This is a genomic window from Desulfobacca acetoxidans DSM 11109 (assembly GCF_000195295.1).
GTDB classification, from domain to species: Bacteria; Desulfobacterota; Desulfobaccia; order Desulfobaccales; family Desulfobaccaceae; genus Desulfobacca; species Desulfobacca acetoxidans.
The window spans coordinates 922,594-980,264 of the sequence record NC_015388.1 but is presented as its reverse complement, the minus strand read 5'-3'; the positions used below and the strand labels follow the sequence as shown (position 1 = coordinate 980,264).

The 57,671-nt window shown below is 53.8% G+C and carries 52 protein-coding genes, 1 tRNA gene and 2 riboswitches (2 of these 55 only partly in view); of the genes, 38 read left to right on the top strand and 15 right to left on the bottom strand.

The window, feature by feature from the left end; genetic code table 11:
• The 24 genes from DESAC_RS04160 to DESAC_RS04045 form a co-directional block, all read left to right on the top strand.
• Positions 1 to 1,161, top strand: the final stretch of a protein-coding gene (locus DESAC_RS04160) for a CoB--CoM heterodisulfide reductase iron-sulfur subunit A family protein (protein WP_041284204.1). It extends 1,896 nt beyond the left edge of the window; only the last 1,161 of its 3,057 coding nucleotides appear in the window; its start codon lies off the left edge, out of view; its stop codon occupies positions 1,159 to 1,161.
• Between the two features lie 18 nt (positions 1,162 to 1,179).
• Positions 1,180 to 1,938, top strand: a complete 759-nt coding sequence (locus DESAC_RS16930) for a hydrogenase iron-sulfur subunit (protein WP_013705826.1) — start codon at positions 1,180 to 1,182, stop codon at positions 1,936 to 1,938.
• A 69-nt stretch (positions 1,939 to 2,007) separates the two neighbouring features.
• Positions 2,008 to 5,019, top strand: a complete 3,012-nt coding sequence (locus tag DESAC_RS04150; protein ID WP_013705825.1) for an FAD-dependent oxidoreductase — start codon at positions 2,008 to 2,010, stop codon at positions 5,017 to 5,019.
• A gap of 5 nt (positions 5,020 to 5,024) precedes the next feature.
• Positions 5,025 to 5,483, top strand: coding sequence for a hydrogenase iron-sulfur subunit (locus tag DESAC_RS04145; protein WP_271121219.1), 459 nt, complete (start codon positions 5,025 to 5,027; stop codon positions 5,481 to 5,483).
• On the top strand, positions 5,480 to 6,148 hold the full coding sequence (locus DESAC_RS04140; RefSeq protein WP_013705823.1) for a methylenetetrahydrofolate reductase C-terminal domain-containing protein: 669 nt from the start codon (positions 5,480 to 5,482) through the stop codon (positions 6,146 to 6,148). Before DESAC_RS04145 ends, DESAC_RS04140 begins: the two co-directional genes overlap by 4 nt.
• Positions 6,145 to 7,077, top strand: a complete 933-nt coding sequence (locus DESAC_RS04135) for a methylenetetrahydrofolate reductase (protein WP_013705822.1) — start codon at positions 6,145 to 6,147, stop codon at positions 7,075 to 7,077. The genes DESAC_RS04140 and DESAC_RS04135 overlap by 4 nt, the downstream gene beginning before the upstream one ends.
• A 113-nt stretch (positions 7,078 to 7,190) precedes the next feature.
• On the top strand, positions 7,191 to 7,577 hold the full coding sequence (locus DESAC_RS04130; protein ID WP_013705821.1) for a response regulator transcription factor: 387 nt from the start codon (positions 7,191 to 7,193) through the stop codon (positions 7,575 to 7,577).
• Between the two features lie 99 nt (positions 7,578 to 7,676).
• On the top strand, positions 7,677 to 8,693 hold the full coding sequence (locus tag DESAC_RS04125) for an ACT domain-containing protein (protein WP_013705820.1): 1,017 nt from the start codon (positions 7,677 to 7,679) through the stop codon (positions 8,691 to 8,693).
• 74 nt (positions 8,694 to 8,767) lie between these two features.
• On the top strand, positions 8,768 to 10,576 hold the full coding sequence (locus tag DESAC_RS15030) for a PAS domain S-box protein (protein ID WP_052301890.1): 1,809 nt from the start codon (positions 8,768 to 8,770) through the stop codon (positions 10,574 to 10,576).
• Entirely contained in the window at positions 10,509 to 11,117 is a 609-nt protein-coding gene (locus DESAC_RS04120) for a sensor histidine kinase (protein WP_052301889.1), read from the top strand. Before DESAC_RS15030 ends, DESAC_RS04120 begins: the two co-directional genes overlap by 68 nt.
• A gap of 55 nt (positions 11,118 to 11,172) precedes the next feature.
• On the top strand, positions 11,173 to 12,678 hold the full coding sequence (locus DESAC_RS04115; RefSeq protein ID WP_013705819.1) for a hybrid sensor histidine kinase/response regulator: 1,506 nt from the start codon (positions 11,173 to 11,175) through the stop codon (positions 12,676 to 12,678).
• Positions 12,665 to 14,035 carry a sigma-54-dependent transcriptional regulator gene (locus tag DESAC_RS04110; protein ID WP_148231176.1) on the top strand — a complete coding sequence of 457 codons (1,371 nt, stop codon included), beginning with the start codon at positions 12,665 to 12,667 and terminating at the stop codon, positions 14,033 to 14,035. The genes DESAC_RS04115 and DESAC_RS04110 overlap by 14 nt, the downstream gene beginning before the upstream one ends.
• 440 nt (positions 14,036 to 14,475) lie before the next feature.
• Positions 14,476 to 15,741, top strand: coding sequence for a (Fe-S)-binding protein (locus DESAC_RS04105; RefSeq protein WP_013705817.1), 1,266 nt, complete (start codon positions 14,476 to 14,478; stop codon positions 15,739 to 15,741).
• 9 nt (positions 15,742 to 15,750) lie between these two features.
• Positions 15,751 to 16,332: a 4Fe-4S dicluster domain-containing protein gene (locus DESAC_RS04100; protein WP_013705816.1), complete on the top strand. Its 582-nt coding sequence runs from the start codon at positions 15,751 to 15,753 to the stop codon at positions 16,330 to 16,332.
• A gap of 8 nt (positions 16,333 to 16,340) precedes the next feature.
• Complete coding sequence (locus DESAC_RS04095) at positions 16,341 to 17,195, top strand: CoB--CoM heterodisulfide reductase iron-sulfur subunit B family protein (protein ID WP_041284201.1); 855 nt, start codon at positions 16,341 to 16,343, stop codon at positions 17,193 to 17,195.
• Positions 17,196 to 17,228: 33 nt separating this feature from the next.
• Complete coding sequence (locus tag DESAC_RS04090) at positions 17,229 to 21,740, top strand: FAD-dependent oxidoreductase (protein WP_013705814.1); 4,512 nt, start codon at positions 17,229 to 17,231, stop codon at positions 21,738 to 21,740.
• Positions 21,740 to 22,222 carry a hydrogenase iron-sulfur subunit gene (locus tag DESAC_RS04085; RefSeq protein WP_013705813.1) on the top strand — a complete coding sequence of 161 codons (483 nt, stop codon included), beginning with the start codon at positions 21,740 to 21,742 and terminating at the stop codon, positions 22,220 to 22,222. The genes DESAC_RS04090 and DESAC_RS04085 overlap by 1 nt, the downstream gene beginning before the upstream one ends.
• A 25-nt stretch (positions 22,223 to 22,247) precedes the next feature.
• A complete protein-coding gene (locus DESAC_RS04080; RefSeq protein ID WP_013705812.1) occupies positions 22,248 to 22,928 on the top strand; it encodes a methylenetetrahydrofolate reductase C-terminal domain-containing protein in 681 nt (226 codons plus the stop codon).
• The gene (locus tag DESAC_RS04075) at positions 22,921 to 23,802 is read left to right on the top strand and encodes a methylenetetrahydrofolate reductase (protein WP_052301888.1); all 882 of its coding nucleotides are present in this window, start codon (positions 22,921 to 22,923) and stop codon (positions 23,800 to 23,802) included. Before DESAC_RS04080 ends, DESAC_RS04075 begins: the two co-directional genes overlap by 8 nt.
• A gap of 126 nt (positions 23,803 to 23,928) precedes the next feature.
• Positions 23,929 to 25,173, top strand: coding sequence for an FAD-dependent oxidoreductase (locus tag DESAC_RS04070; RefSeq protein WP_041283796.1), 1,245 nt, complete (start codon positions 23,929 to 23,931; stop codon positions 25,171 to 25,173).
• Positions 25,170 to 27,320 (top strand): hydrogenase iron-sulfur subunit, encoded by a 2,151-nt coding sequence (locus tag DESAC_RS04065; protein ID WP_013705809.1) that lies wholly within the window; start codon positions 25,170 to 25,172, stop codon positions 27,318 to 27,320. Before DESAC_RS04070 ends, DESAC_RS04065 begins: the two co-directional genes overlap by 4 nt.
• A 216-nt stretch (positions 27,321 to 27,536) precedes the next feature.
• Positions 27,537 to 28,832 (top strand): (Fe-S)-binding protein, encoded by a 1,296-nt coding sequence (locus DESAC_RS16565; RefSeq protein WP_013705808.1) that lies wholly within the window; start codon positions 27,537 to 27,539, stop codon positions 28,830 to 28,832.
• A gap of 311 nt (positions 28,833 to 29,143) precedes the next feature.
• The gene (locus DESAC_RS04050; protein WP_013705807.1) at positions 29,144 to 29,575 is read left to right on the top strand and encodes a MarR family winged helix-turn-helix transcriptional regulator; all 432 of its coding nucleotides are present in this window, start codon (positions 29,144 to 29,146) and stop codon (positions 29,573 to 29,575) included.
• 221 nt (positions 29,576 to 29,796) lie between these two features.
• Positions 29,797 to 31,005 carry a glutaredoxin family protein gene (locus tag DESAC_RS04045; RefSeq protein ID WP_148231175.1) on the top strand — a complete coding sequence of 403 codons (1,209 nt, stop codon included), beginning with the start codon at positions 29,797 to 29,799 and terminating at the stop codon, positions 31,003 to 31,005.
• A 162-nt stretch (positions 31,006 to 31,167) separates the two neighbouring features.
• Here the strand turns inward: DESAC_RS04045 and DESAC_RS04040 are convergent, their stop codons facing one another.
• Entirely contained in the window at positions 31,168 to 31,659 is a 492-nt protein-coding gene (locus tag DESAC_RS04040) for a hypothetical protein (RefSeq protein WP_041283794.1), read from the bottom strand.
• Positions 31,660 to 31,819: 160 nt separating this feature from the next.
• Positions 31,820 to 32,812 carry a PEP-CTERM sorting domain-containing protein gene (locus DESAC_RS04035; protein WP_013705804.1) on the bottom strand — a complete coding sequence of 331 codons (993 nt, stop codon included), beginning with the start codon at positions 32,810 to 32,812 and terminating at the stop codon, positions 31,820 to 31,822.
• A gap of 375 nt (positions 32,813 to 33,187) precedes the next feature.
• Here DESAC_RS04035 and DESAC_RS04030 point away from each other — a divergent pair, with 375 nt between their 5' ends.
• The 8 genes from DESAC_RS04030 to DESAC_RS04005 all read left to right on the top strand — a co-directional run bounded on the left by DESAC_RS04030 (position 33,188) and on the right by DESAC_RS04005 (position 38,912).
• On the top strand, positions 33,188 to 33,961 hold the full coding sequence (locus tag DESAC_RS04030; RefSeq protein ID WP_013705803.1) for a lysophospholipid acyltransferase family protein: 774 nt from the start codon (positions 33,188 to 33,190) through the stop codon (positions 33,959 to 33,961).
• Between the two features lie 5 nt (positions 33,962 to 33,966).
• A complete protein-coding gene (locus DESAC_RS04025) occupies positions 33,967 to 35,667 on the top strand; it encodes a ribonuclease J (RefSeq protein WP_013705802.1) in 1,701 nt (566 codons plus the stop codon).
• Between the two features lie 147 nt (positions 35,668 to 35,814).
• Positions 35,815 to 35,891: transfer RNA gene (locus DESAC_RS04020), tRNA-Arg, on the top strand.
• Positions 35,892 to 36,371: 480 nt separating this feature from the next.
• Positions 36,372 to 36,638, top strand: coding sequence for a CCDC90 family protein (locus DESAC_RS04015; RefSeq protein WP_013705801.1), 267 nt, complete (start codon positions 36,372 to 36,374; stop codon positions 36,636 to 36,638).
• A 338-nt stretch (positions 36,639 to 36,976) separates the two neighbouring features.
• Positions 36,977 to 37,138: a hypothetical protein gene (locus DESAC_RS16210; RefSeq protein ID WP_169311503.1), complete on the top strand. Its 162-nt coding sequence runs from the start codon at positions 36,977 to 36,979 to the stop codon at positions 37,136 to 37,138.
• A 103-nt stretch (positions 37,139 to 37,241) separates the two neighbouring features.
• Entirely contained in the window at positions 37,242 to 37,388 is a 147-nt protein-coding gene (locus DESAC_RS16205; protein WP_169311502.1) for a hypothetical protein, read from the top strand.
• 293 nt (positions 37,389 to 37,681) lie between these two features.
• Positions 37,682 to 38,092, top strand: coding sequence for a hypothetical protein (locus tag DESAC_RS04010; RefSeq protein ID WP_013705800.1), 411 nt, complete (start codon positions 37,682 to 37,684; stop codon positions 38,090 to 38,092).
• A gap of 37 nt (positions 38,093 to 38,129) precedes the next feature.
• Positions 38,130 to 38,912: a prepilin peptidase gene (locus DESAC_RS04005; protein ID WP_013705799.1), complete on the top strand. Its 783-nt coding sequence runs from the start codon at positions 38,130 to 38,132 to the stop codon at positions 38,910 to 38,912.
• A 356-nt stretch (positions 38,913 to 39,268) separates the two neighbouring features.
• Here DESAC_RS04005 and DESAC_RS15025 read toward each other — a convergent pair whose 3' ends face one another.
• The 13 genes from DESAC_RS15025 to DESAC_RS16450 form a co-directional block, all read right to left on the bottom strand.
• Entirely contained in the window at positions 39,269 to 39,631 is a 363-nt protein-coding gene (locus tag DESAC_RS15025; protein ID WP_013705798.1) for a hypothetical protein, read from the bottom strand.
• A 79-nt stretch (positions 39,632 to 39,710) separates the two neighbouring features.
• A complete protein-coding gene (gspD, locus tag DESAC_RS03995) occupies positions 39,711 to 41,891 on the bottom strand; it encodes a type II secretion system secretin GspD (protein ID WP_169311501.1) in 2,181 nt (726 codons plus the stop codon).
• Positions 41,892 to 42,134: 243 nt separating this feature from the next.
• The gene (locus tag DESAC_RS03990; protein ID WP_013705796.1) at positions 42,135 to 42,623 is read right to left on the bottom strand and encodes a hypothetical protein; all 489 of its coding nucleotides are present in this window, start codon (positions 42,621 to 42,623) and stop codon (positions 42,135 to 42,137) included.
• Positions 42,623 to 43,261, bottom strand: a complete 639-nt coding sequence (gene gspM / locus DESAC_RS03985; protein ID WP_041283793.1) for a type II secretion system protein GspM — start codon at positions 43,259 to 43,261, stop codon at positions 42,623 to 42,625. Before gspM ends, DESAC_RS03990 begins: the two co-directional genes overlap by 1 nt.
• Positions 43,194 to 44,627: a PilN domain-containing protein gene (locus DESAC_RS03980; protein ID WP_013705794.1), complete on the bottom strand. Its 1,434-nt coding sequence runs from the start codon at positions 44,625 to 44,627 to the stop codon at positions 43,194 to 43,196. Before DESAC_RS03980 ends, gspM begins: the two co-directional genes overlap by 68 nt.
• Positions 44,624 to 45,625, bottom strand: coding sequence for a type II secretion system minor pseudopilin (locus DESAC_RS03975; protein ID WP_013705793.1), 1,002 nt, complete (start codon positions 45,623 to 45,625; stop codon positions 44,624 to 44,626). Before DESAC_RS03975 ends, DESAC_RS03980 begins: the two co-directional genes overlap by 4 nt.
• A complete protein-coding gene (locus DESAC_RS03970; RefSeq protein WP_013705792.1) occupies positions 45,609 to 46,205 on the bottom strand; it encodes a prepilin-type N-terminal cleavage/methylation domain-containing protein in 597 nt (198 codons plus the stop codon). The genes DESAC_RS03975 and DESAC_RS03970 overlap by 17 nt, the downstream gene beginning before the upstream one ends.
• A gap of 3 nt (positions 46,206 to 46,208) precedes the next feature.
• A complete protein-coding gene (locus tag DESAC_RS03965) occupies positions 46,209 to 46,628 on the bottom strand; it encodes a hypothetical protein (protein ID WP_013705791.1) in 420 nt (139 codons plus the stop codon).
• Between the two features lie 19 nt (positions 46,629 to 46,647).
• Positions 46,648 to 47,166, bottom strand: coding sequence for a GspH/FimT family protein (locus tag DESAC_RS03960; RefSeq protein ID WP_041283792.1), 519 nt, complete (start codon positions 47,164 to 47,166; stop codon positions 46,648 to 46,650).
• 61 nt (positions 47,167 to 47,227) lie between these two features.
• Positions 47,228 to 47,659 carry a type II secretion system major pseudopilin GspG gene (gene gspG / locus DESAC_RS03955; RefSeq protein ID WP_013705789.1) on the bottom strand — a complete coding sequence of 144 codons (432 nt, stop codon included), beginning with the start codon at positions 47,657 to 47,659 and terminating at the stop codon, positions 47,228 to 47,230.
• Positions 47,660 to 47,674: 15 nt separating this feature from the next.
• A complete protein-coding gene (locus tag DESAC_RS03950; protein WP_013705788.1) occupies positions 47,675 to 48,889 on the bottom strand; it encodes a type II secretion system F family protein in 1,215 nt (404 codons plus the stop codon).
• Between the two features lie 2 nt (positions 48,890 to 48,891).
• The gene (gspE, locus tag DESAC_RS03945) at positions 48,892 to 50,391 is read right to left on the bottom strand and encodes a type II secretion system ATPase GspE (RefSeq protein ID WP_013705787.1); all 1,500 of its coding nucleotides are present in this window, start codon (positions 50,389 to 50,391) and stop codon (positions 48,892 to 48,894) included.
• 109 nt (positions 50,392 to 50,500) lie between these two features.
• Complete coding sequence (locus DESAC_RS16450) at positions 50,501 to 51,505, bottom strand: lytic transglycosylase domain-containing protein (RefSeq protein WP_013705786.1); 1,005 nt, start codon at positions 51,503 to 51,505, stop codon at positions 50,501 to 50,503.
• Positions 51,506 to 51,668: 163 nt separating this feature from the next.
• Positions 51,669 to 51,854, bottom strand: a riboswitch (cobalamin riboswitch).
• Positions 51,855 to 52,140: 286 nt separating this feature from the next.
• Positions 52,141 to 52,326, top strand: a riboswitch (cobalamin riboswitch).
• A gap of 267 nt (positions 52,327 to 52,593) precedes the next feature.
• Here DESAC_RS16450 and DESAC_RS15015 point away from each other — a divergent pair.
• The 6 genes from DESAC_RS15015 to DESAC_RS03910 form a co-directional block, all read left to right on the top strand.
• Positions 52,594 to 53,373, top strand: coding sequence for a helix-turn-helix domain-containing protein (locus DESAC_RS15015; protein WP_013705785.1), 780 nt, complete (start codon positions 52,594 to 52,596; stop codon positions 53,371 to 53,373).
• Positions 53,374 to 53,663: 290 nt separating this feature from the next.
• Positions 53,664 to 53,861: a Flp family type IVb pilin gene (locus DESAC_RS16925; RefSeq protein WP_013705784.1), complete on the top strand. Its 198-nt coding sequence runs from the start codon at positions 53,664 to 53,666 to the stop codon at positions 53,859 to 53,861.
• A gap of 145 nt (positions 53,862 to 54,006) precedes the next feature.
• Positions 54,007 to 54,513: an A24 family peptidase gene (locus tag DESAC_RS03925; RefSeq protein ID WP_013705783.1), complete on the top strand. Its 507-nt coding sequence runs from the start codon at positions 54,007 to 54,009 to the stop codon at positions 54,511 to 54,513.
• Entirely contained in the window at positions 54,510 to 54,935 is a 426-nt protein-coding gene (locus DESAC_RS03920) for a TadE/TadG family type IV pilus assembly protein (protein ID WP_013705782.1), read from the top strand. The genes DESAC_RS03925 and DESAC_RS03920 overlap by 4 nt, the downstream gene beginning before the upstream one ends.
• A gap of 120 nt (positions 54,936 to 55,055) precedes the next feature.
• Positions 55,056 to 56,129 carry a Flp pilus assembly protein CpaB gene (gene cpaB / locus DESAC_RS15010; protein ID WP_013705781.1) on the top strand — a complete coding sequence of 358 codons (1,074 nt, stop codon included), beginning with the start codon at positions 55,056 to 55,058 and terminating at the stop codon, positions 56,127 to 56,129.
• Between the two features lie 235 nt (positions 56,130 to 56,364).
• Positions 56,365 to 57,671, top strand: the 5' portion of a protein-coding gene (locus DESAC_RS03910; RefSeq protein ID WP_169311498.1) for a type II and III secretion system protein family protein. 85 nt of this gene lie beyond the right edge of the window; the window shows 1,307 of its 1,392 coding nt (coding positions 1–1,307); its start codon is at positions 56,365 to 56,367; its stop codon lies off the right edge, out of view.

The following is a 57,671-nucleotide window of genomic DNA, read 5'->3' as shown; positions in this document are numbered from 1 at the left end:
CGTAAAGTCGGCCACACCTGGAAGGGTGAAGACGTAGGGGCCTATATCCACGATCTGAGCCAGCGCCTTTTGAGCCACGAACGGGTTGAAGTGTTGACCGGGGCTGAGCTCATCCAGGTCAGCGGTTTCGTAGGCAACTTTGAGAGCACGGTGCGCTCTGGCGGGAGCGAACGCCAGTTGCAGCATGGGGTCGCGATCCTCGCTACCGGGGCCCATTCCCTGAAGCCCTCGGAATACCTCTATGGCCAGAATGACCGCGTCACTCGCTGGCATGATCTGGAAAAGCGCTTCATTGAACAACCCCGGCTTCTGGAAGAGGCCGAAGCCGTAGCCTTCATCCAGTGCGTCGGCTCCCGTGAGCCACAGCGTCCCTACTGTTCCAAGATCTGCTGTACCAGCTCGGTGGCCCAGGCCATTGCCTTGAAAAAACGGAAACCGGAGTTGCAGGTTTACATCCTCTATCGCGACCTGCGCACCTACGGTCCGCGGGAGCATCTCTATCGCCAGGCCCGGGAGTTGGGAGTGTTGTTCATCCGCTATCACCAGGAGGAGAAACCGGCAGTCGAGAGCACCATGATCAACGGTCGGGAGAAACTGCTGATCACCGTCAAAGATCATATTCTCGACCATTATCTGAAAATCCCGGTGGATTACTTGAACCTCGCCACCGCCATTATTCCCCGGGGGTTGGATACGCTGGCCAAGTTTTTCAAGGTGCCGCTCAACGATGACGGTTTCTTCCTGGAAGCTCATATGAAGCTCCGGCCGGTAGATTTCGCTACGGACGGGGTGTTCGTCTGTGGATTGGCTCATTATCCCAAGCCTATTGAAGAGTCTATCGCCCAGGCGCAGGCGGCTGCGGCCCGGGCTGCCAGTGTGTTGACTCGGGGCTTTGTCGAAGTAGAGCCGATCGTTTCAGCGGTCGATGCCTATCTCTGTATCGGCTGCGGCCTGTGTGAGGCCTCCTGTCCCTTCGCCGCCATTCGCCTGATCCAGGTGCCCGGCAAAGGCTATCGGGCGGAGAATATCACGGCCTCCTGCAAGGGCTGTGGAGTGTGCGCCGCCGCCTGTCCACAACGGGCGATTGATATGATTCATTTCCGCGATCGCCAGATCATGGCAGTGATTCACGCCGGCGGCCAGCAGGCGCAGGCTAAGTAAATATCCGGGGAGATAAATATGGACCATATATTTGAACCGAAAATCCTGGCCTTCCTGTGCAATTGGTGCTCCTATGCCGGTGCTGATCTGGCCGGCGTCTCCCGGTTCCAATATCCCACCAATATCAGGGTCATCCGTACCATGTGTTCCGGGAGAGTGGATCCGGTGCATGTGATTGAAGGACTCAAAAGTGGCTTTGACGGCGTCTTTGTCTTCGGCTGCCACTTCGGTGACTGCCACTACTTAGAAGGTAATTACCATACGGCCCGGCGGATGCAACTGGTGGGACAGATGCTGGATATTGCCGGAATCGGCAAAAACCGCCTGCAACTGCGATGGGTCAGCGCCGCCGAGGGACAGCTCTTTGCTGATTATGTTACCGAACTGACCGAATTAATCCGGGAGTTGGGACCATTGCGGGCTAGCCGGTTCCAACTTTCCTTGGCGGCGGTGCAGCGAGCTTTGCATTCCTCCCAACTGCGGTGGTTATTGGGTATGGACCGGTTCCTGACCGAGAAGAAAAATGTCTATGACCAGCAGCTAAACCCGGTTGACTTTCAAGATTTACTGCAACAGTGCGCCGAGCAGGAGTATCAAAAGGCCCTGTTGGTGGAAGCGCTGCAGGAAGGACCGCAAACGGTGCGTCAGATGGCCAAGATAACCGGGCTGCCGGTTTATTGCGTCTCGCGCCGCTTAAATGATCTGGAGAGAACCGGCCTGGTTGATTTGCAGGCATACGAAGGGACCAGTCCCACGTTCACTCTCCTGACGGCATAGGAAAAAACTCGGACTTGGTCACGGTGAGCGACATAGGATGTCCGGGATTAAGGGTTAATGAGGATTTCCATGGCAATGCAGAAAGAAACTGACAAAATCGGCGCAGTGTTGGTGGTGGGAGCCGGGGTGGCGGGTATGCAGGCCGCTCTGGACCTGGCCAATTCCGGTTACTATGTGTATCTGACTGACCGCTCTCCTACTATTGGTGGCATTATGGCCCAACTGGACAAGACGTTTCCCACCAATGACTGCTCCATGTGCATCATTTCGCCCAAATTGGTAGAGGTCGGGCGGCATCTGAATATCGAGGTCTTGCCTGATACCGAGGTACAGGCTTTGGATGGCGACCTGGGCCATTTTCGGGCGGTGTTGAACAATTATCCGCGTTACCTCGATCCGGTGAAATGTACCGGCTGTGGAGACTGCCGCAAGGTCTGCCCGGTTCGTGCGGTCAACGAATTTAATGCCGGCCTGGACCTCCGGGAAGCAACGTATATCAGATATCCCCAGGCAGTACCGTTGGCCTTCGCCATCGACCGGCAGGTATGCATCGGCTGTGGGCTGTGCGGCCAGGTCTGTCTGGCCGGGGCTATTAACTATCTTGACACGGCCAGGCAACGGGAAATCGATGTCGGGGCGGTCATCCTGACTGTCGGCAATGAGGTCTTCGATCCCACCCGGCTGCAATCCTACAATTACGCCAATCAGCCCAATGTGGTCACCAGTCTCGAATTTGAGCGCATTCTCAGCGCTTCCGGGCCCTACCGGGGCCATCTGATGCGGCCCTATGACCGGGAAGAGCCGAAAAAAATCGCCTGGCTGCAATGCGTCGGGTCGCGCGACGTCAAAACCAACCCCTACTGTTCGGCAGTGTGCTGCATGTACGCCATCAAGGAAGCGGTGATCGCCAAAGAACATGCCCACGGCGACCTGGATACCGCCATTTTTTATATGGATATGCGAACCTATGGCAAGGATTTCGAGCACTATTATAATCGGGCGCGGAATGAACATGGGGTGCGGTTTATTCGCTCCAGGGTGCACAGTATCGACCCCGAGGGAGAATGTGATCTTCGAATCTCCTATGTGGATGAACAGGGCGAGAAGAAATCCGAGGTATTTGACCTGGTGGTGCTCTCTGTAGGCTTCCAGGTCAGTGAATCAGTCAAAGACCTGGCCCGGAGACTGGGTGTCGAACTGAATCAGCATCACTTTGCCAAAACTGACCCCTTTCTGCCAGTGGCCACCAGTAGACCGGGGGTTTATGTCTGCGGGACGTTTCAATGCCCCAAGGATATTCCTCAGTCCGTCATGGAGGCCTCGGCTGCGGCTGCGGCCTGCAGCGCCACCCTGAGCGAGGCCCGCTGGACCAGGACCAAAACCAAAGAAGTGCCCCCGGAGCGCGCTGTCGGTCAGGATGACCCTCGCGTCGGGGTCTTTGTCTGTAACTGTGGCATTAACATCGGCGGCATTGTGGACGTCCCGGCGGTGCGGGAATATGCCCGCACCCTCCCTCACGTGGTGCATGTGGAAGATAATCTCTATACCTGCTCGCAGGATACACAGGTCAAGATTTCCGGTGTTATCGAGAAGTACCGCCTCAATCGAGTAGTAGTGGCAGCGTGCACTCCGCTCACACATGAGTCGATGTTCCGGGAAACCCTGACCGATGTCGGTCTGAATAAATATCTCTTCGAGATGGCCAACATCCGGAATCAGGACTCCTGGGTGCATATGAAGGAGCCTGACAGAGCTACGGCCAAGGCCAAGGATTTGGTGCGGATGGCGGTGGCCCGGGCCTCATTATTGAAGCCGCTGCTGGAAAAGCCGTTGGAGATTACCCAACGGGCATTGATCATCGGCGGCGGTATTGCCGGCATGACTGCGGCCCTGAATCTGGCCGATCAAGGCTTTGAGAGCATTATCATTGAGAAAGAGAAAGAACTGGGGGGCAACGCCCGTCATCTGGGCCGTACTATCGAAGGCCTGGAGGTCCAGAAGTTTCTCAATCGACTCATAGAGAGGGTGCAGGCCCATAAAAATCTCCAGGTTTTGACTCAAGCGCTCGTGGTGGGTTTCAGCGGCTATAAAGGCAACTTCACTACCGAGGTGTTGGTGGGTCCAGGGATGTATGAGCGCAAAATTAATCACGGGGCCACAATTGTAGCCACCGGGGCGCAGGAATATCGTCCCCGAGAATTCCTCTACGGCGAGCATGAAGGTGTCATGACCCTGTTGGAATTAGGACAGAAGATCAGCCAACGGTACGAGGTGGCCAAATGGAAACGGGTGGCAATGATCCAGTGCGTCGGCTCCCGTAATGCCGAGAACCCCAATTGCAGCCGCATCTGCTGCCAGGGGGCGGTAAAATATGCCTTACAATTGAAGGATATCAATCCCGACCTGGAGGTGGTCATCCTTTACCGGGACATGCGGATGTATGGCTTTCTGGAGGATTATTATGTTGCGGCTCGCAACCGAGGGGTCATGTTTGCCCGCTATGATCTCGATAACCTGCCCCTGGTAAAGAGCGAGGACAATGATCTGAGCGTCACCTTCAACGACCATGTTCTCCACCGTCCTATCAAGATGCCGGTAGATGCCGTGGTTCTGAGCGCCGCGACCCGCGCCGCCGACACCGAAGAGTTGGCCTCGCTGCTAAAAATTCCCCGGAGTGCGGATGGATTTTTCATCGAGGCGCATGCCAAGCTGCGGCCGGTGGATTTTGCCTCAGAAGGTATTTTCCTCTGTGGCATGGCCCACAGCCCCAAGCTGATCAATGAAAGCATTGCTCAGGCGATGGCTGCGGCTTCCCGGGCCGGAGCTTTCCTGGCTGATATTAGGCAAACCATCAGCGGTGTCATCGCCTACGTTGAGCCAGACCGCTGCGCTGCCTGCCTGGTATGCGTCAAGACGTGTCCGTTTGGAGTGCCGCGCATCAATGAGGATAATGTTTCTGAGATCAACACGGCACTCTGCCAGGGATGCGGCACCTGCGCCTCGGAATGTCCGGCCAAGGTGATTCAGTTGGCTCATTATGAAGACGAAAAGTTTAAGGCCAATATCATGGCATCCTTTTGAGGAGTATGCGAATGAAAACTTTTGAACCGAAAATTTTGGCTTTCTGTTGTAGTTACTGAGCTTATTCGGCTGCGGACCTGGCAGGTTCGATGAGATTGCAATACCCGGCTAATATAGAGATTATCAAAGTTCCGTGCTCTGGCAGAGTCGATATTATTCATCTTCTGTTGGCCTTCGAGCAGGGTGCTGACGGGGTCATCGTGGCCGGGTGTCTCGAAGGTGACTGTCACTATCAGGTCGGTAATCTGCGGGCCAGGAAGCGGGTCCAGCGGGTTAAAGAAATTCTGGACAGGGTTGGCCTGAGCGGTGCGCGTCTGGAAATGTATAACCTATCGGCGGGTATGGGCTCCCGATTTGCCGAGATTGCCCGGGAAATGAACGTTAGAGTGCTAGAGCTGGGTTCCAGCCCTATAAAAATTGCCAGGGAAATGGCCTTCGGGCCGAATGTGGAGGTAACCGCATGATCAAGGCAGTACCAAAACCGATAGAAGAAATCATTGACCTGGTCAAAAATTTCCACAAGGTATTGATCGTCGGCTGTGATGGCTGTGTTACGGTGTGTGAAGCCGGTGGTTTGAAAGAGGTGCAGATTCTGGCTGCCTCTCTCAGGCTTTACTTTACTCAGGCGAAGCAGAGGCTGGATATCGACGAGGCGACCCTTACCCGCCAGTGCGACAGGGAATACTTGGGGCAACTCAAGGATCGGATCGACGCCTACGATGCTGTAGTGTCGCTGGCCTGCGGTTGTGGCGTACAATTCCTGGCGGAAAGATACCAAGACAAAATCGTCTACCCCGGGGTCAATACCTGTTTCATGGGAGTGGATCTGGAACGCGGAGTGTACGCGGAGCGTTGTCAGGCCTGCGGCAAATGTATCCTGGCCAGCACCGGTGGCATCTGTCCGATTGCCCGCTGTTCCAAGCGGATGTTGAACGGTCCCTGTGGAGGGTCGGAAAAGGGTAAATGTGAGGTCAACCCGGATATCGACTGCGGCTGGCAATTAATTTTTGACCGGCTGAAGATTTTAGGGCAGTTGGACCGTTTCGAACAACCGGTGGAGCCGAAAAATTGGGCGAGCAGCCGTGATGGCGGACCGCGTAAAATCGTTAGAGAGGATTTAAGGTTATGAACAGCACCACCCCGAGCAGACTGGAGAAAGTACTAGCCGCCGGTCACCAGGCCGTCACCTCCGAGGTCGGTCCGCCGCGTAATTGTGATGGCTCCGTGATAGAGCACAAGGCTCAGATGATCAAGGATTATGTTGATGCCATCAACGTCACTGACAACCAGACCTCGGTGACCCGGTTGTGCAGCCTGGCGGCCTGTATCCGCCTCAAGCTTATGGGCCTGGAACCGGTGCTGCAGATGGTCACGCGGGACCGCAACCGCATCGCCTTACAGAGCGATATTCTCGGCGCCGCCTCCTTCGGTATCTGCAATATCCTCTGTCTTACCGGCGATCATCAGCACTTTGGGGATCATCCCAATGCGGTTAACGTCTTTGATCTGGATTCTACCCAGTTACTTCAGACGGTCCGGATGATGCGGGATGAAGGCCATCTGCTGGGCGGCCACCAAGTTGAGCCGCGCCCACAGATGTTTATCGGCGCCGCGGCCAACCCGTTTGCCGATCCCTTTGAAATCCGCGTTCCCCGGTTGGCGAAGAAGGCGGCGGCCGGGGCCCAGTTTATTCAGACTCAGTGTATCTACAACATGGAAAAATTCAAACTCTGGCTGAAACTGGCACGCGAGCGCGGATTAACCGAAAAGGTAGCGATTTTGGCCGGAATTACGCCGATGAAGAACGTCGGCATGGCCAGATACATGAAGAACCGGGTGCCGGGCATCGATGTTCCGGATGAGATTGTGAAACGCATCGGCGGCGTACCCAAAGAAAAACAGGCCGAGGAAGGAATTAAACTAGCCATTGAGCAGATCCAGGAATTGAAAGAGGAGGAAGGTGTCCGGGGATTCCATATTATGGCCATTGAATGGGAAGAGAAGGTTCCGGAAATAGTCGAACGGGCCGGATTATACCCCCGCCCGCAGATAAATTAAACCAGGGCCACTACGATGTTTAACCCTGATGAGCCGCGGTTTAAGAGACCGCAGATGACTCTTGATCCAATTTACCGAAACTATAAACCCCGACTACAAGAAGGAGAAATACCATGGCAAAAGAGTATATCCTGATCGTTGATGACGATCCTGATTTTGTCGAAACCGTATCCATGTTGTTGGAGAACAAGGGCTATGAAGTGGGCAAGGCCTACGACGCCCTTGAGGGTGAGAACGCTATTAAGAAGCGCCGGCCGGACCTCTTGGTGCTGGACGTGATGATGCCCAAGAAGAGCGGCTATGAATTGTGTAAAGAATTGAAGGCGAACGATTGGACCAAGGACATCCCGATCATGCTGTTGACTGCGGTGGCCGAAGCGGTACCCAGCACCACCTACAGCCATTATCAGGGCATGACTACCGAAGCCGACGACTATGTGTCCAAACCGGTAGACCCGGCCACCCTGGCGCAGGCGGTGGAACGACTGATTGGCGCCTAAACGGTCAACGGGCATGGACCAGATGACCGTGGGCCTGGAGAGAAGACCATCAAGAAACAGAAAATCGGGGGCCTTAAAGTTGTGGAGGAGGGTGCCTGTGTGGCATCCTCTTCCACGAGTGCCAACAGCCGCTTGGGGAAAGACATCTGCGCCCCTTTGGCCCAACAAAAGATTAACCTTACCTTCTTGACCCACATTGCTGGCCACCTGGATCGGGACAGCAGCACCGTTTTCTGCACTGAGCTTGAGGCCGGGGCCAGCAGCCACTCACTGGTACAGACCTTCCATGATCGGTGCAGCCTTTCCCGGCTATTTTCGGACACCTGCATTATCTCGCTGTATCCTCATGATCAACATCCGGATATCACAGGCCTTTTCCTTCGCTGCGTAGCTCAGGCCAGGGTTGTGCTCCGGGGTCTGGCCAGTTCCCCCTCCGCCGTATCCGGAGTTATCTCATCGGGCGGCAGGAACAGGGCGATTCAACAATTATTCAAACAGTTCCAGTTTCCCACATATCGATCGCCGACCGAATTCTTTGCGGCCCAACTCCCTCCGCAAGAGTTGGTACGGGCTGTGGTAGCCACCTATCAGGAGAAGGTGATCAAGATTTACTGCTTGGTGCAAGAGATCGATATAGACCTCTGGGAGTTAACCCTGCCCTCGTCGCCAGCCCTGGAGGAATTTGGCAGGGCATTGGTGACTATGGGGAAGCGGGGCTTTAGACTGCCCTTTTTAGTGGCGCTGCCGGTCCTGGATAGACCGGAATTACGATGTTCTTTCGGTTTGTGCGCCGATCTCCCGGCCGGTGATCGGGTAGCGGCGATAGAACAGGTTATACAATCCCACCTCCCCGGCCTCTCAGCATATCGTCAGTCGCCGGTAGCGGCAATATTTGTCCATGGTCCCCATTTTGGCGATCGCTACGGCATCGGCGACACTGTGGTAGAGGCCCTGGAGAGGGCCGAGGTAACCCTCTTGGCCCTGAGTTGCACCGTTTCTTCCATTTCGGTTATCATTAAACAACAGGATCTTGCTCCGGCAGTGCAGATATTAGAAAAAACCTTCGAGGTACCTCGCTGCCAGCCCGTGCAATGCCGGAGCCGTGATAATCAGTGAATGTCGGAGATCTGGTTGATTCTTGAGATTGGTTTACAAATCCTTCTAAGATCATGGGCGAAGAGGATGAGGTGATGAATCACGGCCCAGCCGATACACTTGCCGGACCGCATACCCCCGAGGGATTAACCGACCGGAATATTCTGCCCGAGTGGTTTTCTCCGCTACTGATGAACTTCCCGGACCCGGTGTTGATCACGAATCAGGACCGTCGGGTGGCATTCATAAACCGCCAGGCCGAAAAGCTCTTCGGAGGTACTTTGCATTTGGGGGATGCCTGCCCAATTTGCACGCCAGTCTCAAGAGTGGAAATCAGGTGGGAAGATTATAACTGGGTGGAACGCTGCCTGCAAAACGGCGAGAGTCTCAGCCGGGTGCCGATCGGTTTGAGGCTTCCTGATGGAAGAGAGATTCCTCTCACTGTTACCGCCACCCCGGTTCACAGTTCGGGCGGCCAACCCGCCGGATGTTTTATCGTGCTCCGGGATCTGCACGCCGATCTGTTGGCCCATCCTGCGGCGCAACTCCAGACAGCCACGTTGTCCAGTATCCTTGAATATTTCCCCACCCCGTTCTTTACGGTCAATCCTGACCTGGTGATTACTTACATTAACGAGCCTTTGGAAAAACTCACCGGTTATCGGCGCGAAGAAGTCATAGGTCGGATGAAGTGCGGCAGTATTCTGAACACCAGTCTGTGCAACACCGATGGCTGCGTGCTGAAGCTGTCCATGGAACGGAAGATGCCTGTCTCGGGACTCCGGCAGGTAGTTCGTGATCGTCAGGGCCGGGAAATCCCGGTGATGGTTTCCGCATCTATCATCACGGATCCGATGGGACGGGTAATTGGCGGCTTTGAGGCCTTCCGCGATATCACCGCCCTGGTTGAAGCCGAAAAAAAAGTATTGATGGTTACCGAGCTGACTAAAGAAGGCATCCTGATGGTGGATGAGAAGCAACAGATCCTGTTTGCCAACTGCAAAGCGGCAGAACTAGTCCGCCGTCCGAAAAATAAGCTGATCGGAGATAAGTTAGGAAAAGTGCTCGGACCTTTACATAAGAAAATCGCCCGGCAATTGACCTCGATGGTTGATAAGCATATTCGCCAGGAAACGCAATTTTGCAGTTCTCTGGATGAACCTGATAAGCTGTCCGGCCGGGGTCGCATCCTGGAGACTTCCATGGCGGTCTCCCAGGTCGGTAAAAATATCCTGACCTACATTTATCTTCGAGACCTCAGCGATTCCATCCAAACCAAGCGCGAGCTTCACAAGACCAACAAATTTTTGCATGACCTCATCCAATGCTCGGTCGATGGCATTGTGGTGTTAGACCACCGTGGCAATCCCTTGATCTTTAATGAAGGGGCCGAAAGAATTCTGGGTTATCAGGCCGTCGAGGTCGTTGGTCATCCCGAAGTGCTGCACCAGTTTTACCCCAAAGAATTGGCCAGCGAGATTATGCGCCGGATGCGCAGCGATAATTTTGGTCCTCCCGATAAGTTAAAGACCACCCGCATCATCTTCCGGGCCAAAGATGGCGAAGAAGTGCCGGTTAACTTTTCCGCCTCGATTATACGGGAACAGGGCCACGAGGTTGGCAGTGTCGGCATTTTCTCCGATCTGCGGGAAAGCTTGCGAATACGGCAGGAATTGGAAAAAACCCAGGCCCAGCTCATGCAGGCTGAGAAGATTGCTTCCCTGGGCCGACTGGCTGCGGGAGTGGCCCATGAAATCAATAATCCCCTGGCCGGTATCCTGATCTACGCCGAATTATTGCTTCGGCAGATGACTGAACAGACACCAGAACGCCCGAATGTCGAAGAGATCATCAACCAGACTTTCCGGTGCAAAAAAAATTGTCACCCGCCTGCTGGAATTTAGCCGTCAATCCCTGGAAGAGAGAACCCTCTTTGATCCGAACAGCGTCATCAGCCGTTGTGTCGATCTGGTTAAACACCAGGCTTTGTTTCATGATATTGAAATAATACAACAGTTGGACCCTAACCTCCCCCAGATCATCGGCGATCCGGGTCAATTGCATCAAGTTTTTACCAATCTGTTGTTGAATGCGGCGGATGCCATGGGGGGCCGAGGGCGGATTACTATCACCAGCCAGCCGAACAGAGCCGAAGACGGGGTGATTCTGACTTTTACGGATACTGGCAGTGGAATCCCGGCTCCGATCAGGGATAAGATTTTCGACCCGTTTTTTACCACCAAGCCTCCCGGGAAAGGCACCGGCCTGGGTCTGGCCATTGTCTATGGGATTATTCAGCGTCATGGCGGCAGCATCGAGGTGGCCAGCCCCCCCGAAGGCGGTACCGCCTTTATTATGAAACTCCCCCTGGATGCACCTGCACAGATCCATTCCGGGTCGGTAAACATCAGCGAACCAGGTGAGGATTATGACCATGTTCTTTAGGAGGGGAGGATATCAGGTAGTCAGCCCGCAACGTTTGACATCGGAAGGATAAACCATGTCGGAGCCTTATACGATATTAGTGGTAGACGATGAAAAAGTGATCCGTGATGGTTGTGCCCTGATCCTTCAGCCGGAGGGCTACCAGGTGGCTACCGCCGCCAACGGCCAGGAGGCTCTGGAAATCCTTCGCACTGAACCGATAAACCTTGTCCTCTGCGACCTGAAGATGCCGGTGATGGGGGCCTTGGAGGTGCTGGAGGTGGCCGGGACCCACTATCCGGAGGTGCCGATAATCATTATCACCGGCCACGGGACCGTGGCAAATGCCGTCGAATGTATGCAGAAAGGGGCCTACGACTTTGTCACCAAGCCTTTTCGGGTTGATCACCTCACCCTGGTAGTCAAACGGGTCCTGGAGAAGCAGAAACTGGAACGTCAGGCTCGGGAATTAAGAGAAGAACAGGCCAGAAACCTGTATACTCTGGCCAGCGAACAGAGCCGTCTCCATACTATTATCAACTGTATGGCGGACGGGGTGTTAGTGACCAACCGCGATCTCGAGGTAGTCCTCTGCAATCCGGCGCTGATGCGCCTTCTAGAGCTGTCCACGCCTCCACCTCAGCCTGGTCCCCTGTCCTTCTATCTAGACGATACTTCCCTGAAGGAAGCAATTTACACTTTACTCACTGCCCCGGAGCAGGATAATATAACTTATATATCTCAAGAGCTTCGCAAAGGGCGGGCCTATCTCCGGGCACTGTCGGCGCCGTTTTACGGACCTGATCTGCAATTATTAGGGGTAGTCACCGTTTTTCATGACATCACCGGATTTAAGGAATTAGATGAAATGAAAAACGAATTCGTGCAGATGGTATCCCATGAACTGCGGGCCCCGTTGTCAGCCATCAAGATGCAGCATACGGTGATTTTGGACGGACTGGCCGGAGACCTGACCGAAAAGCAACGGGAGTTGCTCGTCCGGGCCCACGCCAAAATCCAGGGTCTGTTGGACCTGATTAACGAATTGCTGAACGTGGCCCGGATGGAAGCCGGCTACTGCCAGCTGGAGCAAGTCCCCTTATCGTTAGGGGGGGTCTTGACCGATCTGGTTGAATTATTACAGACCAAGGCAGCCAACCAGAAAATAGTATTGCAGCTCATTACCCCCCCGGACCTGCCTCTGATTCAGGCGGACCGCCGCAGTATGGAAGAAGTCTTTATGAATCTGCTCTGCAATGCCATCAACTACTCGCCCAATGGCGGGAACGTCAAGATTTCCGCGGTATCCCATAGCGAGTATCTGGAGGTGCTGGTGAGCGACACCGGCGTAGGTCTCGAACCGGAGGAAATCCCAAAAATTTTTGACAAATTTTACCGTGCCAAACATCCACAGACCAGACAGGTTATCGGCACCGGCCTGGGTCTGGCCATTGTCAAAAACCTTATCGAGGCGCATCGTGGGTCAATCCAGGTAGAGAGCCAACCGGGGGTGGGTACCACATTCCGGGTGCTCCTGCCGACGGTATCGAGCGGCCAGGGTTCTGATTTTGTCCGGTCTTGACTTGCTTCCCCGGATTTTAGTGGTAGATGATGAACCGGTAGTTCGCAGCGGCATTGCCCAGGTGCTGTCCGGGCAGAATCTTGAGGTAAGAACCGCGGCCGACGGCAGCCAGGCTCTAGAGATGATGGCTGCAGCGCCGCCCGAAGTTGTTCTGCTTGATATCAAAATGCCCGATTTGGATGGGATAGGAGTCCTGAAGATCATCCGCCAGGAATATCCCGCCTCTCAGGTCATCATGATCACCGGCCACCCCGATGTTGAGGGAGCGGTCGAATGCATGAAACTGGGGGCAGTGGATTATCTGGTTAAACCCTTCCGGATCGACGAATTGGAATCCCTGGTTAGGAAGGCCCTTGATCTCTTCAAGCGAGGACCGGCCTCTGCTCCATCCCCCTTGGAAGAACCTGCCGAACAAGGCATTGCTTCGATTATCGGCAGCAGTCCGGTTATGCAAAAGGTTTTTGCCAAAATCCGGCGCGCCGCCCCGAGTGATAGTACAGTGCTGCTCACCGGGGAAAGCGGCACCGGCAAAGAGCTGGTGGCCCGCGCCATCCATGATCTCAGCCCCCGAGCTCACAGGGAATTTGTCCCGGTAGACTGTTCCGCCCTGGTAGAGACCCTGCTGGAAAGCGAACTCTTCGGACATGTCAAAGGTTCTTTTACCGGCGCCCATCAGACCAAACACGGTCTGTTCGAATTGGCCAATCACGGGACCTTTTTCTTTGATGAGATAACCAATCTCAGTTTAAATATCCAGGCCAAGCTCCTGAGGGTCATTCAGGAACGGGAATTTATGCGGGTGGGCAGCCAGAAGCGCACCAAACTGGATATTCGTATCATTGCCTCCTGCAATCGGGATCTTACCGAGTCCATTAAGGACGGCTCATTTCGGGAGGACCTCTACTACCGGTTGAGCGTCATCCCTATTCACCTGCCTCCCCTCCGGGAACGGACCGGGGACATACCCTTGCTCGCAGAATATTTTCTCAAGAAATACAGTCAGAAAACCAACCGCCAGGCCAAGGGTATCTCAAATCGAGCCCTGAAGATGCTGTGCGCCTATTCCTGGCCGGGTAATGTCCGGGAATTGGAGCATACCATCGAACGGATGATTATCCTGGAAGACGGGGATACCATCCTGCCGGAACATCTGCCCAGCTTTATTTCGCAGCGCCGCGGAGAGTTTCAGGTCTTTTCGGATGAAGAGCACAGCCTCGAAGAACTGGAGAAACGCTATATCCAGTTCATTCTGCGCCGCACCAAAGGGAAGCGCCAGGAAGCAGCCCGCATCCTGGGTATCAACCGCAAGACCCTGGGCCAACGGATCAAAAAATATAACCTGCGAGTAAACTGGTAGCATCTGAGGCAATCTTACCCGAATATTATTATTGTATAGTAAATTCAAAGGATTGATCCGTTACTAACCCGGTTGATGGGTTACTTCCCCCTCCCTCAAAACCGGCCGAACCTCCCACAACCTTGTTTAGTAGAGAATAACTGTTCAATAGCCCCTCCGGTAATACTCCTTACTCTCCTGATAGTCATTGTGAGCGTAGCGAAGAACCTAATATTCCCATTAGGTTAAAATTTTGTGCGGCATACGGGACAGCAGGAAGAGTCATCCCTTAGAGTCCCGATAAAATTTCATATTGTTGAAATGACCCTGGTACGGCCTTTGCTTTGATCTCCTGATAGACATCGCTTTGGCCGACAATTAAGTCCGACTGCTGCGGTTGGCTGAATTCGCCACGCAAACCATTGAGCGGCCGGTGGAAACGTCAAGATAGGGAGAACCGTATGGAAGTATTAGATTTTATGACTATTACCGAAAAACGCCAAGCCAGTCGTTTTGCCGACTTAATTTCCGCAGCCCATGTTAATGCGTGTTATACCTGCGGCACCTGTTCCGGAGGATGTCCTTTGACTGGCATGGAAAGCACCCGGGATGAACGCCTTGATTGCCGCAAGGCCCTCCGCATGGTCCTTTTGGGAATGGAGCAGGAACTGATAGACAGTCGGTTCCCCTGGATCTGTACTGCCTGCTATCGATGTCTAGCTGGATGCCCGATGGGGGTCAAGTTGACCGATATCTGGACCCGGGCCAAGGCCCTGCGACCTCGCGAGCAGGTTCCCGGGGTACTGCATAAAGGCGTGGAGATGTGTCTTCAGACCGGCAACAATATGGGTATCCCAACCGCCGATTTCGTCGAAACCCTGCAGGATCTGGCCGCGGAATTGGCCGAGGAAGAATGCCCGGGATTTGAAATTCCTCTGGATAAAATCGGGGCAGACTACCTCTTCTTTGAGAACTCCAAGGAGGTCTTTGCTGATTTCGAGGACTTGAAGTGGTGGTGGAAGATCTTTTACGCCGCCCGAGTTGATTGGACTACCTCCTCCACCAACTGGGAGTCAGTGGATTGGGGGATTTTTACCGGCAACGCCGAGGCCAGCAAAGAAATTGCCCGGCGCAAAGTGGAAAATATGAAACGTCTGCAGGCCAGGACCATGATCCTGCCCGACTGCGGCGGGGCCTCGATGGGTACTCGGATTAATCTGGAAAAATACTTCAAGCATGAGTTTGGTCCTGAAACCGGGCATGATTATGTCTATTTCTTTGATGTGCTGCTCACCTTTCTTCAGGAAGGGCGCATCCGGGTGGACAAGACGGTGCACGCCGACCGTATCTTTACCTGGCACGACTCCTGTAAACACGGCCGGGGACCACGACTGTATTGGGGAGACGATTGTTTTGAGAAGGCGCGGGAAATACTCGGTTATTGTTTTGATATGAAGAATTTTCGGGAAATGCCCCGTAACCGGATGAATGCCTACTGCTGCGGCGCCGGGGCGGGCAACTGGCCGGGCCCCTTCCAGGCCGAAAAAACCGAACATGGCCGCTATAAAGCTGAAGACATTAAAGCCACCGGGGCCGAACTGGTGGTGGTGGGTTGCTCCAACTGCCGGGATCAGATCATGCGAAACTTGAGGAAGGCCTATGACCTTGACATCGAAGTCAAGTACATCTGGCAGGTAGTGGCCGACGCCCTGATCCTCGAGGGGTAGAGGATTGCCATGCAGCCCCAGAGACAGCTCAGCCCCGAAGTGAGATTCATGGAACAGGTGGAAGAGGACGGCGGCATCCGGGTGTCAACCTGTTATCAATGTAAAAAGTGCACCAATGGCTGTCCGGTTACCTTTGCCATGGACATCTATCCCGACCAGGTCATCAGGTTGGTGCAGATGGGACAGCGGCAGGCGGTTCTGACCTGCAGCACTATATGGGTCTGCTCCGCCTGTGAGACCTGTACCACCCGCTGCCCCAATGAGGTGGATATTGCCGGCATCATGGATTATCTGAAAGCACAGGCGCTAAAAAGCGGCATAGTCCTGCCCCAGCGGCGCACCTATGTCTTTCATAAGGTTTTTTTGGATGACATCCGCCGCCGCGGCCGGGTTTTCGAAGGCGGGTTGCTGCCGCGCTATATGCTTAAAAGCGGGGAGGCTTGGCGCAAACTGAGGGAGCTGGACTTCAAAGATGACCTGGAATTGGCTTATGGGATGTTGCGCCGCGGGCGTATGGCGCTCTATCCTCAAGGCATTAGTATGAAGGGCAGGGCGGAAATACAAGGACTGTTGGCACAATCAACTAGATGATGGCACCGATGAAAGTCACTTACTATCCCGGATGTTCCCTGGAAGGCACTGCCAGAGATTACGCCGCCTCTCTTAACGCCGTATGCCGGGCGCTGGGAGTGGAGCTCATCGAACTGCAGGACTGGAACTGTTGCGGCGCCACCGCCGCTCATGCCATTGATCACCAGGCGGCCTTAGCCTTGGCCGGTCGCAATCTGGCGCTGGCCGAGAAAGGGGGCCGCGACCTGGTAGTTCCCTGTCCCCTCTGTTTTAACCGGCTCAAGACCGCGGCGTGGGCACTTACAGGAGATAAGCCTAAATCTTCTGGCTATCCCTTGCAGTGGGCCAGAAAGATTTACGATCTAGCGGATTTTTTGGCCCGGGAACGATTCCTCAAACTCATGGCCAGCATGGTCAGGCGTCCGCTAAACGGACTTAGAGCCGTTTGTTACTATGGCTGTATGGCCAGCCGTCCGCCTAAAGTTACCGGGGCCTCCAACTGCGAAAATCCCACCAGTCTGGACCGCATTCTGAGTCAGGTGGGAGTGGAGGTCAAACCCTGGTCCTACAAAACGGATTGCTGTGGTGCCAGCCACCTGATCGCTCGCCGCGACATCGTTTTTAAGCTGGCAGGTCGTCTATATGATAAGGCGATGGAGGCCGGGGCCAACTGTATGGTGGTTTCCTGCCAGATGTGCCAGGCCAACCTGGATCTGTATCAGGACAAGATCTTACAGGAACTCGGCCTTTCGTATTATCTCCCCATATTTTATTTCACCGAACTTATCGGACTGGCCCTTGGTCTTAGTGAAGCCCGGCAGTGGGTAGGCAGCCATTTTGTGACGCCCGCTCGCCTGTTAGCCGAGGTCGGGCTGGCACCCTGACGAACCCGAGTTAAGAATGCAGGCCGGATTGAGATGACTGATAACAGAGATCATATTACCCGCATGCAAGGAAAAGCTCCTGATATAATCGGGGCGGTAGCCGTGGTGGGCGGGGGCATTGCCGGGATGCAGTCGGCCCTGGATCTCGCCCGGACGGGATTCAAGGTCTATCTGGTGGAACAGAACACTACCATCGGCGGGGTCATGGCCCAACTGGACAAGACCTTTCCGACCAACGACTGCTCCACCTGTATGATTTCGCCCAAGCTCATCGAGGTGGCCGCCAATCCTAATATTGACATTATTACCGGGGCTGCGGTTCAGTCGTTGGCAGGCGAGCCGGGCCATTTCAGGTTGGAAATTGAGCTTAGGCCTCGATATGTCGAGGTGAATATCTGCACGGCATGTGGTGAATGCGCCAAAGTCTGCCCGGTTACCCTGCCTTCCCCCTTTGATGAGGGATTGGGTCTGCGGCGGGCGGCATATCGGCACTTTCCCCAGGCTATTCCCTCCGCCTATGCTATTGAAAAACTCGACCGGGCTCCTTGTGTCCGGGCCTGTCCGGCTAACCTCAGCGTCCAGGGCTATGTCCAACTGATCAAGGCCGGGAAATATCCCGAGGCCCTGGCCTTGATCATGGAGCGGCTGCCGCTCCCCGGCAGCATCGGCCGCATCTGCCCGCATCCGTGCGAGAACGACTGCCGCCGCCGGGAGATAGAAGCCCCCGTCGCCATCTGCAACCTGAAACGTTTTGTGGCAGATCAGGTGGATTGGAGCGTTCTGCCGGTGCCTGAAAGGGCCCGGCGGGACGAAGCGGTGGCTATTGTGGGGGCCGGCCCCTCGGGACTGAGCTGCGCCTATCACCTGGCCCTGAAGGGTTACCGGGTGGTGGTCTTAGAAGCCGCATCGGAGGCTGGCGGCTGGCTCCGCTATGGTATCCCCGAATACCGCCTGCCCCGGGGCATCCTGCGGCGAGAGGTAGACTACTTAAAGCGCCTGGGGATAGAATTCCGTTTTCAGACCCCGATCGGCCCCGGACTCACCGTCAATGACCTTCTTATCCGGGACGGTTTTAGGGCGGTCTTCCTGGGCGTCGGCTGCCAGGATTCCATCCGCCTGCCGGTGCCTGGGGCCGATGCCGAGGGTGTACTCTGGGGAGTGGAATATCTCAAAGAAGCGGCCTCCACCGGAGCTAATCCTGTAAAAGGGAAGAGTACTGTAGTTGTCGGCGGCGGTAACGTGGCCATGGATGTGGCCCGTACTGCCCGGCGCCGAGGCGCTTCACAGGTGACTCTTATCTGCCTGGAGTCTCGGGATGAGATGCCGGCTTCCCCTTGGGAAGTGGAAGAAGCGGAACGCGAGGGAGTAGAGATCGTTCCCCGCTGGGGGGTGAAACAGATCAGCGTCAAGGGCGGCATGGTCACCGGGCTGGTAATAAAGGCTGTAGACCGGGTCTTTGACGAACAGGGACGCTTTGCTCCCACCTATTTTGAAGGCCGGACCACCACCCGGAAGGCGGATGTAGTCATTATGGCTATAGGCCAGAAGGCCAACCTGCAGTTTCTCACCCCCGAAGACGGCATTGAGCTCACCCCAAGAGGCCTCATCAAGTCGGACCCCGAAACCTTGGCCACCAGCCGGAAAGGCGTCTTTGCCGGCGGGGATGTCGTCTCAGGGCCTTACATCGCCATCGCCGCCGTAGCTGCCGGTCGGGAAGCGGCCATTTCCGTGGACCGTTATCTCAATGACCAGGACCTGAAAGAGGACCGGGAAAAGCTACTCAGACCCATTCCCAAGTTAGAAGGCCACTGGAGCGAAATCCCCCCAGACGCAGAAAAGCAACCCCGCGCCGTTATGTCCCATCTGCCGGTGACGGAGTGGATCAAGAGCTTTCAGGAAATCAATCTGGGCTACGGTGAAGCAGCAGCTTTGACCGAAGCGGCCCGTTGCCTCAACTGTGGGGTCTGTTCCGAGTGTATGCAGTGCCTGGCTTCCTGCCAGGCCAAGGCCATTAACCACAACCTGAAACCTCAAACCCGGACCCTCGAAGTCGGGGCGGTGATCCTGACCCTGGGTTTCCGGCCTTTTGATGCCAGCCGGAAAGGGGAATACGGCTATGGCCGTTACCCCAATGTCATTACCAGCCTGGAATTCGAGCGGATGCTGTCAGCCTCCGGACCTTTCCGCGGACATATCCAGCGCCCGGCTGATGGTCAAGAGCCGGTTAAGGTCGCCTGGATCCAATGTGTCGGTTCCCGCGACCCGGCCAATGGCCAGGACTATTGTTCTTCAGTCTGCTGCATGTACGCCATCAAACAGGCGATCATTGCCAAAGAACATGATCGCCGGATAGAGCCGACCATTTTCTTCATGGACCTCAGGGCGCACGGCAAGGGATTTGACCGTTATGACGAACGGGCGAGAAGTGAGCACGGTGTCCGGTTCGTGCGCAGTATGATCTCCCGGGTAGCGGAAAATCCCCTTACCCATGATCTTGAGATACATTTTCAGGATGAGGCAGGCCGGTTTCAAGATGAAATTTTCGATCTGGTCATCCTTTCCGTGGGGGTTAAGCCTCATCCGGCAGGGGTAATTACCGCCCGCCGCATGAATGTGGAACTGGATCGATTCGGCTTTATCCAGCATCGGCCGTTCGATCCGATCTCTACCTCCAGGGAAGGGGTTTACGCCGCCGGGGTCTTCCAGACGCCGAAAGACATACCCGAAACTGTGGCCCAGGCCTCAAGCGCCGCCTGCCAGGCACAGCGACTGCTGACCGAGGCGCGCCGTACCCTGGTCAGCGACATTGAGTATCCGCCGGAGCGGTCAGTAACGGGGGAAGAACCGCGCATCGGCGTCTTTGTCTGTCACTGCGGCATCAATATCGCCGGGGTGATCGACGTCAAGGAGGTGGCAGCCTACGCCAGGACCCTGCCCCACGTGGTCTATACCTCGGACTATCTATTTACCTGTTCCACCGACTCCCAGGCGAAGATGATGCAGATCATCGACGAGTACCGGCTCAACCGGGTGGTGGTGGCCTCCTGTTCGCCCCGCACCCACGAGCCGCTGTTTCAGGATAACCTGCGTCAGGCCGGACTCAATAAGTATCTGTTTGATATGGCCAATATCCGGGACCAGTGTTCCTGGGTACACCAGCAGGAGCCTCAGGCCGCCACGGCAAAGGCCAAAGATTTGGTGCGTATGTCAGTTTCCCGGGCGGCGCGTTTGGAGCCTCTCATTGAACTGCCGGTAGCCGTGACCCAGAAAGGGCTGGTGATCGGAGGGGGAGTGGCGGGGTTGACCGCGGCCTTGGCCCTGGCCGAACAGGGTTTTCCCACCACCCTGGTGGAAAAGACCGACTCTCTGGGGGGCGAAGCCGCAAGGCTCTTTTTCAACACTCGAGGTGAATCAGTTCAGGCCTTTGTCCAGGAGTTGATTCATCGGGTGACAAACCATCCCCATATCACTCTGCTCACCTCGGCCGAAGTCTCTGATACCAGGGGGCACATCGGTAAATTTGTCACCCGGATCAGGGTCAATGGCCAGGAAAAGGAAGTAGAACATGGCGCCACCATCGTGGCTACGGGAGGTTGTGAGTACCGGCCTACCGAGTACCTGTATGGCCATCACCCCCACATCTGGACTCAACGGGAGTTCCACGGCTTTTTGGGGCTGAGGGACGAGCGTCTCAACCGAATTGACAGCCTGGTGATGATCCAGTGCGTTGGGTCGCGGGAGCCGGAGCATCCTTATTGCAGCCGCATCTGTTGTACCCAGGCCATAACCAACTCCCTCCGGTTTAAGGAGCTGAATCCCAAGGCGGCTGTTTATGTGTTGTATCGCGATATCCGCAGCTTTGGCCTCAATGAACTCCACTATCAACAGGCCAGGGCCGCCGGCGTCCGGTTTGTCCGCTTCGATCCGGCCCAGAAACCGGAGGTGAACCGTACCGGAGAATCGCTGAGGATCAACGTCCTGGATCAGAACATGCGTACCGAGCTGGAAATACCGGCAGACGCCGTAGTTTTGAGCGCCGCCATCCGACCGCGGCCGGAGAGCAGGGTTCTGGCAGGCGCCCTCAAACTGCCTCTGGACCAGGACGGCTTTTTCCTCGAGGCCCATGTCAAGCTGCGCCCCCTGGATTTTGCCAGCTCGGGATATTTCCTGTGCGGTCTGGGCCACGGCCCCAAGTTTCTGGAGGAATCCATTGCCCAGGCCCAGGGCGCGGCCAGCCGGGCGGCCACCATCCTGGCCCAGGAGAAGATGTTTGTCGGTGGCCAGGTAGCCCGCGTGGACCGCGAGAAATGCGTAGTCTGTATGACGTGCGCCCGTACCTGCCCCTTTGGCGCACCGAAGGTGGCAGAGGATGGATTCATCGACATCGACCCGGCCGAATGCCATGGCTGCGGCAACTGCGCCAGCGCCTGCCCGCGGCGGCTCATACAGGTTCAGCACCTCAAGGACGACCAGATCCTGGCTGAAACCATGGTGGTCTGCTCCCTGGACAGAATGATCGATGACCTACAAAGTGAAGTGGCATAATGAACGTGGAAACAGTAGTTGCCAGCAGCAGCGATTGGCAGCCTAAAATTGTGGCCCTGGTTTGTACTTACTGCACCTATACGGCGGCGGATATGGCCGGTTCCCTGCGACTGCAGTATCCGCCTGCAGTGAGGATTGTCAAGTTGCCCTGTACCGGCAAGGTCGACACCATCCACCTGCTCAAAACCTTCCAGACCGGGGTTGACGGCATTCTGGTGGGTGGCTGCGAGGTAGGCGACTGCCATTTCCTGGAAGGCAATCTGCGCGCTCGCGAGCGGGTTGAATACGCCCAGGCGCTGCTGGAAGAAGTTGGCTTCGGCGCCGAACGGCTGGAGATGTATAACATCGGGGCCTCGGATGCGCCTCAGTGGGTAGAGCGGGTAAAGGAGATGGTGGCCCGGGTCAAAAGGCTGGGACCGAATCCCCTGCGTCAACTTCGAGCCGTCACTGGAACCGGGAACCTGAATCGGGTAATGGCCTAAGGTGTAAGAATATGGAGAACTTATCGTGATTATTGCCAGGCGGAAGCCCTTACCGGAGATCAAGGAGAGCCTCAAAGGCCATCAGCGGGTGCTTCTGGTTGGCTGCGGTACCTGTGTCGCCGTCTGTCTGGCCGGAGGAGAGCGCGAGGTAAAGCTACTGGCCTCCCAACTGGAAATCGCCTCCCGATTGGCCGGCCAAGCTCTGACCATTGGCGAAGTCACCGTGGAGCGCCAGTGTGATCGGGAATTTCTCCACGACATCCGACACTTGGTAAAGGATTATGACATCCTGGTCTCCCTGGCCTGCGGGGTTGGCGTCCAGTTCTTGTCCGATCTCTACCCGGACAGAGTGGTATTGCCGGGGGTGGACACCACTTTCATCGGCGCCAATGAAGAGCCGGGTTACTGGACCGAGCGCTGCCGGATGTGCGGTTCCTGTTATCTGGCGCTGACTGGGGCGGTGTGTCCAATCACCCTGTGCCCCAAAAGCCTGCTCAACGGTCCCTGTGCCGGGACCCGGGACGGTAAATGCGAAGTGAACCCTGAAAAGCCTTGCGCCTGGACAATGATTTACGAGCGGCTGGAGGCCTCCGGTCGCCTCGACCAGATGAAAGACCTTGTTCCACCTCGGGACCACCGTCTGGCGGCCCACCCGGCCACCCAGATTCACCAGGCGTATAAGAGAAGATATGCGGCCCATGAATAAGTTTCAGGACGCCCTCAAATCGGGAAAATTTGCGGTCACGGCGGGACTGACGCCACCTAAAGGGGTGAACCTTGCCCCCTTCCGGCAACAGGTGGACGCCTTAAAAGACCGGGTAGACGCCATAACGATCTCTGACAATCGCGGGGCTCATCTGGCTATGAGTTCATTGGCTGCCAGCGCCCTGGCCCGGCAACAGGGGAGCGAGGTCATCTGCACCCTAAACTGCCGGGATCGCAACCGCTTGGCCCTGGCCGCCGACCTGCTGGGGGCCTATGCCCTGGGAATCGAGAACATTTTACCGGTCAGCGGCGACTATCTTAGTTTTGGCGACAGCCCGCACGCCATGCCGGTGTTTGATCTGGATTCGGTCCAGGTCCTGGAGATGGCCCGGTCTTTAGAAAACGGCACAGCCCCCGGCGGTCAGGATCTGAACGGCGCCCCGGTCTTCTTCCTGGGCGGGGTGGCCAACCCCGAGGCCAAGCCGCTGCCACCCCAAGTGATGAAATGTCTGAAGAAAATTCGTGCCAGAGCAGATTTCCTCATTACCCTGGATGTTTATGATCTCCAGAAGTTGGAGGCCTTTGCGGCCCAGATAGACCTAGTGGAAGCAAGGTTGATTGCCGGAGTGCGTCTCATCGGCCCCGGCGACGTGGCCCGTCAGGCATCCGGCAATCCTCCCGGCAATCTGATTCCCCCGGAAATCATGAGCGAATTTCAGTCCCTGGAGGAGAGTCGGGCTTTTGACCTCGGCAAGCGGCGGGCCGTGGAAATGATTCGGTGTATTAAGACAAGGAATTTGGCCCACGGCGTCTACCTGCGGGCGGATCTTCATCCGGAGATGATCCCTGAGGTCATTGCCGCTGCAGAGATGTAAAGGCATGAAGCCAGACGTTATCGCAGTTTTAATTTGGGGAGTTTTGAGGCCGGCCAGATGGTTGGCCTATCCTGGTATGGCCGCGTTATCTATTTGTTATCGAAGGTTAGACTTGCGGGTAGGTGTATGAGCGAGGCCAAAAAAGTATTAGTCGTAGGAGGTGGTATTGCTGGCCTGACCGCGGCCTGGGAGCTGGCCAATCTCCAGGTAGAGGTACTTCTTATCGACCAGGCCCCCTTTTTGGGCGGGCATGCAGCGCAGTTTGCCTGCAAGGCCATCGATCGCTGCCTCAAATGCAATACCTGTCTGGTCGAACAGCGGTTGAGGGAAGTGGTCGGCGCCCCAGGCATCGACGTCAGGTTGCAGACCCGGCTTACCGGTGTAACCAGGCAGAATGGCCGGTTTCAGGTTTTGCTCAGCCAAGGCCCGCACTATATCGATGCTAACAGATGCACCGACTGTGGCATCTGCTATGAAAGATGTCTGGGAAAGGCCGAAGGGGCTATCCGGCTGGCACCCTCGCACAAAAATCACCCGTTCTACTTTATCAATCCCGAACAGTGTCTGTGCGACGGTCTGGGCAAGGCCCGCCAATGCCAGTCGGCCTGTCCGGAAGGGGCCATCGACCTGGATCGCCAGGACTCCGAAATTACGGCGGCAGTGGACGCGGTGGTGCTGGCTACCGGCTATGTGCCTTTTGATCCGCGTCAAAAGCCCCAATTTAATTTTGATGCCTATCCCAATATGCTCACCGGCCAGGAACTGGAACGCCAGTTACGGGATCAGGGCCGGGTGTTGCGGCCTTCGGACGGCCAACCGGTGCAGAAGGTCGCCTTCGTGCAGTGCGTAGGCAGCCGCGACCTCAGCCTCAACCATACTTTCTGCTCCCGGGTGTGCTGCGGCTATGCCCTGCGCCTCGGATTGAGGCTCAGTCATGCGCAGCCGGATACCAAGATTTCGGTCTTCTATATGGACATCCAAAATTTCGGCAAGGATTTCGACCGCTACCTGAGGGCCGCAAACAGTAGATTCAGGTTTATCCGCTCTCTGCCGGGCGATTATTTTCCCGCGCCGGAAGACAGGATTGCGGTGCATTATTTTGAGCCTCAACAACGGACAGTGGTCAGCGAAACCTTTGACCTGGTGGTACTATCGGTGGGAATTATGCCCCGGCCGGAAAATCAGGTCCTCTGTCAGATGCTGGGTCTGGAAGTGAATGAACACGGTTTTGTCATCAATGACCCGGCCGCAGACGCCACCGGAGTAGTGGTAGCTGGAACCGTCGAAGGCCCCAGGGATATTGCCGAATCGATTACCCATGCCTCCCGCGCCGCAGCCCAATTGGCCCGCCATTTAGGAGTGTTGCCATGACCCCCCCTACCCGGATCGGATTGTTTCTGGGTCGGAGCGCTGCTCAATCCACGCCTCGATTGGACCTGGCGCGCCTGAAAAAAGCGGGTGAGTCCTGGAACCAGGTTAATGTGGTGCAAGAGTTGGAGCAGATATACAGTCCTGAAGGTCTCTTGCGGCTTAGAGAAGCCATGATCGACTATAACCTGGAAGGTGCGATGCTGGTGGCCGATTCCCAGGCACTGGGGGTCAAAACTTTAGCCTTGCAGTTAACGGCCGCCGGTCTGGATCCGGAAGTGATTGAATCGGTTTCCTGGCGGGACCTAAACTTGACTGACCAGAACTCGGAGTTGAATAACCTCCAGGTTGAGACCGTGCTCCGCCAGGCCATTGCCCGATTTGTTCATAAAGACCGCTTACAATTCGAGGACATGTCCGTTTGCCAGAAGGTCCTGGTGCTCGGCCACGGCTGGAGTGCACTTCAAGCAGCAACCCAGCTTAGGAATCTGGGCCTCACGGTACTCCTGGTCACCTCCCGGGGCGAATTGGGAGATAAACGCCCTGCCAGCGGCTATACCGAGGAAACCGCCCGGACGTTAGATCAGTTGCTGGCGGAGGCGAATCACCCTGCCGAAATCGAGGTTCACCTATCCAGCCGGATAATGGAATTTGAGGGGACTGCCGGTCAATACCGGGTATTGGTGGCAGACAATGAAGGTCGTTCTCAAACATATCAGGTAGGTGGCGTGATTCTGGTGCCGGAACCGGAATTAATCACCGATTTTGCCGCCTGGAATCCGGCTCCTGGCAGACGGGCGATATCTCTGGGCGACCTCGAAGACTGGTGGCCGTCTCGCGATAAACCGGCGCCATTCCAGACACTTACCGCAGCAGAGCCTCATCCGGTGATTTTCTTGCTGGGATTTACCCACCATTCCTCTCCGTTATCGCAGCAACGGGCTTACCGGGCGGCCCTGCGGTTGGCTGAAGGCTACGGCCAACGGGTGTTGGTGTTGCTCGACCACTATAAGGTAGCTGACGAGGGTTTGGAAGCGCTTTCCCAGCAGGCCCGGCAGGCGGGGATAGTCTTTGCAAAGGTCAACGGGGGACAGCCGGTGATCGAGACCACTGATGATGGCGCCCTGGCGGTTCGCTTTTTTGATGAGGTCATGAACCAGGATATGGCGGTGAGGCCGGAGTTACTTATCCTGGAAGAAGCCATCCAACCACCGGGTGAGGCACGGGAACTGGCAAAGGTTCTGGACCTGCAGTCCGATAGCTACGGTTTTATTCAGGGGGATCATATCTATAACCTGCCGATTTACACGAACCGCACCGGGATTCTGGCAGTCGGTCCGGCCCGCGGACCTATCAGCCTGGCGGGGAGCTTTCAGGAGGTCAGGGAGGCCGCCCTTCATCTCTGGGAACTGCTCGGGTCGGGTTCTAGCAGGGCGGCCCTGAATCGGATCAGCCTGGACCGCAGAAAGTGCGCCATCTGCCTGACCTGCTACCGCCTTTGCCCGCACCGGGCCATTTCCGTGGTTAACCGCCGACCGGTGTTTTCCGACCTGGCCTGTAAAGTCTGCGGCCTGTGCGCCGCTGAATGTCCCATGGAGGCGCTTCAGATTCACAACTACAATGACCGGCAAATTCAGGCCGAACTCTCAGTACTGGTTTCTCAGCCAACCATAGCCTCAGACGCCGACTATCCTCTGATCCTGGCCATCTGCTGCCGGAATTCGGCCCTGGAGGCGGCCCGTCTGGCCATCCAGCGGAAGCTGGCGCTTCCTCCGGGGCTGGGACTGATCGAAGTCCCCTGCGCCGGGAAAGTGGACCCCAATTACGTCATGACCGGGTTTAAAGCAGGCGCCGATGGGGTGATGGTGTTGGCCTGCCATCCGGAGAGCTGCCGGTCCTACCGGGGCAGCCCGCGGGCCCAGGAGCGGGTGGCCCTGCTGCAGGAATATTTGCAGGAAGTCGGTTTGGAGCCGGAGCGCCTGGTATACGGAGGTCTGGCCTCAGGCATGAGCCAGGAATTTGCCCATATGGCCCGGCAGTTGGCCAACAGACTCCAAGAGTTCGGCCAAAGTCCTCTACGCCGAGCAAACAATCGGGAAAAGTCTAATTTCCCTCACCCTAATCCTCTTCCGGAGGGAAAAGGGATTTAAGGAAGGTATTTTCTGGTTAATTTTCATTAGCTGGCCGATTTTTATTAACTAACTATTATTTTTAATTAATTTTCATGACTAGTAAGTCATCCGCGAACCATGAAAATCATCTGCCGGCGGCGCAGGCTTTCCAACCTGTGCAGAACTTATTTTTTGGAAACTTGAAACCTTTATCCAGCCTGTGCAGAGGTTGTTTTCCAACTCATAAAGGAAATAATGATGGCCGACATTGACTTGGCCCGGCACCTTCCCGAAGCCCTGAGTATTCCGCACGCCTGCTATACCTGCAGTACCTGTTCCTCCCGTTGCCCGGTCTCCGGCGTCGATGGTCTTGATCCCCGCCAGGCTATCCGGATGATCGCTTATGGCAGGGCACAAGAACTGATTGATTCCCGCTTTCCCTGGATCTGCACCTTATGCGGCCGCTGCGAGTCGGCCTGCCCCATGAACGTCCCCCTCCTAAAAATTTTGCGTACCACCCGCGGCCTGAGGGAGAGGAATAAGGTGCCCGGGCCGATTCACAAGGGTGTGGTCATGGACCTGGAGAGAGGCAACAACCTGGGCATCCCCCGGGAAGACTTCCTCTATCTGCTTAATGACCTGGGTTATGAATTGGAAGATGAGGGCCTGCCCGGTTTTTATGTGCCGATTGACCGGGAAGGGGCCGACTTTATGGTTACCATCAACTCCAAAGAACCCTTCGCCGAGCCTGATGATTTGAAGTTCTGGTGGAAGATTTTCTACGCCGCCAAAGAGAGTTGGACGGTCCCGGCAGTACACTGGGAGGGCGTTAATTGGGGGCTGTTCTCCGGCGACGATGAATCCATGCGGGAGCTGGTAGGACGGATTGTTGCCAACATGCAGCGGCTGCAAATCCCCAATCTACTCTTGCCGGAATGAGGACACGCCTACTTCGCGACCAGGTTGGGTCTCGAGACATGGTTCAAAGAGGAAATGCAGCACTTCAAGATCTGGAGTGTCTTTGACGTGCTCAAACATTATTTGGAGAGCGGTCGCATCCGGGTGGATAAATCCAGACACCCGGAGCTGGCTACCTACCATGATCCGTGCAACTACGGCCGCAAGTCGCTGCGAGCCTTCGGCCACGGTTATTTTGATGAACCTCGCTACATCCTTTCCCAATGTGTGGAGCATTGGGTGGAGATGTATCCCAATCGGGTCGAACAGTTCTGCTGCGGAGCGGGAGGCGGGGCCTGGGCCATGCCCTATGATAAGGAACGCATCTACTACGGCAGGGTTAAAGCCGGCCAGATCAGGGAGACCGGCGCAAAATTGGTGGTCACACCCTGCCACAACTGCCGGGACCAGATTATGAAGAGCCTGGCCAAAGAATATGATCTCGACATTGAAGTTAAGTATCTCTGGGAACTGGTGGCCGACTCGCTGATTATCGAACCCTGGAATGAAGCGGAAATCGCCCGGGCCCACCGGGAGCAGGAGCTCCAGGGAAAGAAACTGTATTTCGAACCACTGCCTCCAGCCAGGGATTAAGGCATCATTCTTTTAGCGGGCGCGCCTGCCCCTCTCCTCTCTGTAGCTCACCCCAAGCTTAGCCCGGCGTTTCTCACCCATCCGCAAGGTCCCCAGGACCGCTTCTCCGGATAGGAGGGGCAGTTGGAAGAGGAGAATGAGAGATCGGGATGCTTCCTTATCCAATTAAAGGGCGCAAACCTTCAAGTCCGTGGTCATTATGGGCTCCTCAGGACGCAGACCTGGAGGTCGGCGCTGCCGACTTTCAATCAGAACTTATTTCCTTGATAAATTGCATCAGTTTGTATATCAACTTAAAACAAGAGAGATGTATGAACCAGAGATACAGTATCGAAAAAAATACCGGCTTCATTATCTACCGGACCGCCCTGGCGCTCAGAGCAGCCTTGCAGAGGGCCTTGAAAGAGCAGGAATTTGATATTACCCCGGAGCAATATGGGATTTTGCATCTGCTCCGGGAAGAAGAGGGGCTTTCACAAAAGCAGATCGGCAATATCCTCTTCAAAGACAAACCCAACATTAGCCGGATGTTGGATGCCCTGGAGAAAAAAAGCCTAATCCGGCGCCAGGCGGCCGACCGCAGGAGATATTCCATTTTCCTCACCGAAGAGGGAAAAAAGCTGGCGGAAGAGATCCTTCCTCTCCGACTACAGTTAGAGGCAAAGGCTTTCAATGGTATATCAGCAGGGGAAAAAGAAATGTTGGAAAGCATTGCTAATAAAATCTATGGGAATATCTCATAATTTTTTTCATTTTATAGTTATTATAATAACTGTTGTCTTCAATAGCCGGGGAAACGTCTGATCGGTCAGGTTCTGAGAAGAGGAAGACCTTTGCCGGCTTTGAAGGAGAGAAAAACGAGGTGCTCCGGTCAATGCCTCTCCCGACAAAGCTCGCCAACCAGCGACGCCTTTATGCCGGGCCGGGCGATGCAAGCACACCGCTTGCAGAGGGAATATCAAATATGTTGAATCTGGGTAGAGTGAAAAGGCTTTTCATGGTCCCGCTGCTGTTGCTTCTGATAGCCCCTATTCCGGCTTTATCCACTGAAAAAACGGTCCGGCTCTATTTCTTCCGGTCTAGCGGCTGTCCTCACTGCGACCGCGAGAAGGTATTCTTACACCGGCTCGAAAAAAAATACCCTCATCTAAAGATTAACTCCATTGATATCACGGAAAGCCGGGCCAATCTGGAGTTGCTCCGCCGGGTGGCCAAACATTTCAATATGAGCCTGGGCGGTGTCCCGGCGACCGTAGTGGGGGGCGAATATATTCAAGGCTGGCAGGGCGAGGCTACTACCGGGGCCATCCTCGAAGCTGCGGTGCAAAAAGCCCTGGATCAAGAAATCACCAATCCCTTGGAGGGATTCATTCCGAGTTCCCCGGTCCCGGTCGAAGTGGCCGCACCGGCGCCGAAAACTCTTCCAGGAACTATTACGGTGCCTTTATGGGGGGAGGTACAGATCAGGCAGCTTTCTCTGGGCTTCCTGACCATCCTGTTTGGAGCCTTGGACGGTTTCAATCCCTGCGCCATGTGGGTTCTGGTATTGTTGCTGGGGCTGCTTCTGGGCATGGAAAACGTCCACCGGCGCTGGATCTTGGGAACTGTGTTCATAGCAGTCTCGGCCCTGGTCTACTTTCTCATTATGTGCGCCTGGCTCAACCTGTTTCTGTTTCTCGGACTGGTTCTGTGGGTCAGGATTATCATTGCCCTGGTGGCCCTGGGCGTGGGGTATTACAATTTACGGGACTATTTCACCAACCGGGCCGGTGCCTGCAAGGTCACCGGGGGACCGCGTCGGCAACGCCTCACTGACAGAATTCATGAGGTCACCCGGAAGCAGAGCCTCTGGCTGGCCTTGGGGGGCATGATCCTGCTGGCCTTTGCCGCGAACGTGATAGAGCTCCTCTGCTCTGCCGGTCTGCCGGTAGTATACCTGCAGATTCTGAGTTTCAATGCCCTGCCGGTATGGCAGTACTACCTGTATATCATCCTGTATATCCTGATTTTTATGCTGGATGACCTGCTGGTTTTCTTCGGCGCCATGATTACTTTGCAGATCACCGGTCTTTCCACGCGATACAAAAGATGGTCCAATCTGGTCGGCAGCCTCATCATGATAGCCATCGGTATCCTGCTGCTGGTCAAACCGGAAGCGCTGAGGTTCGGGTGATCCCGAGAAGTCTGTCCGCTTTCGCTTAAGACCCGCCTTCCCCCCGATCTGCTGCGCCAGAATATCAGGTAGGTGGCGACCGGGCTTCTCCCTATAGAGTATGTGGGGCTGGTAAAAAATTGTTTGCCGGAGTATCCGGTCCGGAGGGAAGGCCCCGAAGGGTTAATGCTTCGGGGCGGGGGCGTTGGGGGGAGTAAGCCGGACTACAGAGAGGCCGGCCAGAAGAGGAAGCAGGAGGCGTTGGCCCTCATGATCCTGCGGATTGGCATAGACCACCACCAGGTCGCCGGGGGCAACCCGTACCGCCAACCAACCGGTGCGGAGGGCGGCTATTCCCCCAGCGGCAGCCTTTTCTTGAATGAAAAGCACCGTGGCCCGTTCCCCCGCCTTGAGAGGGGCGCTGCTCTTGACCACATGCGTAAGGTTGAGGGTAAAAGACCAGGGGTCGCCGTCGGGCAGGAGCGGCAGGAGGTTTCGCCAGCCGGCCGGGGCGGGCCGAACTTCCTCCACCCGGCCGATCAGGATATCGGAGGCCGCGAGATTTTTCGCCTGAATCTGTTCCGGGGGCAGCATTCCATAAGCCTTTCCGGGCAGCAGCAGCATGGCTGCGATCAACAGTCCCGAAATACATCGGCAATTTCCGGTAAACACCAAGGTCTTTTCCTTTCTAGGGCCAGCAGTCATGAACTCAGGGAAGAGATCAGGAGCGGGACTGAAGACGGCGTATCAGTTTACCATAAATCGTTCAATATGCTCTGCCACCGACAGGGCCCGGCTTGAACCAGGGCCCTGCCGGAGCAGACGTCAAACGATATTATGAGTTGCGGCGTCTCCAGATCAAGAGGCGAAATAATCCGCTTCCCATCAGGAGGACCGCCCCGGGCAGCGGCACCGCTCCCCCGGTAGGTTCGAAGCAGGTGACGCCATAATGTAGGAGTCCGGAATAGTATCCCCCCCAGGTCATGGTGTGATCACCGTCGGCCCAGGTATCATGGATGTAAATTGTATTCGTTCCTGGGATATAGCCATAGCCGAACATGGAATGGCCTTCGACGTGGATCATAACAACCTGACCGGCGTCGATTGCGGCCTGATACTCAGCCAGGGTAAATCCGCCAGATATTTTGGCGTCAATGTATTGAGAAAAAAACTTATTGTCCGTGGATGGATTGTTGCCATAGCCCGCATAATAGAAGTATTCTGCCATGCCGTACATGCCGTCACTGTTATAAAAATCGGGACCGGCAGCATAAAGTTGGTAGGGATACAACTTGGCCCCATTGGTAAAAAAATAGAACGTTGTGGAGCCATTGACATTATTATAGGCATCCTGGCTGGTGCCCATGAAGTCGGCTAGACAGTTGAAGGAATGAGTCGCAGCCTGATCGTCGCCTGAATTAAGATAGGCGCCACCGCCACCGCCGCCACCGGTATAATAGTCCGGCGTGCCATTTGAAAACCGATAAAAATCGGTGACATGTCCCCAACTGGCGATGGAGTTGTTCACTAGATAACCCCAATTATAGTTGGGCGCAGGGAGCTTAGGAAAGGTATTAGCTTCAGCCACCCCGCCAGGTACCAGGTTGCTGTAGAAGAGCCCGCCGTAGCCGCTGCGGTCATAATAGCCCATCATCATACCGGCGGAGGTAGCCGAACACCCGTACCACCAGTCATAGTTTGGTCCGGGAAGAACGGTGCCCTCCTTATGTAACGTGAGTTCAGAGGCACCAGCCAAGGCCGTCGACAGGCAGAAAAGGGCGGCCACCACCACGAAACAGAGAAGGTTTTTGGGGGTTTTGCGTCTCATCTTGTCTCCTCCTTTGGGTAAAAGGTTAATATAATAAAGAATAATCCTCCTCGTAAAGAGAATTAAACCCGATATGAGGAAAAGAAACTTCATAATAAATTTTGCAATTATAATGCCAGATTGTATATATTATTACTAATTGATATTATTGTGAATAACGGCATTCCAACTCAGGCCTTGCCTTTAATGTTTCACAAAATGAACTTGATTAATTTTTTGATCCGGCGATCATATGGTAATAATTAGAATTATCTGGATTTAAAGGTTTTACCTGCTTGTACATAAAATGGAACAGTGACCGAGCCTACTGCAATTGTCATTGACTAACGGGCATTTCCTGGTAAGAATATGGGCAGATAATGTTTGGGGGGATGTATGCTCTTGACCGTGTGGTTCTATTTCTGTCTGGTTATCCTCACCGTCATTGCTGCGACGGCGGTCATCATCGTTTCCATCTTTGATTCCAAGGGCAGCATTTCCCTCAAGATCACCAAATTATGGGGTTTCTGCCTGATCAAGTGCATCGGCGTCAAGCCCGAGGTGTATGGACTCGAAAATATTGTGCCGGGCCAACCATACATCTATGCCGCCAATCACCAGAGTTTCTTTGATATCTTCGTGCTCCTGGCGGTTCTGCCCCCGACGGTGAAATTCCTGGCCAAGATTGAGCTGTTCGCCATTCCCCTGTTCGGCCAGGCCTTGAGCAGAGCGGGCAGTCTGCCCGTAGACCGGAGCAACCGTCAGGCCGCTATGAAGAGCATTGATCGGGCCGCCAAAGCAGTGCGCCAGGGCAGTTCGATCATTATTTTCCCGGAAGGTACCCGCGCCACAACCCCGCAGTTGTTGCCCTTCAAGAAAGGCGGATTTGTCCTGGCCATCAAATCCGGCCAGCCCATCGTGCCGGTAAGCATCAACGGCAGCCGTTTTATCATGCCGCGCGGCGGGCGCCGGGTTCGCTCCGGCCCGCTCAGAGTCGTGTTCGGCCAACCGATACCAACCGACACCTATAAAACCAAGACCAAAGACGCCCTCATGTCTCTCCTGCAGGAGGTGATTGAAGCGAACTACGACCCGGATTATCCGCATAATCTGACCTCATCCGAATCAACCGCCCGCGGGTGCGCCAAAGTTCTGACTCAAGCCCCCTGAGAATTATGAATCCCGAACCTCACCTCCACCAGCAACTCAACCAGGAGCAGGAAGCCTGGGTTGACCTGATGTTTCTGGGAGGGTTGGGGGAAATCGGCCTCAATTCCATGGTCTTTGAAACCTCCGACCACCTGGTGGTCGTCGATGCCGGCATCATGTTCCCCGAGGACTACATGCTGGGCATCGATATGGTTATCCCCGATTTCTCGTATCTCCGAGAACGCCGGGATAAGATCGCCGCCCTTATCCTCACCCATGGGCATGAAGACCATATCGGCGCCGTCCCTTTCCTGCTCAAGGAGCTCAACCTGCCGGTCTACGGGACGCCCCTGACCCTGGCCTTGCTGCGGGAAAAGCTAAAGGAACATCATCTCCTGGAGCAGTCCGAACTGCACCTGATCGACCCTCGGCGACAGTTGGTGGTGGGGCCCTTTGTCTTCAATTTCATCCCGGTGACCCATAGCATTGTGGACGGAGTGGGTTTTGCCCTAACCACGCCGGTGGGCACCTTTATCCACTCCGGGGATTTTAAAATCGATGCCACCCCGACTGCCGGGGAGGTCACCGATCTTAACTCTTTTGCCGATTACGGCAACAAAGGGGTTCTGGCCCTGCTGTCTGATTCCACCAATGCCGAACGCCCCGGTTACACCCTCTCGGAGCGTGATATCGGCTGCACCCTTGAAAACCTGATCCGCGAGGCCCCGGGGCGGGTGATCGTTGCGGTTTTCTCCTCGCACATACCCAGGCTGCAGCAGATTATTGCTATTGCCGCCAAACAGGGGCGTAAGGTCCTCTTTCACGGCAGGAGCATGGTGACCAATGTCGGCCTGGCCCGCCAACTGGGTTTTCTGCAGATGCCGCCGGAACAAGAGATGACCACGGCGCAGTTGAAGAGTCTGCCCGACCACGAGATCATCATCGTCACCACCGGCAGCCAGGGTGAGGCCATGAGCGCCCTGGCACGCATCGCCCTGGATGCGCACAAACAGATCCGGATCAGGTCCGGTGATCTGGTGATCCTGTCCTCAAAATTTATCCCCGGCAATGAAAAAGCCATCAGCACGGTCATCAATAATCTCTACCGTCTGGGGGCGGAAGTGGTCTATCACGAGGTGGCCGACATCCACGTCTCCGGGCACGCCTCCCAGGAAGAGCTGAAACTGCTCCTGCAGTTGACCAAACCTCGCTATCTTATTCCTATTCACGGGGAACTTCGCCACCTGGTGAAACATGCCCGGCTGGGACGGTCCTTGGGAATGATAGACGCGCAACTGTTGCTGGCCACGAACGGCGACCGCTTCCGCTTCGATGTCCAGGGAGCTCAAAGACTGACCAGGATTGAGGTAGGCCGAATTTTCGTAGATGGCAAAGGGGTGGGAGACGTGGGCAATATCGTGCTGCGGGACCGGCAGCACCTGGCCGCCGACGGCCTGTTTCTGGCCTTGGTGGCGGTAGATGCCACCTCCAAAAGACTAATTTCTGGACCTGATCTGATCTCGAAAGGATTCGTCTTCGAAGCGGAACAGTCCGATATGCTGGACGCCGCCAGGGAAATTATTCTGGAGATCATCTCCCGGGCCTTGGCCGAACCGACCCAGGACTGGCTGGAAATTCAGATTCAGATAGGCAAGGCGTTGCGGAAATATTTTTTCAAGCTGTTGGAGAGACGGCCGATGATTCTGCCCTTGATCTTGACGTTATAAAACTGACCGGGAGGCTAGGGGGTCCGCTGAAAAAGTCTTCACCCAGAGCCCGAGACGTATTATAATAACTTAGGTAGACGCAATATCATAACTTAAGCATCGGGTTAATGAGCATTCTCTTGCTTTCTGAAACATACTCTCATTCAGGCGCCTGTAGCTCAGTGGGATAGAGCAACGGACTTCTAATCCGTAGGTCGCAGGTTCGAGCCCTGCCAGGCGCGCCAGTGATATTAAGGGGTTAGCTGAATTGGCTAACCCCTCATTTTTGCCCTGGTGAATACATACATGAATACGCGTCAAATTTTCTCCCCCCCTATAATTGTTCATACCCGCATTGAGTCCGATACCTTTGATATCTTTGATACGGATTTTTTGTTTCCCGGTATGGACCCTTCAATACTGCATCGGCCTGTTTCAACATCGTCTCGGTGTTGTCTAATGCGGTCAGTGCCATGCTTTTCTCTGCTCCAAATAAAAAAGCCTGAGAATTGTCAACGGACAAAACGCCGCCCCTCAAGGCAAACGAGATTTTCAGGCAACCGCTAGTCTATAAATAAAAATGGCCGCATAACGGAGAGCCTTTCCGTTTTTGTTATTGACATTCGGATTAGAAGACACTCACCCGCCTGGTCAAGAAAAAGTATTCATGCTGAGTAATTTCTTTTTATCTTGACGTATTCCTGTTGATATCAGATAATTTAATCATGATTTCTGTTGATACTCTCAAGGCTTATGAAATCCTCCTGGCCGCCAAATTGCCAGAAGAGCAAGCAAAGGCAATTTTGGAAGTAGTTAAGACCGCCCAAGAGACAGGGGTTGACCATCTTGTTACCAAAAGCGAGTTCAAGGAGGAAATGGCCGGATTGAGAGCAGAAATTTACCGCATAAAATACGATATCTTGAAATGGCTTATCCCGCTTATTATCGGTCAGGGGGCCGTGGTAGTGGGTTTGTTAAAAATGCTAGCATGAGAAGATACTGCTCTGGACTTCAGCGCCTTGGCCCTGGTCCCCCGGCAATGCGGAGCGGGTACCCGAAGAAGTAGCCTCCCCGGGAGGGGTTGCAGCGTTTGCGCTACGTTCCCAAAGCAGTTCTTTAGAAAGTCATGGCTGGATGGTGCCCCGCTCACCCCATGACAGGCATGGATAGAGAAGGTTCTAGCGGGGGGGGGCCTTCTCCTAACTTCAATCTCAATCTCTATGTGCACTTACACCCTCACCTTAATCCCCACAATTCCGCTTTCCATTAGTTCACCGCCCTGCCGTTCAAACTCCCAAGCCGCCTCATTCACCGGTCTCTTGTGCTGGGGGTGACTCGCGTCGGCGTAGCCGGGGTGCGTGATGATTTTCGCCAACTGCCCCGTAATCTCCGCCGCCCCTTGGGAAGATATGGCCTCTTCAGGGAATCGCAGCCTGAAGAGCTGCTCCGCCTCCCGAACTGCCGCCTTGAGTCTGGGGTGTCCGGCATCTAGATATTCACTGGTGGGGTAACGGGAAAAATAATTGTCGTTGACATGATAAAATAGTTGACGCTGATCAAAAAGCCGTTTCGGGCTGCGGCCAGGCGATGGAGCAATGTCGCATCACGACATTGAGAGGCGTGTAGGTCTGCCAACTGAGACAGACGCCGCCGCCAAGTTTGTGTCGTCCTGGAAATACGGAGCCATTATACTGTATCGGAAGGGCAAGGTAAAAGAGAGACAGACCGCATCGGCCTATTAAAGCTGCTCTGTTAGCTTTTGATTGAGAAAAGCCCTGGGTCCTCCCAGACAACCTCACCTTACAACAAGGTTACACAAAAATATAATGGACATTTTATGTGCTAAGAGACCCGGACATTTGTATTTGCTATTGACAGAAACACAACTATATGATGATTTTCAAAGGGAAATTTGTTAGGTTAGGTGAGTGATTATAATAAGGGTTTTTCAACGACCTTCTTCTATGCGGCTGCAAGGGGTTTCATCAGGTTAATTTCAAATGATCACAGGCTGGACTGAATAGAGATTAAAACTATGTATAGAATCTCCATTAAGAGCTTAATTTTCCTAATGCTTCTTTTCTCTTGGTTAATCGGTTGCGCCAAGGAGGTGGTGCTTCCTCCTGTGGAACCTTGGCCCAGTAAGGTAGTCACCAGCGATGGCATGGGATATTTTGTCTATAATTTGAGAATTCCCGGAACCAAGCAAGCCGTTAAAATGAGGGAAGGCGGGGCGATTACTTGGATACCCTTGGCTGATATCGCGAATATCCGTTTTACCGGTCCGGTTTGCGATCAATATCGCCCGGCGAGAATTTTCCTGCTCAGAGGCGGCAGGCTCGAAGGTGAGCTTTTCGTGGATTTCATTATAGAGGGCACCTCTGACCAAGGGTATTGGAATATCCCAATGAGTAAGGTCGAAGCCGTCGATATCGGCTCTGATTGAGAACGCCGCCATGTTGGGCTTAAATTGAGTGGTAATAATGCTGGAGTATGTTCTGGCCGGTGGGTTGGGTCTGATCCTGGGAAGTTTCCTCAACGTGGTCATCACCCGGGAGCCTCAGAGAGAAGCTTTGGGCCTGGGACGATCCCGTTGCCCGGAATGCCGCCATGATCTTACCTGGTATGACAATATCCCTCTGCTTAGTTACCTTTGGCTTCAAGGGAGGTGCCGATATTGCGGGGTCGCCATTCCCTGGCGGTATCCACTGGTGGAGTTAGCCAGCGCTTTGTTGACCCTCGCTCTCTGGATAAAATTTCCCGGTAATATTCTACTGTTGGCCTATGTCCCATTTGCCCTGGCCCTGCTTACCCTCAGCGTCATCGACTTGGAACAGGGACTGCTCCCTGATGTTATCACCCTCCCAGGTATTGGGTTTGGTTTGCTTTCCTCGTTGGTTTTCCAGGAATTGAGTTTTTTCAGCGCCTTGGTGGGCGCTCTGACCGGGGCCGCAGTGTTTCAGGGAATTGCCTGGATTTATGCAAAATGGGCGGGCAAACAAGGCATGGGAGGCGGAGATGTTAAATTGCTGGCAATGATAGGTGCATTTCTGGGCATTCAATCGTTACCGTGGGTGATTTTCTTGAGTGCCAGCCTCGGCACGTTGACAGGGATTATCCTGGTTTTGAGAAAAGGGCGGCACCCGAAGGAAACGTTGAGAAGCCTTCCCATTCCCTTCGGACCGTTTCTGGCGATTGGGGGTCTTTTTTACCTTTTTGGAAAAGAATATCTGCTGAGATTCCTGGAAACAGGGGGGTTATTCTGAGCCAGCGGCTCATATAACACATCCGCTACCCTTCTTATATAAAAACAGTGAGCCGTGAGCCGTGAGCCGTGAGCAGCAAAAACATTATTGTGAGCAGCCGCCACGATTCTGTTTTTATGCTTCGTTGGGTTCGGCAGAACATGTGCACTTATATAAAAACAGTGAGCCGTGAGCCGTGAGCCGTGAGCCGTGAGCCGCAAAAACATTATTGTGAGCAGCCGCCACGATTCTGTTTTCATGCTTCGTTGTGTTCTTGAGAACATGTGAACTTATATAATTTCTCTGGCCAAAAATAGTTTTGGTCATTGACTCTTTCGAGCTGAAGTAGCTCAGGATTCAAGTTATACACCAGCTCCTTAAGGCCCGCCGGTCAGACCCTTCTCATCAAAGCGATCATCTTCCTCCGCAATTGGCCGAACAAAGGTCCAGCCGCCAGGCCGGGCCACCAGTTCCCACCCTGCTTCCCCGGCGCTGCCGGTGGGCAGGGTCATCGGCAACGTTGCGACATAAATACCGGTCCCGGCAATGGTCGTAGCCAGTCCAAGAGGCCGTCCGACGACCGCATCGAAGAATACTATACCCGAGCGTGGCAAAGCGTCGGATTTCAGGTTAAATTTAGAAGGCCGAAAACGATAGCCGACATCTCCGGCCAACGCCGGATTTGCCCAGACACAGATAAACATTATGCCGAAAATAAGAATCAAACGATTTCTTTTCATGGGACATTCTCCTCACCAGCAAAGATAGTTCTTTAGTTTTAGTTCTCGGGTTCCTGAAAATACTTGCTCGGGTTCATGTTTAATAGGCTGGGGGAGCCACCTCCCGGGGGTAGGTTGAGGGTTCCGGGGTCCGGCGTTCGGTTTTTATCTCCTGCACCCCAACTTTTTCTTTCATTTCGTGGGTAACTCTGGCACCTTCCTGTAAATTAGTGACGATATGCGGTGTGATCAAGACTACTAACTCGGTCTTCTGTCTGCTGACCCCGGTGGAACCGAATAAAGGTCCCAAAAGGGGGATACGGCGCAAGCCAGGGATGCCCGCCTGGGTTTCGGTTAGGTCCTCGCGAATGAGACCACCCAGGACCACGGTCTGGTTGTCCCCGGTGATGAGTTGAGTCTTGGCATGACGCACTGTAAAGGTGGGACTGCTGGTCACTCCAGTTGTGGTGGCCGTGGCGTTGCTCACTTCCTGGGCAATTTCCAGAGTCACCAGTCCCTTGGCATTAATCTGGGGTTTTACCGTTAATATAATGCCGGTGTTGCGATACTGGACGGTGTTGGTTTGGAAGGAAGTCGTCTGACTAACCAAAGGTATGGATTGGGAACTGAGAATTGGGACCTCTTCGCCAATCATGATACGGGCTTCCTGGTTATTGGCGGCCATAATGTGGGGAGAGGCCAAAATATTGACTTTACCCTCGGAGGACAGGAGATTGATCAGGCCCTTCAATTTGTTGGCCGTATCCAAAGCCACGAAGGTCAAACCGCTGGCCGCGGCAAATTGAGCTGAGGCCGGACTGTTAATATCTACTCCCTGAATCGTGCCTGGAACTATGGTAGTGGAAGTGCTGCTGGCCACCAGCGCCCCGCTGTTGTCGGAGGTGCTTTCGGTTGCAGTTGTTGGAGATTGGCCAAGGAGAAATTCCAACCCGTATTTAAGGTCGTCGGTGAGACGGACCTCGGCGATTAAAACCTCGTTGAGCACCTGGCGGGGCATGATGTCCAACTGTTTGAGGAGCCGGGAGATGATTTTCCATTCATAGGGCGGGGCCATAATTACCAGCAGATTGTTTTCTTCATCGGGGATGATCCTGACGCCCTCTTTGGGGGTCGTGCCGCTGGCGGCATCCAGGGCGGTTGCTCTTTCCTTTAAGGGCGCTGCCGAGGCCGAGGCGCCGCTGAGAGGGCTTGCCTCGCCCGGGGCAGACAACATATTAGCGCCGGTCCCCAGCGTGCCGGAGGTTGTCTGCATGGCAGTGCCCGTCTGACCGGACCTACCTCCCCCCAAGCCACCAGAGGTTCCCAGGCCACCCTCGAGACCGGAAGTTCCACCAGTGGTTGTTCTCTCCGGCCCAGTCTCCTTGATGGCGTCAGCAGCAGGCGTGCCGCCGTAAACCTGAGTCAAGAGACTGGCCAGATTCTTGGCCTTATAGTTTTCCACTTGATAGACGTGCATGTTGGCCAGCAGGTCGGTTTGCATATCGAGCTGCTTAATCCAGTAGGAAGCCCGATCCATCAAGGCCCGGGAGGGAGCAAGGATCATTACGGCGTTGAGGCGTTCCACCGGCATAAAACTTACCCCGAACCTTCCTTTCTCACCGCCGGTCCCATATGATGAGAAAATGGTTTCCAATTCTTTGATGACCTCGCCGGGGCCGGTGTTTTTTACCCTGATGACCTTAACCGAGCTTTCTGCCAGACCCCTTGAATCTAAAAGGGTAATCAGATTGACCAGGCGATCCAGATTATCCGGGTTATCCGACAGGACAATAAAATTATGGCCGACGGCGCTAATGGCACCGGCTGGCGACACCAGGGGCTTTAAGGCATCGGCCATTTCTTTGGCAGGGGTCTGATCCAAAAAGACTACCTGAGTTCTCATCCCGGCTGGGACTGTCCCCTGGCTATAGACAGGCATACCTTGAGTAAAAGCTTTATCGGACGGAACAATTTTATACAGCCCGTCGGCTCTAATCATGGTGGCCCCATTAATGGATAGCAGGGTTTCCATGATGGACAACAATTCGCTCTGTCCCAGCCTGCCTGTGGCCCGCACCGAAACGGTGCCCTTAACTTTGGGATCGATGGAATAATTGAGGCCGATGACATCGGCAATGACCCGGACCGCTTCTACTAGATCGGCATTTTTAAGGTTTAAATCTATGGGATAAACTTTTTCGCCTTTGTTGCGAGTTCGACGGGTTTGGGGGATTTTTTTCAAAACAGACCCGTAACTGGCAATATCACGTTCATAATGCATAACTTCATCATTAGGAGACAACTTGGTGGTTTCGGATGGAGGGGTCTTTGGGGGGGTTGTAAAGACCCTCACCGGAGGTCTAACCTGGGTTGGTTCCGGAGGCGCCGTCACCACCTTGGTGGGCGCGCAACCATATAATTCAAGCCCTCCCAAAAAAAAGAGAAAACCAATTATTCCTTTTATTATTGCCTTATTTAGAAGCATACTTTACTTCCCGTCAAATATTTTTCTCCTTCCTTGGTTTCATTCTGGAAAATTTAGCGTCGTCTTACCGTCCCTGCCTTGAAAGACCACGGCATCATTGGTTATTTCCATTACTTTATAACCTTCCCACTGTTCTCCCAAACGCAGGGTATCCACTGGATCGTCTTTGGTTTTTTTCTTTGTGGAACTGTGGCCGATCAATGCCACCCTTTGATTGCCGATAATCATGGTTCCCAGCAAAATCTTTCCTTCCAGACTCCCCTGGCACTGCTGGGTGGCATCAGGGCCGAGGTCGGGACCTGTACGGTCCTGGCTAAACAGGTTTTTGGTGGCGACTACCCGAAACTCATTCAAGCTCTGCTTACTCCTTAGCATTGGGGCCACCGGAATTTCAGGAGTTTCCCGTGATTGGGCCGGATCAGGAGCCTCCTTCTCGTCGAACCAGACATTAACGATCCCAAACAAGGCAAGACAATTGAGAACCAGCAGAACAATGACTAACCAATGCCCAATTCTACGACCACCCATCAGCTTGGCGTTCCTGTCTTATGCAGGATTCCGGAAATTATCATACTGACTTGCAGCAAGGCCTTATCCTTGTCAGTCCTGACGACGCGTGGGGCATTGATCTCTACTTCCGGAATGAAAAGAAACTTTTTATGATGCTCAAGATTGAAAAGAATAATGAGCAGTTGGTCGATTCTGGCGGCCATGGCAACCTGAACCGGAACCTCCAGATAAGGACCGGCTTCCCGGGTCGGCAGGGGTTTGGCGCTGGTCAACTCGACTCCATGTTCACGAGCCAGACTCTTAATGATATCTTGGAGATCCGCCGAAGCCACCGCGGGATTGTCCCCGGCCAAAAACTGCTTCTCCGTCTGGGCAAAAGCCGTCTGCAAAGCCGTAATTGCTTGTTGGGCCACTGCTCTATTGGCCGATAGGCTCTGGTATTTAGCCAAGAGTCGGCGTTGTTGACCAATCTTCTGATCCCAAGATTCCTCCAGGTCAAGGAGGGGACCGATGATTACCAAATAGGCTAGCAGTATACCCAGGCCGCCTATTCCGAGCCAGGCCCAACGCTGTTGCCGGTCCGGCAGCTTATCGAGAAGCTGTTTCCAGGCCCTTAATTTCTGCTTTAATTTTAAAATGTTCGAGTTTATTAGCATCGGTGACTATGGGTGAAACGAATTCGGTTTTTTTCAACCAACCTGATTTCTCCAAAAGAGGAATCAATTCAGAGGCAGATTGGGACATCCCACCAATTTCCAGAACCTGTTTGCTCAGCCTTACGGAGTAAAGCCAGGTATTTTGGGGAATAATCTGGGTTAGATTTCTGAGCATCAGCAATGTATCCGGGGAAGCACCAATATTACGCAGGTTCTCCATCTGCTGCGCCAAGGCTCGACCTTCTTTTATCAGCCCTTCCACTTCCCGTGCTTCCGGTGTCACCGCAGCAATCTGACGGTTTATTTGAAAGAGAAGTACGCGTTTGTGGATCAAAGCACTACCAGCCCAAATAAGGCCTAAGGCTACGAGTAAACAAAATAGAATTTTGATCAGGGAAAAGGATCTGAAACTGACCGGCTCCCGCTCGGTCAAAGGCAACAGATTATGCTCCACCGATGGTTTTCCCAAACAGGTCAAGGCTGCCCCGACGGCAGTCAGACTTTCGCCTTCCTCCCGTTGCCCAGGGGACTCCGGCAGAACGATTTGGCCGGGATGAACAACTTCAAATTCATATTCCTGCGACAGCCGATTGACCATATCCCTGGTGAATTTCCCATAAACGCACAGTGTGGTGCTTCCCGACCCCTCCGCCACTATACGGGCAAGGTGAGTCTGGACCACCCTGATAAAATCTTTCCTTGGTATTTCCCGTTTCACAGAAAAATTATTAACCGCGCGTCCGTTAATCTGGGTCAGCTCAAATCCATCGGTCATCGTATGTAATAAGAGCCAGGAAGGAGGAAATTTTTTTTCCGCCAGCAAGAGGGCTGCATTGGCAGCGGCACAAGGAGCTAATTCAAGCCCCACAGGGCGTAAGCCTGCTTCCTTCAATATATTCAACCAACGCTCTATCCTTTGTCGGGGCACAGCCAGAAACATAAAATGAATTTCCTGATCGGTCTCCTTGACAACATGAAACGTGTAGTAGAGATCCGAGGCTGGCAGGGGTAAAAATCGGTCCAATTCATAGGCCACGACCTGGACCAGATTTTCCGAGGCAGCAATCGGGAGGACACCCTTTTGGAAAAAGCCAAAATCGGAACTGACCGCCAGGCTTACCGGGCTTCCCAACGATTTCCAGTCTTGAATTGTTTCTCGGAGTGCAGGGAGCACTTCTTCCGGGTTATCCGTTTTATAAGCGATCTGCCTGAAAAATTCCGGTTTAATCCCCGAAAGATTTTTCTGAACCTGGACCAGGGTAAGCTTCCGTTTATCCACATAGATACCTAACCCTTCGGCCCCGCTTAATATTGTGGCAGTCAGGTTTCCCCACAAACTGCTTAATGTATCGGTTAGATTCTTCATCCGGGAAAGTCATCCATCCACGACACAAAGCTCCAGGGAGACGATTGATTCGGCTGCAATCGAACTATTGCCTTGGTAGTATAAGACCCCTTACCATTTATTACTGTACCCTTGGATTTTATTGTAAAAAAAAGGGAACTGGCAAATGAGAATGGTTGTCTTTGACCCAGCCAAGGATCTAACTGTAAGGACCCCATTTCTTGTAGATTCTGCAACGATTTCTGTTGCCGGGCTATGACAATGGCGGCAACATTGTCATCTGACAATCCTACAGCCCGTAGAACTTGAGGCGGGGCGGTATTGACATTAATAGCCTGACCGGTGGCCTGAACTGTCAGAAAATCGGTTAATATGGGAATGATGGAGCTGTTTTCAAAACCTCGGACCCAGGCCAGTTCCTCAACCGTTTCAAATCTACCGTTTTTAGATACATAAGGTGGTTCGAGACGCAGGTAATAGGAACTTTTGGCACCATATGGCTGGGGTTGGTCTCCCCGCGTACGCCAATCTATGATGGAATCAACCATGGTTCGTGTCTTTATCTCGGGAATACCCAGCACCATAAAAAGTCTTAGTAGAATTTCCTCTTTGGCCTGGTTAAGATTGATTTTGCCGCCTTCATCAGCAACCCGTACTTCGACTTCTCCTGCCGGGAATTTCAGTATACGAGGTTGGTTGTCCAGGCGCAAAATATCTTGATCACTGACGTTGCTCTGAATAATCCGGTTACCCTGAACGGCAGCGGCTTCAACCCTGCGGACACGGGCTAATTTTCCCAGAGAATAATAAACACCAGCTTCGGCCAGACGCCGAGACTTGCGTACTTCCAAAAAATTGGCAGCCAAGGTCAGTTCCAAGCGCCATTCCCGCCCCCAACTCAAAATTAAAACGCTCATCAAGGCCAAAATCAGGGTCACAACGAGGAGCACGGCGCCCCGTTCATCCCTGGGAACCAGATTAGTTTTACCACCTAGGTTTCTTTTAATTTTCTGCCACATATATGGGGATGACCAATATCATCGGTTGATGGCCCTTAAAAGTCAGGATGATTTTCACCCAGGAGGGCAACATCCCCTGGGTTTTTGCATCCCAGGTAGCGGATGGATTCTCACCGCGGCCATACGTTATGTGGGCCGAGGTCAAATTACGGAAAATAATCTGCCTGACTTCCACTCCTTCCTGGTCGCGCCGCCAATTAACGTTTTTAGTCTGCTCTACGGCCAAAACTTTCCGCCCTTGTTCGCCCTGCCCCACCAGAATCCGCCAATGGTAGACGCCCCCCAGGTTCGAAGCTTCCAATGGCACAACCGTAAAAAATCGCATTTCCCGGGAAGTTCCATGAAAATACAGTCGTCTGCCCACCGAACCAAGAACCGCCGAGCTTATCGAGCGTTCTAAAATTACCTGGCCCACCCGCAATTCCTGAAAAAATTCCGCGGTGGCCCAGCCTCTTTGCATACCCTTCAATGTTATGTTGAAGGAACTGTAGATCACCAAAACCACCAGGCTGGTTAAAGTCAAAGCGACAACCAATTCCAGCAGGGTAAAACCAAGTGCATTGTTTCGAGTCCTGGCCATGAATCAATTTTTCTTTTGGGCCGCGGTCCGCACCGTTTCCAGGACAAGTGACTTTTTGCTATTTCGTTCCTGCCAGAAGACGGTTACCTGTATCAAAGAACAGAGGATTTTCAGGTCTCCCAAAGTTTCGCCGATTTCATATTGGGGAGTGACCCTGATCCGATAAACAAATTCTTCCTCCTGGCCTTCGTACGTGCCGGCCTCCAGACTGACGAGTTCACAGTTTTTCTGCAGCACCTTTTCAGCTATCAGGAGAGCTTGATTATTTTTCCAAATCCCTGCTTCAACCCGAAAAGTGGAGCTTAAAATCTGGAGAAGGACTACCAGCATCAGGCCTACCAGAGTAGTCGCGACTAAAACTTCCAGGAGACTGAAACCCGCCGCACCTGAAGTATGAGACCTGGCTTTTGGGCGATAATTCATCTAAGCCCGCCCGCCCCATTCACCTTCCTTCGACCTTGAGGTTTATCCTACCGGTTACGGTCTCAATCTCCACGCGGTATTGCCTACCGGTGGAATCTGCGAATCCCAGCCTGCCGCCGCTGGAACTCCCGTCCCGGTAAAAAATTATGAATCCCGTCCTTCTATCAATATCTTCCCACACCAGATGCGGGTTTTCCAGACGCAGGCCGGGAAAAGCACCATGACTGGCGAACCCTTCCACCCGGTAACGCCCGGCTTTAATGTCCACCCGCAGTCGCACCCGTTGATGCCTGGTGACGGCTTCGCTCCTGGCAGTCCGCAAAATCGACAGGAACCGGCGTATATTTGCCCGTTCCTGCTCCCGTTTATAACTTTTTAACAGGTCCGGCAGCACCAGGCCCATGAGAAGGGTCAGCAGAGCCAATACTGCCAAAAGCTCCAGAAGAGTAAAACCACTCTCCTGCCCTCGAAACAATTGTTTGGAAGTTTGAGAAGCGCCCCGTATCACCGCAGTATCGGCAACCTTCGGTACTGTCATCGCAGTACCTTCTGTTTCCGGCAAGATATCCTCCTAAACCGTTTTTCCTATCAGAGTTACGTTAGGGAGCGGACTGCCAGTTGGAAATGTCCTGATTTTCTCCTTCTCCTCCGGGCGCGCCGTCGGCTCCTAAAGAATATAAATCGTAAGCACCGTGTTCTCCCGGAGATTTATAGACATAATCCCTGCCCCACGGGTCCTTGGGAACCGGCTTATCCAGATAAGGCCCCCCCCAGGAAGGCAGGTTGCCTGGTTTTTCTCTTAAAGCTTTTAGCCCTTCTTCGTCGGTGGGGTAGCGGCCCACATCGAGATGAAAAAGATCCAGGGCGGTGGCTAGAAACTGCATCTGGGCTGCCGTCGATTTTTGTTTCGCCTTCCCGACTCGCCCCATGAGCCGAGGCGCCACAAGGGCAGCCAGCAAGCCCAGGATAAACAGAACAATCATTAATTCAATAAGGGTAAACCCTCGATCTTTCCGGTCTTTATTAAGCAACGTGAACCTCCAGGCCTAAATTTGGATTTCATAAAGGTTGAGAATGGGCAGGAGCAACGAGACAATGATAAAAGCCACTGCCATGGCCGTGACCAGAATAAGTATCGGCTCCAGAAGGGCCAGCAGTCTCCGGATGGCTTTTCTGGCTTCCTTTTCCAGAGAGTCCGCGGCTGATAAAAGCATTTCGGCGAGATGTCCGGTTTCTTCTCCGATGGCCACCATTTGCAGGAATAGTTCCGGAAACATCCCTACTTTTTTCAGCATCACGGAAAGTTGTTTGCCTTTTTCGACGCTATCCAAAACGCTTTTTATGGCACTGGCCAGATAGCGGTTATTCACCGAGGTGATGACCACCTGGAGAGAGGCAACCAGGGGTACACCATTATTTAATAATGTCCCTAGAGTCTTGGCAAAAAAGGCCGCAGCCACGTTCCGGGTCAAAGTTCCCAGCAACGGCGCCTGGATGCGGAAACGATCCAACCAGAGCTGGCCTTTGGAACTTCTCAATAATCGGCTAATTGACCATATCAGGATAGCCAGGAATAAGGCCAGCACCCACCAATAGGAACGAAACATTTGGCTAATCCACAAGAGCATTCGGGTGCTCCAAAAAAGTTCCTGGCCCATCTCTTGAAAGAACGATTCGAACCGAGGGACGACATACAGGAGCATAAGGACCAAGGAAAGGCTCCCCATTCCCGCCAGGATCATAGGATAAATCAAGGCGGTGAAAAGGTAACTGCGGAATTCGCTAACCGTCTGCAAATAGTCGCTCAGACGGGACAGAGATTCATCCAGAAAACCGCCGGTTTCACCGGCCTGTATCAGGCTGACGTACAAAGGCGAAAAAGCCTTATGCCGGCTCAGCGAATCGGAGAGCGTCTTACCCCCTTGCAGATCCCGGAGAATCTGATTGATCACTTCCTTCATGCCCGATCGGGAAGTCACCTCTTTCAGGGCTTGCAGACTGCGGTCCAGGGGCAATCCGGCTTTCAAGAGGTCAGCCAGTTCCTCGGTAAAGAGGACTACCTCTCGCGACGAAACCCGTCGACCTCGCCGGAAAGAAAGTTTACCTTGCCAAGCCGAGGGTGCGGGATCGAGGCTAATGCGTAAAGGGATGAGTCCACCATGCTGCAGATGCAGTACAACCAGGCCTTCCTCCCGGGCTTCCAGGGTTCCCTGAATGATGTTGCCCTTGAGGTCGGAAGCCCGGTAGTGATAAAGCGGCATGGTTACTCCTGGGTGACCCGCAGCACTTCCTGGCTGGTGGTGAGACCTTGGGCCACCTTGGCCCAACCATCAGCCGCCAGGGTTTGCATACCCTGCTGGATAGCCGCCTGCCGTAAAGAACTGGCATCGGCTCGCTGCAGGATGAGTTTCCGCAATACTTCATCTACCAGAAGTAATTCATACATACCGCTACGCCCTTGAAAGCCTGTATGGGCACAAGCAGGGCAGCCCTGACCGAAATATAATTGGGGAGGCGATTCGCCAAATATCTGATGCGCCTCTTTTCTACTCTCCTCGGAATTGAGAGGAACTTTGCATTCGGGGCAGATCATCCGTACCAGTCGTTGGCCCAGAATGCCTAAAATGGCCGAAGCCAGTAAGAAATCCTCAATCTCCATCTCCAGCAGCCGAGTGATGGCTCCGGCCGCGTCATTGGTATGCAGGGTACTGAAGACCAGGTGGCCTGTGAGGGCTGCGTGAATAGCGATTTCAGCGGTTTCCCGGTCCCGGATCTCTCCCACCAGCACCACGTCCGGGTCCTGTCGAACGATATGTCGTAAACCCCGGGCGAAGGTAAGGCCGATGGAGGGTTTCACCTGCATCTGAGTTACCCCGGACAAGCGGTATTCCACCGGGTCTTCGATGGTAATAATTTTTTTTTCCAGGGAATTAATCCGTTCCAGAGCAGCATAAAGAGTAGTGGTTTTGCCGCTGCCGGTGGGACCGGTAACCAGGATCATGCCATAGGGTTTGTGGATGAGAGCATCGAATTGCTGCAACTCCCGAGGAGGGAAGCCCAGCCGGGACAGATCGAGGATGACCTTACCCCGATCCAATATCCGGATAACCATGGACTCACCCATAAGTGTGGGCACCGTGGAGACCCGGAAATCGATGTCCGAACCTTGAACTTTGAGTCGAAACCGGCCGTCCTGGGGGAGACGGCGTTCAGCGATATCCAGCCGGGCCATAATCTTCAACCTGGACAACACTGCGGCCTGTAGTCCCTTGGGAGGAGATTCGGCTTCGTGGAGAATGCCATCCTTGCGATAGCGGACTCGAAAGTCATTTTCAAACGGCTCTAAATGGATATCACTGGCCCCCAGCTGGATAGCCCGAAGTAATAGGAGATTCACTAATTGAATGATGGGGGCTTCACGGGCCATATCCCGCAGATGGCCGATTTCGGAGGTCTCTTCACTTTCCAGATCCAAGTCCTCGGCATCCAGGTCGTCCACCAGACGTGACATGGGACTGCCGGGCTCATAAACCGTTTGGATAACTTCCAGAATTTCTTCTGCCGGAGCCGGCAGGATAACTACGGGTTTGCCCAGGGCCACTTCCAGGGCCGCCCGTAACGCCTCATTTTCAGGGGTGGCCATGGCCAGCAATACCCGACCGTCTTCATGCTTCAAAGGAATTACTTGATTTTCCCTTAGATAGCGGACAGATAGACCTGGGAAAGCTTCAATCACACCGATGTCTTTGAGATGGGGACTCATCCCTTTTTCCCTTAAAATGTAAGGTATTTATCAAAATAATCCTTCTAATCCTTTTCGCGAGCGACCGGTTTTAATAGACATATTAACAGTGGATTTAGATCAACAGGCATCAATTCGGCAGACGCGGCTTAAGCGACTTTTCTAATAAACCATAAAGCCTCAGCACTTGACTGACAAATTGCTTGGTCTCTTTGATTTCCGGAACCTGGTAGCCCGCCTGCGCCACTCGGCGGGGACCAGCGTTGTAAGCAGCAATGGCCAGGGGCAGAGAGCCGTCAAAAGAATTCAACAGATGCCGGAGGTACCGGCTGCCCCCCATAATGTTCTGCCGAGGATAGAACGGGTCCTGGACCCCCAGGTCGGCCGCAGTTCCCGGCATTAACTGCATCAGCCCCATGGCACCCTTGGGGGACACCGCCCCAGGTACAAAGTTGGACTCCATCCAAATAACGGATAAAATTAGAGATGGCGGCAACTGGTAGGCGTTAGCCGCTTCCACCACGATGGGCGCCAGATCCGGAGCAATCCAGTCCAAAGCTGGAGGAATTGGCAGAACTGCCAAGAGTGGCGGCTCCGATTTTTTTGTAATGATATGCAATGGGCCCTTGAGATCCCGCTGAACCACCATTGATGGTTGGGGTTCGCCGGTCCCTGGCGGGGAGGGCTGGGCCAGGGTATGGGCAAGTCCTTCCCTCAGACGTAGGCGTTGGGTTGATACCGCCGCTAACCCTGTCGGTCTCGAGGTGACCACCACGTTACTGATCTGAATCACTCCCTTCTTAGTACGGCGGTAACGGATGGGTCCTTCCAGGATCAGGGGTCGGGAGGTGTCCTGCCGGCATCGGCGGGAAGCCAACGTCTCCCGGTGGCGCTGGATGGATTTTTGGTCAAGGATAAGGATTTGAGAGGCTGAACTGATCTGGCTGGCCAGAGGGAGGGCTTCCAGGTCTACCGGGGTATCCGGTATTTGAGGGGTAGAGCGTTGGTGCTCCCCCCGAGTTGTTAGTGGACTAGATTCTTTTTCAGCGGGTAAAGAGGTTATCTTGGCAACGACCGCGGCCGGCGTCACGACTAAGGATATAACGAGGAATATGGTTAGCTTTTTTAAGCTCATGGGTAGTTGACCCGGAGCGCTGCGGGTGCAGGCGGTTCAAATAAAAAACCTTGAGTCCGTGTGGACCCAAGGATTGCACCCAGCTTAACTTGTTCCTCGGGGGGGGCGGAGGAGATTTTCCCTACCTCCTGCTGCCTGGCCTGATCCAGCTTTACGTCGGACTACGGCACTTTCGTTACAGGCAGGTCTTCTGACTCCCGGATCATCCTAGTCCCTGCGCCTTCCCATTCCCTTCAGGTAAACAGTGGCAATTGCAGGTTTCGTCCCCGGTTACAGCGGCGGGACCGTGCCGGATTTGCACCGGCTTCCCTATTAAGCCCAAGGGGGCACCTGAAGCGAAATGATTATATTGTGAATCTATTCTTTTTGTCAACGGAAAAAAGTTGAATTCAGTTTCAATATCAATAAACCAATCTGGACGCGCCGGGGTCCGACTAACCCAGAGATTTTGAGACGATCTGGCTCAGGGGTGTCCTGGAAGAAAACAGGCGCATTTTTAGGGCTCGTCTTTAAATACGGAGACGAACATGATAGCTCGGGAAGATTGAATTATACGGTGTTATTATTATCTTGTAATAAAATCTAATCAACCTATAGAAAGTTTTTTCTCTTGACAAAGACGGCAAATCAAATTATACACTTTTTTAGTTTCAGGCACCCCAAGGGGTTTAATAGGGAAGCCGGTGCGAACCCGGCGCGGTCCCGCCGCTGTAACCGGGGACGAAACCTGCAATTGCCACTGTTTACCTGAAGGGAATGGGAAGGCGCAGGGACTAGGATAATCCGGGAGTCAGAAGACCTGCCTGTGAGCTTATTGGTATACCCACGAGGTAATGGGTATGCCTGGGTTATGAAGAGAAGGCAAATCTTTATAGCCAAGCCAGGGATCAAGTAATCTGGGTGCAATCCTTGGGTCCGCACGGACTCAGGGATTTTTTTTTGATCATCCCTTAGTTTTTTGGGGCCGGATGGGACAAAAGAGTAAGTATATTGAAGGAGAATATTGGAAATTATCAGCTCGGCTTTCAAGAGCTCATTGGGGATAGAGATTTCAACCGATCCAAAATGGGAATCGTTGGCTTAACACCATGCAGGTCATAAGAGCCACTAAAATTTTTTTAGGACTCCCGGAGAATTGCTTGCGTGAAATAGCAGCGTCTTCGAAGAAAGAGGTTTTTCCAAAAAGATTTCTTCTGAGTCAGACAGGAGAAAGCATTGACCGCATTGGTATTGTCATGTCGGGAACGGCAGAGATGAGAGTGAAGGATAGGTATGGTGAAACGATACGATTCCATCTCCTCGGAGACGGGGAGCTTTTTGGGGAGATGGCTGCTTTGGAAAATGGCTCCTCCCTGTATGATATTGAGTCCTTGACGACTATGGAAGTTCTCCTCCTGTCCAGAGAGAGCTTCCTGAAACTGAGCGTCCATTCGGCCATGATGCGAAATGTCTATCAGTTGATCGCTGAACGACTGCAACTGCTTTGTCAAGCCCTCATTTCCCTGGAAAGAAGGTTGATCCCGGGAATGGCAAAGCAGGAATACAATGTCATCACCAAGGCGGTTCAATTTATTGATGAGAACTATCATGAGGCGTTGACTTTGGACAAGGTCTGTCAAATCAGCAACTTGAGCAAATTTCATTTTGTCCGGAAATTCAAGGAAATCATGGGACTGTCTTTCAAAGAATACCTCAACCGCAAACGGGTGACCCAGGCCAAAGCACTCATGAAAGATGATAACTTGAATATTTCCGAGGCCTGTTATGCCGTTGGGTTTGGTGATCTATCTTACTTTGGAAGAGTTTTTAGAAAAATTGAGGGCCGAAGTCCCTCGGAATACAAAAAGAGTTTGAAAACCCAGCCGTGACTAGCAATAAAATCTTTAATCTTCACCATTTTCTTTATGGCAAAGATTAATAGAAAGGTGCCTTATCGGTTATTATCGCTCCTTAACCCTCGGTTTAGGGGTTGGGGGAATCCGGTTATGTTGCCAGAGTTATAAGGTTTCATCAAATGAGCAACTTCGTCTCATAAATCAGCAATTCTGTCCAAGCCCTCCCAATTTATCTTTGTTAGAATATGTTCCAATGGGAATATTTTTTCAAACAAAAAATCTCGAACCTTAACTGAGATCGAAAAATTGTGGGGGAAGGAATTATGACAGGGTTGCTAATTTCTTTATGGAGAGATGAGGCTGGCGCGACAGCCATAGAGTATGGTTTGATCGTTGGTATTATGGCGGCAACGCTCATAACGGCCTTGGGCACGTTCAGTGAAAAGCTCGAATCGCTCTTCTCAGCGATTAATACTAAACTATCAGAGGCAGAATCCAAAGTGAAAGGGGAGGGGACGTAAAATAGAGGAACGACGAGGTGGGCTGGAAAACCGATGGGTGAGCTATAAGTAAGCCAGCGTCTCAGAGGATAAAGAACTGATACCAATTACACCTGGGAGAGGTTGGAAGGTTGAGTAAATACAGAGAGGAGGATATCAAACAAGATTGGAAGTTCTTGAGCCAGCCGTTGTCGTTCTGGTGTTTCTTGCAGTCTATACCGATCTCCGCTGGCGGCGCATCCCTAATGTACTGACCGTATCGGGAGCCCTGGCTGGGCTGGCTCTGAATATGATAATCCTGGGTCCGACGGAAGGCTTGCGGATAGCCTGCCTGGGGCTGGTCGTCGGTCTGGCGTTGCTTCTGCCTTTTTTTGCTCTCGGAGGCATGGGCGGAGGAGATGTCAAGCTGTTGGCTGCCCTGGGGGCCTGGGTGGGGCCGGGGCGCGTGTTCAATATTTTTTTGTATGCGGCGCTGGCCGGCGGTATTGCCAGCATAATCATGCTCGCGCTTCAGGGAAGACGTGCGAACTTCAAGGAGGTGGCCCACGACGTGCTCTTTTTTTTCCTGACCCAGACCTGCCAGCCAGAAAGAAGAGACGGACCAACTCTGGCATACTCCCTCCCCATTGCTGCCGGGGTTCTTGGGGCCATCGTTTTTGGAGACCTGGTGTGAATTTTAGACAAAGTGGAGCTTGGGACGAACGGGGGGGCGCGGCAGTGGAATTTGCGCTGGTCCTGCCGGTGTTGCTTATTATTCTCTTCGCAATTTTAGAATATGGCTGGTATCTGACCTACCAGATCACCTTATCGCACGCCGTCATGGCAGGGGCGCGGACCGGCGTAAAAGCGAGAGAGTGGGATGAGAGCAGTCCACAGGACCCTGAGGCGTTAGCCCGGTCAGCAGTGCAGCAAAGCTTCTGGATATCCGGTGGTCTTGATCCATATATTGTGGTGGATGTGGATGATGAATTGACGTTTCCTCGCCTGCTTGAGGTTAAAGTTCTTAATCTCCCCTACAGTTCTCTTACAGGCTATCTCCCCGATGTCCTGGTGCCGAAAACATTAAGTGCCAAGGCTGTTATTGCCTTTCCCTGATATGCACAGAGACTTTTTTTACCAGGCGATAGATATCGATTATGGATTGTTGACGGGACACCGCGGCTATCAATATGCCAATTTTAAGGTTTATTAGGTCGATCCGGATAACGAGGGTATATGAAGCGACTGCGCGGATTGTTGGTATTGGGCTTGGCGTTGCTCCTGGGGCTGGCGGCGGCCAAAGCGGTCTTTGTGTATCTCAGTTCCAAACCGAAAACCGAAAGTAAGCCGGAAATTGTAGCAAAACCGGCGCCGCCTCCCAAAGCCGTCAACCTGACGGAGAACATCCCGGTGGGCATGCGGGCGGTGAGCATCAAGGTCGACGAGGTAACTGGCGTTTCACGGAAAGTCATTAAGGGAGATTGGGTGGACGTGCTGGCGACCACGCCGTTGCCTGGGTCACCCCATACCTCCGTCGCCAGACTTGTCTTGGACCGGGTTCAGGTTTTTGATGTTACCCTGGAGGCTGACACCAAGGGACAATCGAAGCAAAAGGGAGAAAAAGACTGGACCGTCACATTATTAGTCACCCCCGATCAAGGAGCGACCCTTTTAGCTGCCGCGTCGCAGGCAAAAATCAGTCTGTTAGCCCGCCAGGCTAATGATGCTAGGCCTCACAATTTTCGGGATATTGCCTTCGCGCACCAGGAGGGGACCGCCTTCTTGTTGAAACCCGACGGCGACGCTACGGATTGGATCCATCCGGGAATGAGGGCCGTTACCCTGAAAGTTCGGGATACAGATGGTATTTGCGCCAACTTGCGCCGGGGCGACCGAGTGGACGTGCTCCTGACCTGCCCTTTCAGTAGATTTGCCAGCGGTGGCAACGTCGCCGCCGGCGCTCAGGGTACGGTAACGGACTATGAAATGGTAACGCGGACCCTCCTGCAAGACGTGGAGGTCCTGGTGAGCGAAAAAGGTCTCGAACCAAATACCGAGGACAATGAGCCGGTCCGCCTTGTAACTCTACAAATGACACCCCACGATGCGGAGAAAGTGACTTGCGCCCTGGATGCCACCAGCAAGGATATCATTCGGTTAGTGTCCAGGAACAAGCGCGACCGCCGGTTGGTATGCTCGCCGGGCCAGGAGCTCAGCTCTCTCTTGATGAGAAAAAAAGAATATAACCGTATTGATGTCTATAAAGGGACCAGGGCCCATGTAAAACCTTTCTTTAAGGAATACGAGTAATAGAGTCGGCCGCCAGGTGGCGCCGTGTTGGGCTCTCCTGGCCGACGCCACGACGTGGAACGCGGCACAGCCAAACCTGGCAAGGAAAAAATATAAGAGAAACTTTTATCCCGAAGGACGCGGCCAGGTTGACAAACTGCCCGGTGCGGGTAATGCAGCTTCAGAAGGAATGTATTTGAGTCGTTGGTTAAGCATCGTTTTGCTGTTTTTTCTGTTGACTTCCGGGAGGGCGGTTTTGGCTGAAAATGAATCCGACTTCGCCAGCAAGGCAGGCAGGATAGTCATCGCCCCCCACATGTCTTTTGTGAAGCGCACGCAGCGGCCCATCACGAGAGTCGTGCTGGCTAACCCTAGCCTGGCCGACGCCGAGCTTCTTACCCCCACCCAGTTGTTCATTGTCGGCAAAGTTAAACAGGGGGTCACGTCTCTGACATTGTGGCACGGAGATAATTATGCCGAGACCTACGAAATCGTAGTCAGTTTTGATGACAAGGTCTGGAACGACGTTCAGGCAGCGATTCGCCGCCTCGTGCCCCGGGCCCGGGTGAAGGTCGAGCGCCTGCCCGAGGGGGTGATGCTAGACGGCGCCGTGGAAAGCCAGGGCGACCTTGATAAAGTAGATAAAATCGCCAAATTTTTTTTTGGTGAATGTACCAATATGATTACCGTGATGGGTTCCCAGCAGGTGCAGTTGGAAGTGAAGGTTGCCGAAGTCTCGCGGTCGGGCATCAAACAGCTCGGCCTCGGGTTCCTTTTGGATAAGGATTATAAGGTGGCCGTTTTCCCCAGCGGCACCGCCGCCGGCGCCATGGCGGGAGATCGGACGACGGTCTCCCAGTGGCCGACGGGAAGCAGCGATACCAAGACATCCTCCCTGGCGTCCGTCGCCGCCCTCGCCTCCCCCTACAGCTCGGCGTTCCAGGCGCTAGTCCATGGTTTGAATGACGATATCCTAGGCATTGTGAGTCTCCTCCAGGGACAGGGATTGACCAGACTGCTGGCCAGTCCCACCTTAGTGACCATGAGCGGCCAGGAAGCCCATTTCCTGGTGGGCGGAGAGATACCTTACCAAACAGTTGGTTCAACGGGCACACCCGGCACTGATTTTAAGAAATTTGGCGTCATGCTCAAATTCACCCCTTATGTGTTGGGTGACGAGACCATCACCATCTCCGTTGATCCGGAGGTCAGCGCCCCGGATTATACCTTGGGGACTACTACTTCCAGTGGTACAACGGTGCCCGGTCTGATCACCAGAACTGGGCATAGCACTTTGCAGCTCAAAGACGGCCAGGTCTTTGCCATGGCCGGCCTGCTCCGAGACGATTTCCGCTCTACGGTGAAAAAAATTCCATTTCTGGGAAACCTGCCCATTCTCGGAACCCTCTTTACCAGCAAAGAGTTTCAACGGAGTGAGACCGAGTTGATGATCATTGTCAAACCGAAAATTGTCCGGGCCCTGAACCCTCAGGAAGTTCCGGCCCTGCCCGGCAGTAATATGGAGCGGGACGTAAGCGACCTGGATTTCTTCATACTGAATCG

Excerpts from the sequence above, each read along its gene's own strand:
- DESAC_RS16930 (WP_013705826.1), top strand. The coding sequence starts at position 1,180 with ATGGACCATATATTTGAACCGAAAATCCTGGCCTTCCTGTGCAATTGG.
- DESAC_RS04150 (WP_013705825.1), top strand. The coding sequence starts at position 2,008 with ATGGCAATGCAGAAAGAAACTGACAAAATCGGCGCAGTGTTGGTGGTG.
- DESAC_RS04140 (WP_013705823.1), top strand. The coding sequence starts at position 5,480 with ATGATCAAGGCAGTACCAAAACCGATAGAAGAAATCATTGACCTGGTC.
- DESAC_RS04135 (WP_013705822.1), top strand. The coding sequence starts at position 6,145 with ATGAACAGCACCACCCCGAGCAGACTGGAGAAAGTACTAGCCGCCGGT.
- DESAC_RS04130 (WP_013705821.1), top strand. The coding sequence starts at position 7,191 with ATGGCAAAAGAGTATATCCTGATCGTTGATGACGATCCTGATTTTGTC.
- DESAC_RS15030 (WP_052301890.1), top strand. The coding sequence starts at position 8,768 with ATGAATCACGGCCCAGCCGATACACTTGCCGGACCGCATACCCCCGAG.
- DESAC_RS04120 (WP_052301889.1), top strand. The coding sequence starts at position 10,509 with ATGTCGAAGAGATCATCAACCAGACTTTCCGGTGCAAAAAAAATTGTC.
- DESAC_RS04115 (WP_013705819.1), top strand. The coding sequence starts at position 11,173 with ATGTCGGAGCCTTATACGATATTAGTGGTAGACGATGAAAAAGTGATC.
- DESAC_RS04105 (WP_013705817.1), top strand. The coding sequence starts at position 14,476 with ATGGAAGTATTAGATTTTATGACTATTACCGAAAAACGCCAAGCCAGT.
- DESAC_RS04100 (WP_013705816.1), top strand. The coding sequence starts at position 15,751 with ATGCAGCCCCAGAGACAGCTCAGCCCCGAAGTGAGATTCATGGAACAG.
- DESAC_RS04095 (WP_041284201.1), top strand. The coding sequence starts at position 16,341 with ATGAAAGTCACTTACTATCCCGGATGTTCCCTGGAAGGCACTGCCAGA.
- DESAC_RS04090 (WP_013705814.1), top strand. The coding sequence starts at position 17,229 with ATGACTGATAACAGAGATCATATTACCCGCATGCAAGGAAAAGCTCCT.
- DESAC_RS04085 (WP_013705813.1), top strand. The coding sequence starts at position 21,740 with ATGAACGTGGAAACAGTAGTTGCCAGCAGCAGCGATTGGCAGCCTAAA.
- DESAC_RS04075 (WP_052301888.1), top strand. The coding sequence starts at position 22,921 with ATGAATAAGTTTCAGGACGCCCTCAAATCGGGAAAATTTGCGGTCACG.
- DESAC_RS04070 (WP_041283796.1), top strand. The coding sequence starts at position 23,929 with ATGAGCGAGGCCAAAAAAGTATTAGTCGTAGGAGGTGGTATTGCTGGC.
- DESAC_RS04065 (WP_013705809.1), top strand. The coding sequence starts at position 25,170 with ATGACCCCCCCTACCCGGATCGGATTGTTTCTGGGTCGGAGCGCTGCT.
- DESAC_RS04050 (WP_013705807.1), top strand. The coding sequence starts at position 29,144 with ATGAACCAGAGATACAGTATCGAAAAAAATACCGGCTTCATTATCTAC.
- DESAC_RS04045 (WP_148231175.1), top strand. The coding sequence starts at position 29,797 with ATGTTGAATCTGGGTAGAGTGAAAAGGCTTTTCATGGTCCCGCTGCTG.
- DESAC_RS04035 (WP_013705804.1), bottom strand. The coding sequence starts at position 32,812 with ATGAGACGCAAAACCCCCAAAAACCTTCTCTGTTTCGTGGTGGTGGCC.
- DESAC_RS04030 (WP_013705803.1), top strand. The coding sequence starts at position 33,188 with ATGCTCTTGACCGTGTGGTTCTATTTCTGTCTGGTTATCCTCACCGTC.
- DESAC_RS04025 (WP_013705802.1), top strand. The coding sequence starts at position 33,967 with ATGAATCCCGAACCTCACCTCCACCAGCAACTCAACCAGGAGCAGGAA.
- DESAC_RS04015 (WP_013705801.1), top strand. The coding sequence starts at position 36,372 with ATGATTTCTGTTGATACTCTCAAGGCTTATGAAATCCTCCTGGCCGCC.
- DESAC_RS16205 (WP_169311502.1), top strand. The coding sequence starts at position 37,242 with ATGTCGCATCACGACATTGAGAGGCGTGTAGGTCTGCCAACTGAGACA.
- DESAC_RS04010 (WP_013705800.1), top strand. The coding sequence starts at position 37,682 with ATGTATAGAATCTCCATTAAGAGCTTAATTTTCCTAATGCTTCTTTTC.
- DESAC_RS04005 (WP_013705799.1), top strand. The coding sequence starts at position 38,130 with ATGCTGGAGTATGTTCTGGCCGGTGGGTTGGGTCTGATCCTGGGAAGT.
- DESAC_RS15025 (WP_013705798.1), bottom strand. The coding sequence starts at position 39,631 with ATGAAAAGAAATCGTTTGATTCTTATTTTCGGCATAATGTTTATCTGT.
- gspD (WP_169311501.1), bottom strand. The coding sequence starts at position 41,891 with ATGCATTATGAACGTGATATTGCCAGTTACGGGTCTGTTTTGAAAAAA.
- DESAC_RS03990 (WP_013705796.1), bottom strand. The coding sequence starts at position 42,623 with ATGGGTGGTCGTAGAATTGGGCATTGGTTAGTCATTGTTCTGCTGGTT.
- gspM (WP_041283793.1), bottom strand. The coding sequence starts at position 43,261 with ATGCTAATAAACTCGAACATTTTAAAATTAAAGCAGAAATTAAGGGCC.
- DESAC_RS03980 (WP_013705794.1), bottom strand. The coding sequence starts at position 44,627 with ATGAAGAATCTAACCGATACATTAAGCAGTTTGTGGGGAAACCTGACT.
- DESAC_RS03975 (WP_013705793.1), bottom strand. The coding sequence starts at position 45,625 with ATGTGGCAGAAAATTAAAAGAAACCTAGGTGGTAAAACTAATCTGGTT.
- DESAC_RS03970 (WP_013705792.1), bottom strand. The coding sequence starts at position 46,205 with ATGGCCAGGACTCGAAACAATGCACTTGGTTTTACCCTGCTGGAATTG.
- DESAC_RS03965 (WP_013705791.1), bottom strand. The coding sequence starts at position 46,628 with ATGAATTATCGCCCAAAAGCCAGGTCTCATACTTCAGGTGCGGCGGGT.
- DESAC_RS03960 (WP_041283792.1), bottom strand. The coding sequence starts at position 47,166 with ATGACAGTACCGAAGGTTGCCGATACTGCGGTGATACGGGGCGCTTCT.
- DESAC_RS03950 (WP_013705788.1), bottom strand. The coding sequence starts at position 48,889 with ATGCCGCTTTATCACTACCGGGCTTCCGACCTCAAGGGCAACATCATT.
- gspE (WP_013705787.1), bottom strand. The coding sequence starts at position 50,391 with ATGAGTCCCCATCTCAAAGACATCGGTGTGATTGAAGCTTTCCCAGGT.
- DESAC_RS16450 (WP_013705786.1), bottom strand. The coding sequence starts at position 51,505 with ATGAGCTTAAAAAAGCTAACCATATTCCTCGTTATATCCTTAGTCGTG.
- DESAC_RS15015 (WP_013705785.1), top strand. The coding sequence starts at position 52,594 with ATGCAGGTCATAAGAGCCACTAAAATTTTTTTAGGACTCCCGGAGAAT.
- DESAC_RS16925 (WP_013705784.1), top strand. The coding sequence starts at position 53,664 with ATGACAGGGTTGCTAATTTCTTTATGGAGAGATGAGGCTGGCGCGACA.
- cpaB (WP_013705781.1), top strand. The coding sequence starts at position 55,056 with ATGAAGCGACTGCGCGGATTGTTGGTATTGGGCTTGGCGTTGCTCCTG.